Here is a 55323-nt window from a genome sequence, read left to right as displayed (position 1 = left end):
ATACGGCGGGTGGCGCGGACGAGCCGTGCGGCGAGCCGGTCGGCGAAGGCGAGCCCCAGCAGCATGAGGGCGGCGGCGAGGCCGAACACCGCGAACCAGGAGGGGAGCGCACCGGCGTGCAACTGCTCGTCGCTGACGGCGACCTGCACGACGGAGGCGGACCGCGCGGCCGCGCCCCGCCCGGACGAGGCGCCGGTGGAGGCGGCCCGGGCCGTGACGGCGGACGAGGCCCCCGCGGGGGAAGCCGACCCGGCGGGGGTGGTCGCCCCGGCGGGGGAAGCCGACCCCTCGGCGGAGGAGGCCCCCTCGGCGGGGGAGGGCCCCTCGGCGGAGGAGGCCCCCTCGGCGGAGGAGGGCCCCGAGGGGGAAGGGGATCCCGAGGCGGAGGTGGGCCCCGCGGCGGGGCTGGCCCCCTTGGCGGAGGGCTGCACGGCGGAGCTGGCCCCCTTGGCGGAAGAGGGCTTCGCGGCGGAGGAGGCGCCCTCGGCGGAGGAGGACTCCGAGGCGGAAGGGGACCCCGCGGCGGACGAGCCCCCTGCCGTGGAGGAGGCCCCCGCGGAGCCACCCCCGGCGAGCACGGGAACGAGCACGACCCGGCCGCCACCGTGCTCGGCCCCCGGCGCGTAGGTGAACGCCCGCCCCCCACGGGCGAGTCGAAGCGCGGCCTCGCTCACCCCGGCGGCCCGCCGTCCCAGCACGGTGCCGTCCGCCATGACGACGGAGGCCCGCGGCTGCCCGTCGCCGTTGAGCCCGTCCAGCACGCCCTCGACGACCTCGCGCCCGCTGTCCTTGCGTCCGAGCGAGCTGCCGACGACCGTCGCGACGGACTGGGCGCGTTCGGTCGCGTCCGTCATCGCGCGGTCCTCCGCGTGACTGCGCACGAGCAGGGCGAGCGGCACCAGCAGCACGGCGAGGACGACGGCGGTGGTGACGCCGATGAGCACCAGCAACTGCCGCCGCATCAGCCCGACCCCTCACCGGACGTCGACCCGTCACCGGACGTCGACCTCTCACCGGACGTTGACCCCTCACCGGACGTCGACCCCTCACCGGAGGGCGACCCGTCACCGGGCGCGGGCCCGTCACCGGGCGCGGGCCCACCACCAGGCGCGGGTCCGTCACCGGCCGACGGCTCCTCACCGGGCGCGGCCAGCTTCACCCCCACCGTCCGCACGGTGTGCAGATACCGGGGCCGCTGCGCGGTCTCCCCCAGCTTCCGGCGCAGCCAGGACAGATGGACGTCGACGGTCTTGTCGGCGCCGCCGAGCGGCTGCTGCCACACCTCGGCGAGCAGCTCACGGCGGGAGACGACCTGCCCCTGCCGCCGCGCCAGATAGCACAGCAGGTCGAACTCGCGCGGGGTCAGATCCAGCCGTTCCCCGTCGAGCGTGACCTCGCGCGCCGAGGGCGCCACGAGCAGCCCGCCGACCCGCACGGTCGGCTCGGGCTCGTCCGGCTCGCCCTTGCCCAGCCGCCGCAGGACGGCCTTGATCCGGGCCTCCAGCTGGCCCGAGCCGAAGGGTTTGACGATGTAGTCGTCGGCCCCGTCCTCCAGCGCCGCGACGATCTGCGGCTCGTCGTCCCGTGCCGTCGCCACGATGACGGGGACGTCGCTGACCGAGCGCAGCATCCGCAGCACCTGGCCGCCGTCCACATCGGGCAGCCCGAGGTCGAGCACCACGAGATCGGGGCGGTGCGTGACGGCGGCGTCGAGTCCGGCCATCCCGGCGGAGGCCGTCGCCACGGCATGACCGCGCTCGCGCAGGGCTCGCACGAGCGCCGCGCGCAGCTGCGGGTCGTCCTCGACGACAAGAAGGTGTGCCATACACGTACATTAGCCGTGGGCTCGCGGGATCCGCTCCGGCAGGTCGCCGGCGCCGGGTGCGCACCCGTTCCCGTACGGCTTGTACCGGCGACGTGCCTCGGCTGTCCACCCCGCACGGCCCGCAGGGGCGCCCGTGGGCGGTCCGCTACCCGGCCCTTAACGCGGCGTTAGGGAAGCCCACGGCAGACTGCCGGGTATGCAGGGCACCAGCGACGGCAGCACGGCCGACGACGGAACGGGCCGCGGGGCCTCCGGCTCCCCCGGCTCCCCGGGCGCTCCGGGCACCCCCGACTCCCCGGGCACTCCGGCCTCACCGGCCTCACCGGTCCCACCGGCCGCTCCCGGCTCCCCGGACGGCCCCGGCGGCGCGTCCGGCCAGGGGCGCCGCTTCCGTCTGCGCGGCCCGCGCACCCCCGAGGGCGGCCGCCGGATGGCCGCCGTGGCGTGGGTGTGCGCGGTGGCGGCCGCCTTCCTGCTCGGCGCGTGGTCGTTCGCACAGGTCGACCAGGGCGACCGGTACCAGCGGCTGGACCCGCTGGACGAGGCGAGCGTCCACCACGAACTGGCCCAGAGCCGCAAGCGCACCGGCGCCGGCCCGGACGCCTCCCTGCCCCCGGGCTCCACGGACCCCTCCGGCGGCTCGCACTCCACCGCCACCGCACCGTCCGACGACGATCACGACGATCACGACGATCACGACGGTGACGATGATGACGACGACGATGACGACGAGCACGACGACCACGACGAGCACGGCGACCACGACGAGGACGACGAGGACGGCGGAGGCGCCGGCTCCGGCGACGCCTCGGCGGGCGGACCGGCCCACGTCAGCACGGTCCGCTTCCCGGAGGGCCTCGGCACCGCCGTCGCCGAGTGCCGCAGCGGCACCCGCACCGTCACCCTGCTGAGCTGGTCCCCGGCCCAGGGCTACAGCGCGGACGACGTCGAGCCCGGCCCCACCCGCACCGCGACCGTCGAGCTGGAGCGCGCCTCGGACGACTCCGACGACGGCGACGACCGCACCGTCGCGGTCGAGTGCGTCCACGGCAAGCCGCACACCTCGCTGCACAAGGACTCCGACGACGACGGGGACGACGAGGACGACTGATCCCGGGCTGCCCCGCTGCCCCGCTGCCGGGCTGCCTGTCTGCCTGTCTGTCCGGCGACCCGACGGCTGACCCCCGGCCGGAGCCCGCCCGATCCCCGAGGGCCGATCCCCTGCTGGAGCCCGCCCGATCCCCGACGGCCGACCCCTGGCCGGAGCCCGCTGCGCAGGCCCCACCACGGCAGCGCGGGCCCGTAAACGATCATGGTCGCGGACCGGATGGACAGAGCAACTACCCTGGCGGGGTCCCACCCCGCCGCGCCCGCTCCGGTCCCGCAGGTGTCCCGCCCGGGCCGGTGGGCGAGGCGCCGCGCGACGGCGGCGAGGCGCCGCGAGAGCCGACGAGTCGCCGTGCGAACCGCCTGAGATACGCCGTGAGAGCCGTGAGACAGAGCGAGACACCGCGAGACACCGTGATACGAGGTAACACTGTGACGACGCACCATCCCTCCTCGACCTCCTCCGCCGCCCCCGCCCCGCAGGGCCCGGCCCCGGACCCGGCCGCCGGCCGGGCGGTGCACGCGGCGGACCGTGCGCACGTGTTCCACTCCTGGTCGGCCCAGGGGCAGATCGACCCGCTCGCCGTCGCCGGGGCCGAGGGCTCGTACTTCTGGGACTACGAGGGCAATCGCTATCTCGACTTCGCCAGCGGCCTCGTCTTCACCAACATCGGCTACCAGCACCCGAAGGTCGTCGCGGCGGTCCAGGAGCAGGCGGCGCAACTGTGCACGTTCGCCCCGGCGTTCGCGATCGAGGCCCGCTCCGAGGCGGCCCGGCTGATCGCCGAGCGGACCCCGGGCGACCTGGACAAGATCTTCTTCACCAACGGCGGCGCCGACGCCGTCGAGCACGCCCTGCGGATGGCCCGGGTGCACACCGGCCGCCCGAAGGTGCTGTCGACGTACCGCTCGTACCACGGCGGCACCCAGCAGGCCATCAACGTGACGGGGGATCCCCGGCGTTGGGCCTCCGACACGGGCACGGCCGGCACCGTCCACTTCGACGGTCCGCACCTGTACCGCTCGCCGTTCTGGTCGCGGACCGAGGAGCAGGAGTGCGCGCGGGCGCTGGAGCACCTGGAGCGGACGATCCAGATGGAGGGCCCGGCCACGGTCGCGGCCGTCATCCTGGAGACGGTGCCGGGGACCGCCGGGATCATGATGCCGCCGGCCGGTTACCTCGCCGGTGTGCGCGAACTGTGCGACCGGTACGGCATCGTCTTCATCCTGGACGAGGTGATGGCCGGCTTCGGCCGCACCGGCACCTGGTTCGCGGCGGACCTCTACGACGTCGTCCCGGACCTGATGACCTTCGCCAAGGGCGTCAACTCCGGCTATGTGCCGCTCGGCGGCGTCGCCATCTCGCAGAAGATCGCCGAGACCTTCGACCAGCGCCCCTACCCGGGCGGACTGACCTACTCCGGCCACCCGTTGGCCTGCGGGGCCGCCGTCGCCACGCTGCGCACGATGGCCGAGGAGGGCATCGTCGAGCACGCGGCGCACATCGGTGAGACGGTGCTCGGCCCCGGGCTGCGGGAGCTGGCCGAGCGGCACCCGTCGGTGGGCGAGGTGCGCGGCGTCGGGGTGTTCTGGGCGCTGGACCTGGTGCGGGACCGTACGACGCGCGAGCCGCTGGTGCCGTACAACGCGAGCGGCAAGGACAACGCGCCCATGGCCGAGTTCGCCGCGGCGGCCAAGCGCGCGGGCCTGTGGCCGTTCGTCAACATGAACCGCACGCACGTCGTGCCGCCCTGCACCATCACCGAGGCCGAGGCGAAGGAGGGCCTGGCCGCCCTGGACGAGGCGCTGTCGGCCGCCGACGCGCACACCGCCGAGGCCGGTGGCGAGGGCACGGGCGCGTGATCCGCCGCAGCACCCTGCGCTCGCAGATCGCCTCCGCGCTGCGTGACGAGATCCTCGCCGGACGGCTGGCCACGGGGCGGCCGTTCACGGTCAAGGAGATCGCCGAGCAGTACGGCGTCTCCGCGACCCCGGTCCGCGAGGCGCTGGTCGATCTCGCGGCGCAGGGGCTGCTGGACATCGAGCAGCACCGCGGGTTCCGGGTCCGCGAGTACACGCTCCAGGACTACCGCGAGATGTGCGACGCACGCCGCCTCGTCGTCGACAGCCTCTTCCGGGACGACGGGCCCGGGCCCCGGTCCGGCGCCGACGCCGGTGCCGGTTCCGGTTCCGAGGCCGGAGACGATGCCGGGGGCGCTGCGGGTGCCGGGTCCTCCGGCGGGGCCCGGACCGGGCCGCTGTCGGCCGTCGACCCGGCCGCGCTGGCGTCCGTGCGTCGCCGGGCCGACGCCGCACAGCGCGCCGCCCGGGCCGGGGACCTCGATGTCCTGATCGCCTACGACCTGCGGTTCTGGCGGGAGTTGAGCGGCCTGCTCGGCAACTCCCACATCTGCGACTTCCTGGACCGGCTGCGCGTCCAGTGCTGGGTGTACGCCGTCCCGCAGCTTCGCGCGAGGCCCCGGCTGTGCGGGCGCCTGTGGGCCGGCCACGGCGCGCTGCTGGACGCGGTCGAGGCGGGGGACGGCGCGGCGGCCCGGGAGATCATCGCCTCCTACGACGCCCACGCGCTCGCGCAGGTCGAGGAGGCGGCGGGGGAGGTGCGGGGACGGCCGGACGAGGGGCCGGAGGGTCCGTGAGGGCGAACATGGAGCGAGCGAGCGAGCGAGCGCGGCCGGGGCCGGGGGCGCGGGCCGGGGCCGAGGGCGCGGGCCGGGACCGGGGGCGCGGGCCGGGGCCGAGGGCACGACGAAGAATTGACTCAGTCCAAACTTCTGGTTAGCTTCGAGGGTGCCGGTGGTCGTGCCGGGTCCGCGCAGCCGTGGGCCGGTGCGCACACCACCGTCCGGGCGCACCGGCGCGCCCGGCCGTCCCCCACCGTTCCCCCTCCTCCAGGGAGTCCCGCCCCCCATGAAGTGCTACGACTGCGATCTGGCCGGCCGGAGCGACTCGACGGCCGTCGGCGTGTGCGCCCGCTGCGGCCTCGTCGTCTGCCGCGACCACGGAAAGGTCTCGCAGACCCTCGTCCATCTGCGGCGCGGCCCCGGCCGGTCGACCAGCGACGTGCCGGCCCGCCGCCTGCTGTGCGGAACCTGCCATGGCGCCGAACACCCGGCCTGAACCGCACGGCACCCACCGCGCCCCCGGCCGGCGCCCCGAACGGCCCTTCTTGACCAGGTCAATTCTCGCCTCTTACAGTGCGCCGGACCGCTTCCGGGTATTGCCTGGTGTCCGACCGCGAGGGAAGTGACGCGCCATGGATCAGGCGGCCGACCTGCTCAGGGCCAAGGGCCTGCGGAACACGGCACAGCGGCGCGCCGTGCTGACCGCACTGCACGGACACGCGCACTCCACGGCGGCCGAGCTGGAGCGCCGGATCGGCATCGGCACCGCCGGAGCCGCCTCGTCCGGCCTCTCCCGCCAGGGCCTCTACAACGTGCTCGACGACCTCACCAGGGCGGAGCTGATCCGCTGCATCGAGCCCGCCGGCTCGCCCGCGCGCTACGAGCTGCGCGTCGGGGACAACCACCACCATCTGGTCTGCCGCGGCTGCGGCCGTATCGAGGATGTCGATTGCAGCGTCGGCCGGGCGCCCTGCCTGGATCCCACCGAGTACAAGGGGTTCACCGTCGACGAGGCGGAGATCACCTGGTGGGGCCTGTGCGCCCGCTGCGCCGAAGACTCCGCCTCCGTATAGGCCGTGCGGGCCGTGCAGGTCGTGCAGGGCGCGTAGGTACGGGAGCGCCGGGGCCTGCCCGGAGGCCGGCCGGAGCTGGTCAACCGGGGGTCGGCCGACCGTAGCCGGACCGGACCCGGCCGGAAATCTCCGTTTCCGACCGGGACCGTCCGCCAGTCGGCCACAACTGTCCGGAGCCGTCCGGGGATTCGGGCAGGGCGCCGGTCCGGCGTCACGTGCAGCACGGGCCGCACGCGGGCAGAACACGGGAGTCCGCCCGGGCGAAGCCCGCACTACGCTGGAGCGCCCTGCGCGGCCCGACGCACAGGACCCCGACCCGGACATTGGAGCGCCTCTTGGCCTGCGACCTCTGGCTCGTCCCCCTCGTCGATGTGCTGTGCCACAGCCCCGACAACCCGCTCGCCGACGAACTCGCCGTCTACGACCGTGCCCTGACCGAGGCGGGCCTGCCCACCGTCCCCGTCTTCGGCTACATGCCCGGCCTCTCCGGCGACGTCGCCCCCGTCGCCGGCTTCGACTACGAGGCCCTGCACTATCTGCGCCGCGCCTATCTGCTGCTGGCCAGCGGCCTGGAGCTGACGCCGGTGGGCGAACTCGGCGGGGACTACGAGCAGTTGCTGGAGATGTTCGAGCAGACCGCGCGCGGCTCCCACCTGGTGTGGCACTACGACCACGCCGGCTCCTACGTCCCCGTCGACTTCACCGCGCCGCTGGCCGGTGAGGCCCTGCTGGAGAACGGCGGCGGCCCGCTCGGCTCCAGCCACGGTCTGCTGCGCGAACTCCACGCCATCGGGCCGCACCTCGGCATCGACCCCGACAACCCGCCCCCCGCACCCGCCGCCCCGCTGCGCCCCACCGATCTGGACGAGCCCGCCGCCTCGGCCGCCATCGGCTACGAGGACGGCACGCCCTACGGCAGGGAGCGCCATGTCTGGCTCAGCCTCCACGCGGCGGCGACCCGGAGCCTGGCCCAGGGCTCGATGATCGTCTTCGGCTGACCCGGCCGCCCCCCCCCGGACCCCGCCCGGCCCGACGCTCAGCCGCCCGGCGGCCGTTGACGCGGCATGTGCGGGCGCGGGCCGGCGGGCGGCAGCGGGTGGCGGCCCGGCGCGGGCCGGCCGGAGCCCGCCCGGTGCGGTCCGGGCCGGCCGGGGGTGTGCAGATGCAGCGGAACCGATCCGGGTCCGGTGCGGAACTCCACCATCCAGCCCGTCGTCTCGCCGCGCACCAGCTCCGAGACGTCCTCCGAGAAGCGCCGCAGCAGTCCGAGGGCCCGCTCGGCCGCGTCCCCGGCCGAGCCGTCCGTGGGGCCGAGCACCTCCCGGATGCGCTCGGCGGCCCACGCGTACCGCAGCGCCTCCAGCCGCCGCTGCACCGCCTGCGCCGCCGCCACCGACCGCATCCAGCCGGAGGTCAGCCCGAGCCACCGGTCGGCCAGCAGACACACCACGGCGAGCAGCAGGCCCAGATATCCGGCGGCCCCCACCGGGCCGAGCGCCGCCGCCCGGTCGTCCGGCGGTCCGCCCGCCAGCCCGGCGGTCTCCAGCAGCGGCAGCGCCGCACCCGCCGCTGCCCCCGCCGCCGTCCCCGCGCGCAGCACCCGGGCCCAGCGCCGCTTGCGTGCCCGGTCGGCCAGGTACCACTCGACGAGCGCCAACGCCTCCTCCTCGACCCAGTGGTACAGCTCTTCGAGGCGTTCGGCGGGCTCCTCCCAGTCCCCGGACGGAAATCCCCGGCCCAGCAGATCCGGCTGTCTCACCCGCACTCCCTCAGCAGACTCCGGCCCCCTTCCTACTGTCCGAATCGGGACGAAAGCGCGGATCACCGGTTTTTCCATCCGGAAGTGGTGCCCCGACCCCGGTCCGCGCCGGTTCGCGCCGGTCCGTGCCCGTCCACGCCCGCCCGCGCCCGTCCACCCCCGTCCGCGCTCGTCCGCGCTTGTCCGCACAGGGGCCCGCGCCCCCGGCGCCCCTCCCGCGTATGTCACCCGTCGGTGCGCGCCCCCGGGCTCCCGGACCGCGTTCGGCCGTCCGTGGACCAGGCTCTAGGCTGAGCGGTGTGAGGATCCTGGTCATTGGCGGCGGTGCCCGCGAACACGCCCTGTGCCGCTCGCTCTCGCTCGACCCCGAGGTCACCGCTGTGCACTGCGCGCCCGGCAACGCCGGGATCGCCGAGGTGGCCACGCTGCACTCCGTGGACGCGCTGGACGGCCCGGCCGTCGCCGCGCTCGCCGCCAGTGACGAGGTCCGCGCCGACCTCGTCGTCGTCGGCCCCGAGGCGCCCCTCGTCGCGGGTGTCGCCGACACCCTGCGCGAGCGCGGCGTCCCCGTCTTCGGCCCGTCGGCCGAGGCGGCCCGGCTGGAGGGGTCCAAGGCGTTCGCGAAGGACGTCATGGCCGAGGCGGGCGTGCCCACGGCGCGCAGCTATGTGTGCACCACCGCGCAGGAGGCCGATGCCGCCCTCGACGCCTTCGGCCCGCCCTACGTCGTCAAGGACGACGGGCTGGCGGCCGGCAAGGGCGTCGTGGTCACCGACGACCTCGCGCAGGCCCGCGCGCACGCCCGCGCCTGCGACGGCACCGTCGTCGTCGAGGAGTTCCTCGACGGGCCCGAGGTGTCCCTGTTCGCGGTGACCGACGGCGAGACCGTCGTCCCGCTGAGCCCCGCGCAGGACTTCAAGCGCGCCCACGACGGCGACGAGGGCCCCAACACCGGTGGCATGGGCGCCTATTCGCCGCTCCCGTGGGCCGACCCGAAGCTCGTCGACGAGGTGACGGAGACGGTTCTGGAGCCCACCGTGCGCGAACTGCGCCGCCGCGGCACCCCGTTCTCCGGACTGCTGTACGCGGGGCTCGCGCTCACCTCGCGCGGGGTGCGCGTCATCGAGTTCAACGCCCGCTTCGGCGACCCGGAGACCCAGGTCGTCCTCGCCCGGCTGCGCACCCCGCTCTCCGGCCTGCTGTACGCGGCGGCCACCGGCACCCTCGCGGACGTGGCGCCGCTGCGCTGGAGCGAGGACGCCGCGGTGACCGTCGTCGTCGCCGCCGAGGGCTACCCGGCCGCTCCGCGCAAGGGCGATGTGATCGAGGGGCTCGACGAGGTCGCCGCGCACGCCCCGCACGCGTACGTGCTGCACGCCGGAACGGCCGCCGCCGACGACGGGACCGTCCGCAGCGCGGGCGGGCGCGTGCTGTCGGTCACCGCGACCGGCGAGGACCTCCCCGCGGCGCGGGAGCGGGTGTACGCCGCCGTGGAGCGGATCCGGCTGGCCGGCTCCCACCACCGGCGGGACATCGCCGCGCTCTGACCCCCGCACGCTCCGCAACGCCGGGCCCGGCGCCCCCGCTCGCGGAAGGGCGGAGGGAGACGCATAACCGGCGCGGAGGCGTGAAGCAAGAGCTCTCCCCAAAGCCATTCCATCGAGTGACCGGTCTCGCCTACGGCTGACGCCCGCGCAGGGCACAACTAGGGTGCCGCACATGCTGCGTGGCGTCCGTTCCGTCGTCCGGCGCAGCGCGCATTGCGGCCTCGTGGCGCGGTGCCACAGTGGGTGGAAAGCCGGAGAGCCCGGCGGATACCCGTACCTGACCGGGGGTGAGACGTGATCGGTGCCGGCCGGCGGACGGCGCCTTCCGCGCGCGGCCATGCCCTCGCGGTGCTCCGGGTCCGCAGCACCGCACTCGGCCTCGCCCTGCTGCCCGCTGCGGCCGCCGTGATCCTGTGGACCGGCCGTGCGACGGGCCATCTGCCCGCATCCGGCGGCTGGGACACGGCGCGTTGGGTGGTGACGGGGCTCGCGGTGCTGGCGCTGGCGTACGCCGGGCTGGTGGCCACCGTCGTCGTACGGGCACGGCCCGCCGTCTCGCCCACCGTCCCGCTCGACGAGTCCGCGGCGCCGGACCTGTACGGCCTCGTCCGGGACCTCGCGGAGCGGCTCGACGTCCCGGCGCCGTCCGCGCTGGCGCTCACCCCGGACTGCGACAGCTGGCTGGAGGACCGCACCCACCCCGCCCAGGCCAGGGGCGCGCAGGGCCCCGCCGGGGGGCGTGCGCGGTTGCGGCGGGGCGCGCGCTCGCAGGCGCCGGTGCTGGTCATCGGCTCGCCGTTCCTGTGGTGGATGCGGGTCGCCGAGCTGCGGGCCCTGCTCGCGCCGGTCGTCGCCGGCACGGGGCCCTCGGCGCACCCCGACATAGCGGCGGCACGCCGCTGGGTGCGCGGCCTGGACGCGGCCTGCGCCGTCGCGGAGCGTGCCGCGGCCCGGCGGCGGACCCCGCGGGCCGACGGGCGTGGGCCGCTCCGGCCCGGGTGCGCCCGGCTCGTCGGCCCGTGTGTGCGGCTGATGCTGCGGGCGGTGGGCCCGCACGCGACGGAGATGGAGCGGGGCGTCGCCGCCGCGGCCGCCGAGCGGGCGCAGAACGTCGACTACGGGCTGCGGGTCGTCGCGCAGGAGCAGGTCGGGCTCGCCTACGCGGGCTGGGACCGGCTGCTGACGCGGGTGGCACTGCCGGCCTGGCGGCTCGGCCTGTGGCCGACGCGGCTGGACGCCGGGGTGGTCTCGGCGCTGACGGAGCTGTCCCGGCGCGACCGGCTGGCCGAGGGCTTCACCTCCCGGCTGGGCGAGCGTCCGGCCTGCGATCTGCTGGAGGAGCCCGGCGCGGTGGACGCCGAGGTCTCGCTGCTCGCGGCCCGGCTGTTCCTGGGCTCGCGGCCGCCGCCGCTGCCGGGGGCCCGCGCGGGCGACCCGGCCCCGGACTGGGCGCCGGTGGAGTGGCCGGCGTACCCGGAGGAGGTCGTCGACCGCATCTGGCGCACCGAGGCGGCCCGCCTGTTCGAGGCCCTGGACAGCACGGCGGATCCGGCGTCCGGTGAGGAGCCGGCCCGTGCGCCGGAGCCCGGCTCGGCGCAGGACGGCCCGGAGCTGTACCGGCCGACGCTCGCCCGGGTGCTCGGCCGTTTCGCGGCCCCCGGCGGCAGTGAGCTGCTGGCGGCGCACATCACCGCGCAGGTGGCGCGCGCCGAGGCGGCGGGCGCCGGCGGGATGCCGGGCGCCCCGCCCCCGCATCCCGGCCACCCGGGCACCGTGCCCGCCGCCGGCTCGGGCGACGCGCTCCCCGCCCCCTCCCCGATGGGGCTCCCGCTGCGGCCGCCGCGCGGCGGTACGGAACTGCTGGTCGAGCACGTCGTCGCGACCGTCTGCTGCGCCGCCGTCGACACCGCGGGCGCCGTGCCCGGCCTGGACTGGCTGGACGGCCCCACGCTCCAGGTCGGCGGGGAGCGCTGCGGCGAACTGTCCCGCCTCGTCCGGGCGTTGGTCGAGGAGGGGGACGGCCGCGGTCTGGAGGAGTGGCTCGGCTCGGTGGGTGTCCGGGCGGACAAGCCCGTGCGTCTCGTCTGAAGATCCTCTCCAGGCATTTCGCGACGAAGGGTGACCAGACGCTTGCGTTATGTGATGTGCTGTCTGTCGTCAGCAGAGCGTCACACGGTGTGCGACGGCGGACGTGGATGCCGGGGAGGGAGCAGAAGGTGGGGACGGAGAGGACCGGGGGCCGGCAGCACGCACCTCACGCACCGCGGCCCGGACAGATGCGGCGCTGGGAGTCCGGCGCCCTCGCACACGCCGTCAACGACCCGTTCGGCCAGGGCCCGTTGCCCTGGCTGCGGGTGAGCGAGACGTACTTCGACAACGGCCGCCTGGTGCCCTGGTACATCGACTGCGTCGACCCGGCGCCGGGCCAGACCTCCCGCACGCCGGAGCTGATCCGGGAGGCGGCCGGCGGGCGCCCCGTCGTCCGCGGCGTCCCCGAGCCCCGTACCCGGCGGTGCAGCAGCGCACCGCCCACGGCGGACGACGTGCGCTGCCAGATCAAGGGCTTCGCCTCGGTCCCCGGCGGTACGCCGCCCGGCGAGTCGATCGACTTCCGGATCACCGTGAACCCGCCGCAGCCGTTCAGCGTGGACGTCTACCGCATCGGGCACTACGGCGGCGCCGGAGCCACCAAGATCACCACCAGCCCCCGGCTGTCGGGCATCATGCAGCCCGAACCGCTCACCGCCGACCGCACGGTCTCCTGCCACCACTGGTGGCTCTCCTGGCGGTTGCAGATCCCCGAGTACTGGAGCACCGGCGCCTACGTCGCCGTCCTCACCACCCTCGACGGGCACCGCTCGCACATCCCCTTCACCGTCCGCGACCGCGACCCGGCGGACCTGCTGCTGGTGCTGCCCGATGTGACCTGGCAGGCGTACAACCTCTTCCCGGAGGACGGGCACACCGGCGCCAGCCTGTACCACGCCTGGGACGGCGAGGGCCGGCTGCTGGGTGAGAGCGAGGCGGCCACGACCGTCTGCTTCGACCGCCCCTACGCCGGCTCGGGCCTGCCCCTGCACGTCGGCCACGCCTACGACTTCATCCGCTGGGCCGAGCGCTACGGCTACGACCTCGCCTACGCCGACACCCGCGATCTGCACGCCGGCCGCATCGACCCGACCCGCTACCGGGGCCTGGTCTTCCCCGGGCACGACGAGTACTGGTCCGTGCCGATGCGCCGGGCCGTCGAGAAGGCGCGGGACGCCGGCACCTCGCTGGTCTTCCTCTCCGCCAACACCATGTACTGGCAGGTCGAGTTGGACGCCCTGCCCTCCGGGGCCCCCGACCGGCTGCTCACCTGCCGGAAACGCCGCGGCCCCGGCAGGCCCGCGCTCTGGCGCGAACAGGGCGAGCCGGAGCAGACCCTGCTGGGCATCCAGTACACGGGCCAGGTGGCCGAGCCCTCCCCGCTGGTCGTCCGCAACGCCGACCACTGGCTGTGGGAGGCGACCGGCGCCGGCGAGGCCGACGAACTGCCCGGCCTGGTCGCCGGTGAGGCCGACCGCTACTTCCCGCGCACGCTCCTGCCCGAGTACACCTCGCGGATCCTGCTCGCCCACTCCCCGTACCAGGACCGCGCCGGCGCCCGCCGCCACCAGGAGACGTCCCTGTACCGCGCCCCGTCCGGCGCCTACGTGTTCGCCTCCGGTACCTTCGCCTGGTCCCCGGCCCTGGACCGCCCCGGGTATGTGGACGCGTGCGTCCAGCGGGCGACGGCCAACCTGCTGGACCGCATCTGCAAGCGGGACTGAGCGCGCGGTTTTCCGTTATCGGCCCCCGGGCCGTGTGGTCTCCCCCGGTGCCGGCCCTTGCCGGCCGACGCTCAGACGTATCCGACGTACCGGAACGTGTCGGATGTACCGGACGCAGAAGGGGAGCCACAGGTGCCGCCAGAGATACCCACCGGCCCGGGGCACGACAGCGAGCTGGTCGAGGCCGCCCGCCGCGGGAACCCCCGCGCACGCGAGGAGTTGGCCAGGGCGTATCTGCCGCTCGTCCACTCCCTCGTCGGACGGGCGCTGAACGGGCACAGCGACGTCGACGACATCGTGCAGGAGACGATGATGCGCGCGCTCGGCGGGCTGCACACCCTCCGCGACCCCGCGCGCTTCCGCTCCTGGCTGGTCGCCATCGCCATGAACCAGGTACGCCGCCACCAGCAGGACCGCGCCGCCGCCCCCGGCCTCCAGGACGCGCACGAACTGGCCGACCCCGGCGCCGACTTCGTCGACCTCACCATCCTGCGCCTCAACCTCCAGGGCCAGCGCCGCGAGGTCGCCGAGGCCACCCGCTGGCTCGACGAGGACGACCGCTCGCTGCTCTCGCTGTGGTGGCTGGAATCCGCCGGCGAACTCACCCGCGCCGAGGTCGCCGAGGCCCTCGGGCTCGGCCGGCAGCACACCGCCGTCCGCGTCCAGCGCATGAAGGAACGCCTGGAGACCTCGCGCCTCATCGTGCGCGCCCTGGCCACCGGGCCCCGCTGCGGCGCCCTGGCCGACACCCTCGGCATCTGGGACGGCGCCCCCTCCCCGCTGTGGCGCAAACGCATCGCCCGGCATCTGCGCTCCTGCCCGGAGTGCGACCCGGCGCAGGCCGGCGCGGCAGGCATGCTGCCGCCCGAGCGGCTGCTGCGCGGGCTCGGGATCGTCCCCGTCGGCGCCGCCCTCGCCGCCGCGGTCCGCGCCCCCGCCCCCGACGGCCTCACCACGACGGGCGCCCAGGCGACCCACCCGTCCGCCGCCGCCCCCGGGCCCCCGCCCGCGCCCTCGCCTCCGTCCCCCTCCCCGTCACCGTCCCCCTCCCCGTCACCGTCCCCGCTCGCCCACGGCAGCCGCACCCGGGAACTGCGGCACCGCCGAATACGCCGGCACCGCCGCGCCGTGACGGCCGCGGCGGTGCTCCTGCTGCCGCTGGGCGTCCTGGGCGGTATGACGCTGCTGCCCGACGGGGCCGACGAGGAGACGAAGGTGGCCACCCGGCCCGCGAGCCCCCTCCCGACCACGGAACCGCCGTCGTCCACCGCCCCCTCGCCCGACGAGAAGACGCACAAGCCGAGCAAGCCGCCCGAGAAGAAGAAGGACAGCGAGCCGTCGAAGCGGCCCTCGCCCACGCACACCACCGCACGCCCGACCCCCACCCAGCGCCCCTCGGCACCCGCCTCCCGGCCGGCTGCCCCGGACGGCCCGGACTCCGGCGGCGGCTCCGGCGGTCTCGCCCAGCAGGTGACACGGCTGGCGAACGCCGAACGCGCCAAGGCCGGCTGCGGCCCGCTCAGCCTCAACGACAAGCTGTCGACGGCCGGTCTGCGCCACTCCTCCGCCATGAAGGACCGCGGCTTCTTCGACCACACCGACCCCGACGGCGACGGCCCCGGCGAACGCATCACCGCGGCCGGCTACGACTGGTCCACCTACGGCGAGAACATCGCCCGGGGCCAGCGCACCCCGGAGCAGGTCATGGACTCCTGGATGAAGAGCCCCGGACACCGCGCCAACATCCTCAACTGCTCGTTCAAGGAGATCGGCGTCGGCCGGCAGGACGGCTCCGGCGGCCCCTGGTGGACGCAGGTGTTCGGCGCCCGCTGAGCCGCCCGTGCGGGCGTGGGGGAGAATCGGGGTCCGTCGTCCGTCGGCAGCCACGGGAGGAACTCCGTGTCCGGATTCGTCGAGAAGCCCGAGCCCGTGCAGGTGCCCGGCCTGGTGCACCTGCACACGGGCAAGGTGCGCGACCTGTACCAGAACGAGGCCGGGGACCTGGTGATGGTCGCCAGCGACCGCATCTCGGCCTACGACTGGGTGCTGCCGACCGAGATCCCGGACAAGGGCCGCGTCCTGACGAAGCTGTCCCTGTGGTGGTTCGAGCAGCTCGTCGACATCCTGCCGAACCACGTCCTCAGCACCGAGCTGCCCCCGGGCGCCCCCGCCGACTGGGAGGGCCGCACCACGGTGTGCAAGGCGCTGCGCATGCTCCCCGTCGAGTGCGTGGCCCGCGGCTACCTCGCCGGCTCGGGCCTCAAGGAGTACGAGGAGTCCCGGACCGTGTGCGGCCTCGCCCTCCCGGAGGGGCTGGAGGACGGCTCGGAGCTGCCCGGCCCGATCTTCACCCCCGCCACCAAGGCCGAGGTCGGCGAGCACGACGAGAACGTCGCCTACGAGGAGGTCGCCCGCCGCGTCGGCCCCGAGACCGCCGCCGAGCTGCGCCAAGCCACCCTCGCCGCCTACGACAGGGCCCGCGACATCGCCCGCGAGCGCGGCATCATCCTGGCCGACACCAAGTTCGAGTTCGGCCACACCTCCGACGAGAACCCCGTCCTCACCCTCGCCGACGAGGCGCTCACCCCCGACTCCTCCCGCTTCTGGCCCGCCGACTCCTGGCAGCCCGGCCGTCCCCAGCCCTCCTTCGACAAGCAGTACATCCGCGACTGGCTCACCTCGCCCGCCGCGGCCTGGGACCGCACCGGCACCCAGCCGCCGCCCCCGCTGCCGCCCGAGGTCGTCGAGGCCACCCGCTCCCGCTACATCGAGGCGTACGAACGGCTCACCGGCACCCCTTGGAGCTGACCCCGGCGCCCGGCCGAAACGGGCCGGTCCCGGCGCGTCCCGGCCGGGCCCCGCTGTGTCCGGCTGGATCCCGCGCACGGAATCCGCACCGCGTGGGTACCGTCCCTCCATGACCACATGGGGCAAAAGGGACGACATGCTGGTGCACGAGCACGAACCGTTCAACGCGGAGCCACCCCGCGCCGCCCTCCGGCAGGGCGGCCCCACACCGCTGGACACCTTCTACGTCCGCAACCACGGGCCCGTACCCGAAGCCGACCCCGCCACCTGGCGGCTCACCGTCGACGGGCTCGTCCACCGGCCGCTGGAGCTGAGCCTGGAGGACCTGCGCACCCGCTTCGAGGAGACCGAGGTGGAGGCCACCCTCCAGTGCGCAGGCAACCGCCGCGCCGGGCTCATGGAAGTCCGCGACATCCCCGGCGAGGCCCCCTGGGGACCCGGCGCCACCTCCACCGCGCGCTGGGCGGGCGTCCGCCTGGCCGACGTCCTCGACGCCGCCGGGCTGCGGCCCGACGCCGCCCACATCGCCTTCGCCGCCCCGGACGTCTCACCCGTCGCCGACCCGCCGCAGCCCTTCGGCGGCTCCGTACCCGCCGACAAGGCACGCTCCGGCGAGGTGCTGCTGGCCTGGTCCATGAACGGCGCGCCGCTGCCGCCCGTGCACGGCGCACCGCTGCGCGCCGTCGTCCCCGGCTGGATCGGCGCCCGCAGCGTCAAATGGCTCCGGCGCATCACCGCGCAGGAACACCCCTCGCGCAACTGGTTCCAGGCCACCGCCTACCGGCTGCTGCCCGCCGGCGCCGACCCCGGCCGGGCCGGCCCCGGCGACGGCATCTCCCTCGGGCCCGTCGCCCTCAACTGCGACATCCTCCACCCGGCCCCGGGCGCCCGGCTGCCCTCCGGCCCGACCCGGATCAGCGGCTACGCCCTGGCCGGCGAGGACCGCGCCGTCGCCCGCGTCGACGTCTCCGCCGACGGCGGCCGCAGCTGGACACAGGCGAGGCTCGGCCCCGGAGCCGGCCGGTGGACCTGGCAGCCCTGGCACACGGACCTCGACCTGCCGGCCGGGCCCGTGGAGATCATCGCCCGCGCCTGGGACACCACGGGCGCCACCCAGCCCGAGTCACCGCGCCACCTGTGGAACCCCAAGGGCTACGCCAACAACTCCTGGGCCCGGCTGCACCTGACCTGCGACTGACCCGCGGCCCCGCGCGCACGGAAAAGGCCCCGGTCCGAAGACCGGGGCCTGTGCGAAGAGCGGACGACGAGGCTCGAACTCGCGACCTCAACCTTGGCAAGGTTGCGCTCTACCAACTGAGCTACGTCCGCATCACCGGAACCGTCCGGACACCCGTCCGACCCCTGGCACGCGGTCCAGTATAACCGCCCGCAGCAGGGGTCAGATCCAGCCCCGCTCCCGGGCCATCCGCACCGCCGCGTGCCGGTTGCCCGCGCCGAGCTTCGCGGTGGCCGCCGACAGGTAGTTGCGCACGGTCCCCTGCGTCAAGGCCGCCTTACGGGCGATCTCCGCCACCGGCGCCCCGTCGGCGGCCAGCTCCAGCAGCTCCGCCTCCCGCGCCGACAGCGGCGAATCCCCCGCGCTGATGGCGTCGGCCGCCAGCTCCGGGTCCACATGCCGCCCGCCCTCGTGCACGGTGCGGATGATCTGTGCGAGCTGCTCGGCGGACAGCGTCTTCGGCACGAAGCCGCGCACCCCGGCGGAGAGCGCCCGCTTCAGATGCCCGGGCCGCCCGTGACCGGTGACGATCAGCGTCCGGCAGCCCGGCACCTCGTCCCGCAGCCCGGCCGCCACCCGCACACCGTCGGCGCCGGGCATCTGGAGGTCCAGCACGGCGACATCGGGCCGGTGCGCCCGCGCCATGGCCAGCGCCTCCGGCCCCGAGGCGGCCTCCGCGACGATCTCCAGATCGTCCTCCAGCGCGAGCAGCGCGGCCAGCGCACCCCGGATGAGGTGCTCGTCGTCGGCCAGCAGCACCCGAATCGGCCCAGAACTCACCCTTCTCCTCCCGCCTCCGGCCCCCCGGACCGGCCGTCCTCCGCGCCCACCCGCACACGACCACCGGCCCCGACCTCGCCGATCCCGCCACGGACAGGGCTGCCCCCGGCTCCCGGCGGGCCACCGCCGTCACCTCGTCCAGGCCCGCTGTCGGCCCCGGAAGGGCTGCCGCCGTCGCCTCGTTCGGGCCCGCCCTCGGCGCCCGCCGGGCTACCGCCGTCGTCTCCGGCAGGGTTCCCGTCCCCGTCCCCGCCGTCGGCCGGGCTGCCGTCGTCCGGGTCAGGGCCGCCCCCGGCCCCCGCCACGCGGTCGTCGGCACCGGTCAGCGGGATCCGGGCGTGCAGCCGGAACAGTTCCGGCTCGTCCGTACCGCCGTGGCCCCGCACCCGCTCGGCGCTCAGCGTCCCGCCGAGTGAGGCGAGCCGTTCCCGCAGCCCGGGCAGTCCTGTCCCGGGACGGCCGGGGGCGCCGCGCAGCCCGTCGTTCTCCATCACCAGCACGGCGGCCCGGACGCCCTCCGCCGCGCCCGTCCCGCCGTCCGGCTCCGTGCACGCCCGCACCGCGCACCGGGTGGCGTCGGCGTGCCGCAGCACATTGGTGGCGCCCTCGCGGACGACCCAGCCGAGCGCGGTCCGCACCTCGTGCGGGATCCCGTCGAGCGCCGGGGACGCCTCGACGCGGCAGTCCACGCCGGCGGCCCGCAGGATGCCGCGCGCCCCGGCCAGCTCCGTCGCCAGCCCCACCTCGCGGTAGCCGCGCACGACCTCCCGCACCTCGTTCTGCGACTGCCGGGCCAGCCGCTGCACCTCGACCATCTGGTCGACGGCGGAGGCGGAGCCGCGCCGCGCCAACTGCGTGGCCAGTTCGCTCTTGAGCGCGATGGCCGACAGATTGCGGCCCATCACATCGTGCAGATCCCGGCTGAACCGCAGCCGCTCCTCGGCCACCGCGAGCCGCGCCTGGGTCTGCTTGGCCTCGTCCAGCCCCCGGACGACGGCGATGTACCAGCCGGTGGAGCGCGGCGTGAACACGCTGCACGCCGTGATCACGACGTCGATGAACAGCACGGCGCTCAGGTTCGCCGGGGGCATGCCGCACAGCGCGAACAGCGCCCCCAGCGCGGCGCAGCACCCCAGCAGCACGGCCAGGGCCCGGCGCACCGGTACCAGCAGCGCGTACAGCCCGACGGGCCCGGGGACGAGCGCGAAGAGCGCGAGCCCGGCGAACGGTCCGTCCCGCAGCCCGCCGAGCGCGATGACGCCGGCCAGCAGCCCCACGGCGGCACCGCTGGCGACGGCCATCACCGCCAGCAGCCGCACCGGTGCCCGCTCGTCCCGCTCCAGGTAGTACGTCAGCGCGCTGTCCAGCCCGCGCGCGGAGAGCACGCACAGCACCAGCCCCAGCCCGATCACGCCGAGGGCGAGCCAGGCCCGGGCGGCTCCGTCCTGTACGGCGACGAGCATCTGCGGCGCCCCGCCGAAGAAGAAGATCCACGGCGTGGCCTTCAGCATCCAGCGCGAGGAGACCTCCGCCTGCTCCGTCCTGCTGCGCTGCCGCCACGTGTGCCACGTGCCCCTGCCCCAGCGGATCATCCCCGTCTCCGTTCTCGCCCCCGGCCTGCTCCCGACGGTAGCCGAGCCCCCGCCGGCGCTCGCCGCCCGCGCCCCGGCCACCGGGCACACGGCGGCGCGTCCCCGGCGTTCCCGGGCGCCCCGGCCGTCCCCGGCGTGCGAGGCGTCCGAGGCGCCCCGGCCGTCACCGGCGCGGCTCCCAGCGGAAGTACCGCCTCACGAGGAACCAGGAGAGCGCGATCCAGGCGAGCGCGATGCCCAGCGCACGCAGCGTCCCGGCCCCGGACAGCTGCTCGGTCCACGCGCTGCGCAGCAGCTCCATCACCGGCGTCAGCGGCAGCCACTCGCAGACGGCGGCCAGCTTGTCGGGGAAGACCTCCAGGGGGACGAAGACCCCGGAGCCGGCGAAGGTGACGAGCATCAGCGGCATCGGCGTCAGCTGTGCCATCTCGCTGGACTTGGTGACGGCCGTCGAGGCGGCGGCGAGCACGGCCGACAGCGCCAGCCCCAGCAGCACGGAGACGACCAGCAGATCCGGCCGGGCCGGCGCCCCCGCGTCCAGGACGACGGCGCCGCCGCCGAGCAGCAGCACGCACTGGGCGACGCCGATGACGACGGCCGGCAGCGCGCAGGCGCCGAGGATCTCCGCATCGGTGGCCTCACCGGTGCGCAGCCGCTTGAGCACCAGCTCCTCGCGCCGTGCGACGTACACCCCGATGAGGTTGCTGTAGACGGCGAACAGCAGCACCATGCCGACCGATCCGGGCAGCACGGTCGTGGCCACCGACAGCCCGGTGCCGGACAGATCGGCCTGCTGCGCCGCGCTCCTGATGCTGAACGTCAGCATGATCGGCACCAGGACGGCCATGACCAGCGCCGTCCGGTTGCGCAGCAGCAGCGTCAGCTCGGCTCGCCCCAGCGCACCGATCCGCTGCGGCGACAGCCGCGCCGCCCGGAACGGCCCCGGGGCCGGCGGAGTGCCCGGCGTCCCCGGCGTGCCCGCCCGCTGTGTCGTGGTCGGCGTGCTCATGCCCGTACCCCCGTCTTCTCGTTGCTGTTCCCGTGCCCGGCCCGGCGCCCGGCCGAGGCGGGGTCCGCGAAGCCCGCGGTGCCCGCGTCGTCTCCCCACCCGGCGCGCAGATGGCCCTCTTCCGCGATCTCCAGGAACGCCTCCTCCAGGGAGGCGGACCGCGCGTGCAGGCCCTCCAGCGCGACGCCGGTGTCCCGCGCCCACAGCAGCAGCCCGGTGAGGTCCTCTTGGAGCGTGTGCGTGCGCCGGGCGACCTTCTGCCCGTCGGCCGCGCCCCGCCAGTCCTCCGGCAGCCGCTCGGCCGGGACGCCGGCGGGCAGCCGGAAGGTGATCCTGGACGGCCGGGAGGCGGCGACCTGTTCGGCGGTGCCCGCGGCCACGATCCGCCCGGCCTGCATGATCGCCAGCCGGTCGGAGAGCTGCTCGGCCTCCTCCAGATAGTGCGTCGTCAGCAGGACGGTGGTCCCCTCGGACCGCAGTCGGCGCACCAACGAGGCGGTGTCCCGGCGCCCTTCGGGATCCATCCCGGTGGTCGGCTCGTCCAGGAACAGCACCTCGGGACGTCCGATGAGCGCGAGCGCCAGATCGAGCCGCCGCCGCTCCCCGCCGGAGAGCTGTTTGACGCGCACGTCCCGCCGCGCACCCAGACCGACCAGTTCCAGCGCCTCGGCCGGCGGACGGGCGTCGCTGGTGACGCCCGCCCACATCCGCGCCGTCTCCGCCACCGTCAGCTCCGAGGGGAAGCCGCCCTCCTGGAGCATCACGCCGGTGCGCGGCCGCACGGCGGTGCGCTGGGTGTACGGGTCGAGCCCGAGCACCCGCACGCTGCCCCCGGTGGCCGGCGCGAGCCCCTCCAGCACCTCCACCGTGGAGGTCTTGCCCGCCCCGTTGGTGCCGAGGAGCGCGAAGATCTCTCCCTCCCGTACGGAGAAGGAGATGCCGCGGACGGCCTCGAATCCCTCTCCCTTGCTGTCCGCCGAGTAGCGGCGCCTGAGCCCTTCGACCTCGATCGCATCCATGCCGTCCAGGCTCACCGACCCCCGCGGCACCCGGCAGTGCGGCACGTCATCGGTGTCCATGACGAATGTCATGCGGTGTCGGGCGGTGGGCTGCGGCCGTCGTGCGTGCGCGGACGCGGCGAGCGGCGCGGAACACGAAGAAGGCCCCGGTCCGAAGACCGGGGCCTTTGTGAAGAGCGGACGACGAGGCTCGAACTCGCGACCTCAACCTTGGCAAGGTTGCGCTCTACCAACTGAGCTACGTCCGCATTGCCTCCACTCGGCTCTCACCGAGTGGCGCGACCCATATCCTACCTGATCGTTCACGACCGTCGGCCGGATACAGAAGAGCGGGTGACAGGAATCGCACACTGCGCCTCCCTCTTGGAAAGAGGGCGCTCTACTACTGAGCTACACCCGCGCGCTCCGTGAGGTTTCCCGGGGGTTCCCCTCGCGGCGTGCTCTGAACTTTAGCCGATCACCCGGGGTGGATGGCAAGTCGAGTGCGGAACGGGGGAGAACCGGGGGTGATCCGGGGTCAGTGGGCGGCCTTGAAGGCGTCGTAGACCTTCTTCGGGATACGGCCGCGGGCCGGCACCTCCATGCCGTTGGACTCGGCCCAGGCGCGCACCGCGCGGGGATCCGGCTCCACGGAGGTCCGGTGGTACGCCTTGCCCGACTTCGTCCGCTTACGCCCGGCTTCCACGAAAGGTGCCAGGTCTTCGCGCAGGCGCTTGGCATTGTCCGTATTCAGGTCGATCTCGTAGAACTTCCCGTCGAGGCCGAAGGAGACCGTCTCCGCCGCTTCTCCGCCGTCGATGTCATCGGAGAGTGTGACGACCACGCGCTGTGCCACGGATATCGGTCCTTCCTTCAGGATCACGAAAGGGATCACCGCATTTCCGCCGGCGGCAGGTGTTGTTGCCCGTGCGCCTGCGACGGTGAGCCCGGATAGGGGGCGTTTTTTGTTCTGCCGCGCTGCGTATACGCAGGTACCGCGCCGCTGCGCGATTGCCGGCGCCGGGTAATTCACGGCCCGGTTCCGACGGCAATAGTGACCCTACTTTTTCTGCCGCCGTTTTCCCAGTGCTTCACGAAGTCGCTACCGGGTCCGCGATATCAACGCGCGTAGATCACGGGGCCGGGTACGCTGGCCGCGCAGCCGCCTGCCAAGCACATAGGAGTACCCGTGGCCCGCGTCGTGGTCGACGTCATGCTGAAGCCGGAGATCCTCGACCCCCAGGGACAGGCGGTGCAACGCGCACTGCCACGCCTGGGTTTCGAGGGGATCGCCGATGTCCGTCAGGGCAAGCGCTTCGAACTGGAAGTGGAGGGGCCCGTCGACGCGGCGGCCCTGCGCAGGATCCATGAGCTCGCGGAAACCTTCCTGGCCAACACGGTGATCGAGGACTTCACCGTGCGCGTCGAGGAGCCCGCGGTGTCCGAGGAGGCCCCGGCGTGACCGGCACCACCGGCACCGCTGCCACCAGCGCTCCCACCGGCCCCGCCCGCACCGCCGGCCGGCTCGGCCGTATCGGTGTGGTCACCTTCCCCGGTTCGCTCGACGACCGTGACGCGCGCCGTGCGATCCGTATCGCCGGCGGTGAACCCGTCGCGCTGTGGCACCGGGACAAGGATCTGCACCAGGTCGACGCCGTCGTGCTGCCCGGTGGATTCTCCTACGGGGACTATCTGCGGTGCGGCGCCATTGCCCGTTTCTCGCCGGTCATGCAGACGATCGTCGAACAGGCGAAGCAGGGAATGCCGGTGCTGGGCATCTGCAATGGCTTCCAGGTCCTGTGCGAATCCCATCTGCTTCCCGGCGCGTTGACACGCAACGACCATCTGCGGTTCATCTGCCGCGACCAGCGGCTGCGGGTGGAGAACAACCGCACCGCATGGACGACGGACTACACCGAGGGCCAGGAGATCACCGTTCCGCTGAAGAACGGCGAGGGCGGTTACGTCGCCGACGAGCGCACCCTGGACGCCCTGGAGGCCGAGGGCCGCGTCGTCTTCCGCTACACGGCCGGACCGGGGACGCCGGAGGAGCAGGCCAACCCCAACGGATCCCGCCGGGACATCGCCGGCATCACCAACGAGGCCGGGAACGTGGTCGGCCTCATGCCGCACCCCGAGCACGCCGTCGAGTCGCTGACCGGCCCGACGACGGACGGCCTCGGATTCTTCACCTCGGCCCTCGCGAGGCTGGTCGCATGAGCGGCGCACCGGCACCGACGACGGCCCGGCCGCACGGGCCCGCACACCCCGCGTCCCGGCGTGGTTCGGGCGGAGCAGTTCACCAGGAGACCGCAGCATGACTTCCCAGAGCCTGGACACCGTCGAGCACGCGGAGCGGACCCCGGGCACCGAGCTCCCCTGGGCCGAACTCGGCCTGAAGGAGGACGAGTACGCCCGCATCCGCGAGATCCTCGGCCGGCGGCCGACCGGCGCCGAGCTGGCGATGTACTCGGTGATGTGGTCCGAGCACTGCTCCTACAAGAGCAGCAAGGTCCATCTGCGGCAGTTCGGCGAGAAGGCGCCCACCGAGGGCCCCGGTGCCGAGGCCATGCTCGTCGGCATCGGCGAGCAGGCGGGCGTCGTGGACGTCGGCCAGGGCTACGCCGTCACCTTCAAGGTCGAGTCGCACAACCACCCCTCGTACGTGGAGCCGTACCAGGGCGCCGCGACCGGTATCGGCGGCATCGTGCGGGACATCATCGCGATGGGCGCCCGGCCCGTCGCCGTCATGGACCCGCTGCGGTTCGGCGCCGCCGACCACCCGGACACCCGGCGGGTGCTGCCCGGCGTCGTCGCCGGGATCGGCGGCTACGGCAACTGCCTGGGCCTGCCCAACATCGGCGGCGAGGTCGTCTTCGACGCCTGCTACCAGGGAAACCCCCTGGTCAACGCCTTGTGCGTGGGCGTCATGAAGCACGAGGACATCCACCTGGCGAAGGCCGCCGGCACCGGCAACAAGGTCGTCCTCTACGGGGCGCGGACGGGCGGTGACGGCATCGGCGGCGCCTCCATCCTGGCGTCCGAGACCTTCGACGCGGCGGCCGACGGCGACTCGGGTACGGGCCGGCCCAGCAAGCGCCCCGCCGTCCAGGTCGGCGACCCCTTCCAGGAGAAGCTGCTCATCGAGTGCACCCTGGAGGCGTTCCACGCCGGCCTCGTCGTCGGCATCCAGGACCTCGGGGCGGCCGGACTCTCCTGCGCCACCAGCGAGTTGGCGTCCAACGGCTCGGGCGGCATGCGCGTCGAGCTGGACGACGTGCCCCTGCGCGACTCCTCGCTCTCGCCGGAGGAGATCCTCATGAGCGAGTCCCAGGAGCGCATGTGCGCCGTCGTCGAGCCGGGCAACGTCGAGCGCTTCCTGGAGATCTGCGAGAAGTGGGAGGTCACCGCGACCGTCGTCGGTGAGGTCACCGACGGCGACCGGCTGGAGATCTTCTGGCACGGCGAGAAGATCGTCGACGTCGACCCGCGCACGGTCGCCCACGAGGGCCCCGTCTACGAGCGCCCCTACGCCCGCCCCGACTGGCAGGACGCGCTCCAGGCCGACGACCCGGGCAGGCTGCCCCGCCCGGCGGACGGCAAGGAACTGCGGGCCGCCGCACTGGCGTTGCTCTCCTCGCCCAACCAGGCCGGCAAGTCCTGGATCACCGACCAGTACGACCGCTACGTGCTCGGGGAGACCGTCCTCGCACAGCCCGAGGACAGCGGCATGATCCGGATCGACGAGGAGTCGGGGCTCGGCGTCGCCGTCGCCACCGACGGCAACGGCCGCTACGCCAAGCTCGACCCGTACGAGGGAGCGCGGCTGGCGCTCGCCGAGGCGTACCGCAACGTCGCCGCGACCGGCGCGCGCCCGCTGGCGGTCACCGACTGCCTCAACTTCGGCTCGCCCGAGGACCCGGCCGCCATGTGGCAGTTCGCCGAGTCCTGCCGCGGCCTCGCGGACGGCTGCCGCGAGCTGGGCACGCCCGTGACCGGCGGGAACGTCTCCCTCTACAACCAGACGGGGGAGGCCGCCATCCACCCGACGCCGGTGGTCGGCGTGCTCGGCGTCATCGACGACGTCACCCGCCGCACCCCCATGGCGTTCGCCGACGAGGGCCATCTGATCTATCTGCTGGGCGAGACGGCGGAGGAACTGGGCGGCTCCGCCTGGTCGCAGGTCGCGCACGACCACCTCGGCGGCCGGCCCCCCAGGGTGGACCTGGAGCGGGAGCGGCTGCTGGGCGAGATCCTCATCGCCGCCTCCCGGGACGGCATGGCGGACGCCGCGCACGACCTCTCCGACGGCGGACTGATCCAGGCGCTCGCCGAGTCCTGCCTCAAGGGCGGCAAGGGCGCACGGATCGTCGTGCCCGATGGGACGGACCCGTTCGTGTTCCTCTTCTCCGAGTCGCAGGGGCGCGCCCTCGTCGCCATCCCGCGCAGCGAGGAGGTCCGCTTCACCGACATGTGCGCGGCGCGCGGCATGCCGGCCGAACGGATCGGCGTGGTGGACGGCGAAGAGCTGGACATCCAGGGCCAGTTCACCCTCCCCCTCACCGAACTCCGCGAGGCCCACGAACGCACCCTCCCGGAACTCTTCGGCTGACGACCCGCCCCCTTCCCCGCCGCCGGACGGGGAAGGGGGCGGACAGAAAGCCCGTCCGGCGCTTGAGGACGAGCGCCCTGGCGCGACGTCTGAACGGAAACGGCAACGGCGGCGCACGACGCCCGCCCGGACGGCAGGGGGAACGGCGGCGCAGACAGGGGCGCACACAGGGGCGGAGGCAGGTCGACCGGGCAGCACACACGGAGTACACACCCCCGGCCCGAGCGCCCAGCGGCTACTCTCGCGCGTATGCAGCCGGCGAACCGCAAACCCGCAGGAAAAGACAGGAAGCCCCGCACTTACGACCCAGCCCGCGTCCGCAAGGCCCTCGTCGCGCAGGTCGAATCCGTCGCCGACGCGGCCCACCGGCTGCCGGCGGACCAGCGCTCCCTCCCCTCGGGCCTCCCCGGCTGGGACGTCCACCATCTGCTGGTGCACATCGCCCTACAGATCGACGCGGTGCCGCGCACCCTGAGCGGCCCGGAGGCGCGGGCCAAGGCGCCGGAGGTGTCCCTGTCCGGCTGGGTGCTGGGCAACGCGGACTTCGCCGCCGAGCAGGACGAGGAGACCCGTACGGAGGCGGCCCGCTGGCCGGACGGGGCCGAGCTGATCGACCGCGCCGTGGCCGATCTGGAGCCGGTGATCGAGGCCGCGGTGAGCGAGGAACTGCTGGTGCCGCGCGCCATGGGCGCGATGCGCATGCTCGACTTCACCCTCACACGCCTGGTCGAACTGGTCGTGCACAGCGACGACCTGGCCCGCGCGACGGGCCTGCGCGTCGGCCTCGACCGGCAGGCGCTGGCCACCACGGTGCGGATGCTGGCGGACGCGCTGGCGGTGCGGGCCCCGGGCGGCGCGGTCGAGGTACGCGTCCCGCCGTTCGCCGTCGTCCAGGCCGTGGAGGGGCCGCGGCACACCCGCGGCACCCCGCCCAACGTCGTGGAGACCGATCCGCTCACCTGGATCCGCCTGGCCACCGGCCGGACGAGCTGGGCGCAGGTACGGGAGAACGCCCAGCTGACGGCGTCCGGCGAGCGCGCCGACCTCTCCGGATGGCTGCCCGTCCTGCGCTGAGCGCCGGGCCTCAGCCGCCGGTCAGGTCGCCCCGCGCCCGCGGCGCAGGCGCGGCGCGCACGGCCCGGCCGCCGGGAGATGGGCGGAAGCTCACAGCTCCCCGGTTCGGAGCAGCGAGGCACCTGTCCTAGACTCGATGGCGTGCCACGTGGTGACGGACGACTCAACCACGACCTTCTCCCCGGTGAGAAAGGCCCCCAGGACGCCTGCGGCGTCTTCGGTGTCTGGGCTCCGGGCGAAGAGGTCGCCAAGCTCACGTATTTCGGTCTGTACGCCCTGCAACACCGCGGTCAGGAGTCCGCGGGTATCGCAGTGAGCAACGGATCCCAGATCCTCGTCTTCAAGGACATGGGCCTCGTCTCGCAGGTTTTCGACGAGACGTCCCTCGGCTCGCTCCGCGGTCACATCGCGGTGGGCCACGCCCGCTACTCGACGACCGGCGCCTCGGTCTGGGAGAACGCCCAGCCCACCTTCCGCGCCACCGCCCACGGCTCGATCGCCCTGGGCCACAACGGCAACCTGGTCAACACGGCGGAGCTGGCCGAACTCGTCGCCAAGCTGGCGGTGAACGGAAACGGCCGCGCCACCCAGGTCGCCGCCACCAACGACACCGACCTGGTCACGGCCCTGCTGGCGGGCCAGACCGACGAGGACGGCCGCCCGCTCACCGTCGAGGAGGCCGCCCCGCGGGTGCTCCCGCAGGCCAAGGGCGCGTTCTCGATGGTCTTCATGGACGAGAACACGCTGTACGCGGCGCGTGACGCCCAGGGCATCCGCCCGCTGGTGCTCGGCCGGCTGGAGCGCGGCTGGGTCGTCGCCAGCGAGACGTCGGCGCTGGACATCGTCGGCGCGAGCGTCATCCGCGAGGTCGAGCCGGGCGAGCTGATCGCCATCGACGAGAACGGGCTCCGCTCCAGCCGCTTCGCTGAAGCAAAGCCCCGGGGCTGTGTCTTCGAGTACGTCTACCTCGCACGCCCGGACACCGACATCGCCGGCCGGAACGTGTACCTCTCCCGCGTCGAGATGGGCCGCAGGCTCGCCGCCGAGGCTCCGGCCGAGGCGGACCTGGTCATAGCGACGCCGGAGTCGGGCACTCCGGCGGCGATCGGCTACGCGGAGGCCAGCGGCATCCCGTACGGCAGCGGGCTGGTGAAGAACAGCTACGTCGGCCGCACCTTCATCCAGCCGTCGCAGACGATCCGGCAGCTCGGTATCCGGCTGAAGCTCAACCCGCTCAAGGAAGTCATCCGCGGCAAGCGGCTGGTCGTCGTCGACGACTCGATCGTGCGCGGCAACACCCAGCGCGCCCTGGTGCGCATGCTCCGCGAGGCCGGGGCCGCCGAGGTGCACGTACGGATCTCCTCGCCACCCATCAAGTGGCCGTGCTTCTTCGGCATCGACTTCGCCACCCGCGCCGAGCTGATCGCCAACGGGCTGTCCGTCGAGGAGATCGGCACCTCGCTCGGAGCGGACTCGCTGTCGTACATCTCCATCGACGGAATGATCGAGTCCACGACGATCGCCAAGCCCGATCTGTGCCGGGCCTGCTTTGACGGCGAGTACCCGATGGAGCTGCCCGACCCGGAGTACCTGGGCAAGAACCTGCTGGAGACCGAGACGGCCACCGATGTGGACGGCGTCGACACCCTCGCCGCCGGCGTGGGCGCCTCGGACGCCCTCAAGCGCCCGTAGCTCCGGCTGTGTCCCCCGCCGCCACGAGCGAACGGGGCTTCCCCCTGCGCACCGTGCCGCAGGGAGGGCACGACCGCCCCGTACCGGCCCGCACCCAAGGACGCGAAACGCACTCATGACCAGCAATCTTCCCGGCGCCAGCTACGCAGCAGCAGGCGTGGACATCGAAGCAGGCGACCGCGCCGTCACCCTGATGAAGGACTGGGTCAAGAAGACCCGGCGCCCCGAGTCGATCGGTGCGCTGGGCGGCTTCGCCGGCCTGTTCGACGTCTCCCGCCTCAAGCAGTACGAGCGTCCCCTGCTGGCCTCGGCGACGGACGGCGTCGGCACGAAGGTCGCCCTGGCCCAGCGGATGGACCTGCACGACACCATCGGCCACGACCTGGTCGCGATGGTCGTCGACGATCTGGTGGTGTGCGGCGCCGAGCCGCTGTTCATGACGGACTACATCTGCGTCGGCAAGGTCGTCCCCGAGCGCGTCGCGCAGATCGTCAAGGGCATCGCCGAGGGCTGTGTACTGGCAGGCTGCGCCCTGGTCGGCGGCGAGACGGCCGAGCACCCGGGCCTGCTCGGGCCCGACGAGTACGACGTGGCGGGCGCCGGCACCGGCGTCGTCGAGGCGGACGCCGTGCTGGGCCCGGATCGCATCCGTACGGGCGACGCGGTGATCGCCATGGCCTCGTCGGGCCTTCACTCGAACGGGTACTCGCTGGTGCGCCACGTCGTCTTCGACCGCGCCGGCTGGGCCCTGGACAGGGAGATCCCGGAGTTCGGCCGCAGCCTCGGCGAGGAACTCCTGGAGCCCACCAGGATCTACGCGCTGGACTGCCTGGAGCTGACCCGCAGGACGCAGGTGCACGCCTTCTCGCACATCACCGGCGGTGGGCTGGCGAGCAACCTGGCCCGGGTGATCCCGGACGGGCTGCACGCCACCGTGGACCGCGCCACCTGGACGCCGGGCCCGGTCTTCGACGTGGTGGCCGGCGCCGGGGACGTCGCCCGCGACGAGCTGGAGAAGACGCTCAACATGGGTGTCGGCATGATCGCCGTCGTCCCGCAGGACGCGGTGCCGGACGCCCTGGCACTGCTCACGGAGCGTGGCGTCGACGCCTGGGTCGCCGGAGAGATCACCGACCGGGGTGAGCGCGCCGAGGCGGTCACCCTGACCGGGGACCATGCGCGCTGAGGCACACCGCCGACCGTGCCGGACACGGCAGGACCCGGCCCGGCGGATGCCGGACCGGGTCACTGTGGGTGAACGTCAAGCGCGACGTCGGTTCGACTGCGGGTCGGACGGTGCGGATGACTCCGCGTCGTCCTCCTCCTCGTCGGTGTTGTACAGATCCGCGTACCGTGCGTACGGGTCGTCGTCCAGCTCATCGTCCTCGAAGCGCTCGCCGTTCGGCGACTGGTTCGACGTCGATGCGCCCAGCTCCTCGGCCAGGCGCGCAAGGTCCGTCCCACCGCTGTTGTACTTCAGCTGGCGGGCGACCTTCGTCTGCTTGGCCTTGGCCCGGCCGCGCCCCATGGCTCGACCCCCTCAACGACGGGGCTCGACGGCCCCAGAGTCTTGACACGCGTTCATGGTTCCAACGGCCCCTCGGTGAGGGGCCTGCACTCAGGGCTTCAACGGTACCTGCTTCCGCGGCCGTACGGTACGTCGCCCGCACGACACGGACGCCGTCCGACGCGCCCGTCGACCTTGCTGGTGCAGGTCTGTCGTCGATTTTACCTTCCTGTAGCGGATCGGGCCGCCGAGGGGTCGTGAGACGGCTCTCACGTGCTCGTCCGGCGGCCCTCCCGTCACTCTCCGGGTGCCCGTCGCGAGCTCTCGGTCACCTGCCGATGCGTTGTTCGGCGAGCCGGTCGGCGGCCGCCGCCGGCGGGATGCCGTCGGCCTCCGCGCGCTCGAATATGGCGAGCGCCGTATCGAAGATCTTCGCTGCCTTTGCTTTCGCACGTGCGAAGTCGAAACCGCGGAGCTCGTCCGCGACCTGGATGACGCCGCCGGAGTTCACGACGTAGTCCGGGGCGTAGAGGATGCCGCGCTCGGCGAGGTCCTTCTCCACGCCCGGGTGCGCCAGCTGGTTGTTGGCCGCGCCGCAGACCGCCCGCGCGGTCAGCGCCGGGACGGTCTCGTCGTTCAGTGCGCCGCCGAGCGCGCACGGAGCGTACAGATCCAGCCCCGCTGTGCGGATGAGCGTGCCGGTGTCGGGCACCGCCGTGACCTCGGGGTGCGCGTCCAGCACCCGGCGTACCGAGGCCGCGCGCACATCCGTGACCAGCACCCGGGCGCCGTCCTGAAGCAGGTGCTCCACGAGGTGGTGGCCGACCTTGCCGACGCCGGAGACGCCGACGGTGCGGCCGTGCAGCGTCGGCGCTCCCCACAGCCGCTGGGCCGCGGCCCGCATGCCCTGGAAGACGCCGTACGCGGTGAGCACGGAGGAGTCCCCGGCGCCGCCGTTGCCCGGGGAGCGGCCGGTCGTCCAGCGGCACTCCTCGGCCACCACGTCCATGTCCTGGACGTAGGTGCCCACGTCGCACGCGGTGACGTACCGGCCGCCCAGCGAGGCGACGAACCGGCCGTAGGCGCGCAGCAGGGCCTCGGTCTTGAGCGTCTCCGGGTCGCCGATGATCACGGCCTTGCCGCCGCCGTGGTCGAGTCCGGCGAGCGCGTTCTTGTACGACATCCCGCGGGAGAGCGCCAGCGCGTCGCGGAGGGCGGCCTCCTCGGGGTCGGGCGCGTCGGCGTACGCGTGGAAGCGGGTGCCGCCGAGCGCGGGGCCGAGGGCGGTGGAGTGGAGGGCGATGACGGCCTTGAGACCGGTGGTCCGGTCCTGGGAGAGCACGACCTGCTCGTGGCCGCCCTGGTCGGAGTGGAAGAGGGTCCGTACGAATCCGCCGGCCGACGGGTCGTCGGCCGGTGCCGACGCCTCGGGTGAAGCGTGTACGTCGGTCACTGTGGTGACTCCTGAAATCGCATCGGAAGCCCGCCGCGGTACGGCACCGCTTGTGGCGGGGAGCTGCCGGGCGGGCCGGTCGCCCTGAAGCGTACGACCTGCGGCTCTCGGGCACGTTGCGATCGCATCATCAGGGTAGTCAACTGTCTTTCGGACATGACCGCACAGGCTGTGGAGGACGCCGTGCACAATGCCGTGGAGTTGGAGGAAACGCGTGGCTGAGTCAGGGCCGGCCCTCGTCCCGTACGCCGCGTACCTGCGGATCTACGAGCCCTTGGCGGCGTTCCCGGAGCCCGAGCGGTCGCACTGGATCGCGTACGCGAAGCAGTCGCGCTTTCCCACGGCGCAGGACGAAGTGCGACGCGCGCTGCGGGACTTGCTGCCCGTGCCGCCGGTCGTCGTCCCCGAGCGGGAGAGCGCCGAGGCGTTCGTGACCGAGGTGGACGGTGTGACGTGCGTGTGCCCGTGGCGGACGCGGCTGCGCAGCTGGCAGGCGCTCACGGCGCTCACCCAGGCCGCCAAGGACCAGGAGCTGGCGCTGCCGCAGCCCGTGCTGGACGCGGCGCTGCCGCCGGTGGTGCGGCGGCAGGCGGCGGCCGACTACGAACGGTGGCGGGAGCGCAACCCCGATGCGCGGCCCTGGATCCGGACGGCGCTGTGGCATGTGCCCGTGCGGTGGTTCGTTCTCTTCTCCGACGAAGAAAGGGAGTTTGCCAAGCCGGAAACGGGTGAGGAGAGCGGACAGCAGTTCGTCCTTCGCTATCGCGCGCCCATGGTCCAGGCGAGGCGCCGTCTCGCCCGCGGGCTCAAGGTGCTGCGCGACGAGCTGGAGGAAGGGCCGCTCATCGAGGGTCTGGTCGATGTGGGCCGCTGGCTGGAGGAGTTCCATCCGCGGTCCCTCGTCGAACTGGACTACGGCGGGCTGGCCCACGCGATCCCCGAGGAGCAGCTCGCGGGGGACCACTCTGCCGCGGACGTGGCGGACGGTCTGGCCGCGCTGCGCGAGGGCGACGGCGAGCGTGCCGGCGCCGCGTACGAGCGGCTGACGGAGCGCTGGCGTGCGGTCCGTGAGTTGCAGTTCGCGAGCTGAGCGCGGCTCGGCGGCGCGGCTTCGCGAGGGGACGTTCCGGACGGGGCGGCCGTTCAGGACCTTCGTCCCGAACCGGGTCTTTGCCTCAAGCGTGATGGATCGCACTTAAAAGGGGTCTTGCTCTCAGACCTGTCCCTCGTGTCAAAATAGGACAAGGAGCTCGGAGGGGGTTCCTTCCGTCCAACTGTGGGTGGAAACATCGGTATTGCGCTGCTTGGTAGGGCTGATGACGTCTGATCCCGCTGTGACTGATCGTCACGGTGGCGTGACTGTCCGTTATGACACGGTCCATCGGCTTCCGCCGAGGTTGAACACCTGAGAGGGCAATTCCATCGGTTTGGCCGTCGTCGCTGGACAGATGGTGTAGTTGTAGTGCCGAGGACAAGCCGTTCGTCCTATAACCGACTCGGCTCGCGTGCGCCATATCGGGCAACGCGGGTCAAGGTGCAGAATTTAGAGGAAAGAACCGTGATGGTTCGGTTCTCCCGAGGAGGCCGCTCATGACCGCTCGCACCCCTGAAGCCGAGGCGCTTTTGACCCCGGCTGAGGTTGCCACGATGTTCCGCGTGGACCCCAAGACGGTCACGCGCTGGGCGAAGGCGGGCAAGCTCACGTCCATCCGCACGCTCGGCGGTCACCGCCGCTACCGCGAGGCGGAGGTCCGGGCTCTGCTCGCGGGCATCCCGCAGCAGCGCACCGAAGCCTGACCAGGCGAAACAACTGAAGAACAGGGCTCTTTCGGGGCGCCACCCCCATGGTCGTCCCCGGAACCGGGCCCGCTGAGCACCTACGACGGGCAGCTGCCCCAACGGTTCCCTGTCGTCGATCGCGTCGGACTCCGCCGGGTCCGGCGCGATCTTTTTGTGCCCGCGCGCCCGGTGGCGGCCCGGCTCCGCAGCGGCCGACTGCGGGCCGTACGGGGGTCGTTGGGCGGCCCTGCGCGAGGCTGAGCGAGTCGGTTCGGCTTCGTGGGATCGCGTCCGCATGGCGTCGCCCGTGGCGGGGGACGTTCCCGGAGAGGGGCGCCGCGCAGGCCGGCCGAGGGCCGGGACGGCAGGTGCAATTGCACATATTAAATTGACGCCAGCTGAGGGGCCCTCAAGTTCCTCGTCGGTACGGTCGAGTTGAGTGACACCTGCCACAGGTGAGCGCTCTTGTGAGCGGCAACCGCCGTGCGGTATTGGGCAGAAGGCGACACCGGGTGCGCCGCCGGGCGCGTCGGTCCGGCTCAACGGCGTTGTGTACAGGGGGCCTTGGCGTCCGCGTCGCCGCGTCGCGGTGCCGTGCCGTCGCGGTTCTCCAATCCGCGGCCTTCCGGTCCGCGGTCTTCCGGTCCCGCGGTGTTGCGGTGTCGCGGTAGCGGCGGCTCGGGGGCGGCTCCGGGGCGGCACGGGGCCCGTGTCACGCCGTCACGGCGCCGTGGGGCTCTCGCCGGTCGTCGGTTCGCCGGACTCCATCGCCAGGCGCAACAGCCGGTGGCAGACCGGGCAGTGGCGGGCGGCGTGCGGGACACGGGTCGCGGCCGACAGATGAGCGCGCAGCAGCGCCCTCGTCTCGTGCCGCCTCGGGTTTCCGGGAGCTGTCGTCATATGCCGCACCTCCTGTGCGTAGACGTACCCGCGGTCCGGGGCCGCGTCAACCGCGAGGGGACGAGTCCGCTTGGGCCGGCCGGGGGAGGGCGGCGGAAGGTGAGCACGAAGAAGGCCCGCGACGGGTATCGCGGGCCTTCTTCCTCGGGCGGTCCTGACGGGATTTGAACCCGCGGCCTCCACCTTGACAGGGTGGCGAGCACTCCAAACTGCTCCACAGGACCTTGCTGCTGCGCGCTCGGCGCGAGACGAGACTCTACCGCAGGTCAGGGGCGCAAAGCGAACTCGCTCCGGGTGACCGGACGACTACGGAGCGGCGGCGTCCACCGCCTTCCTGATCCGCTTGTCGGAGACCGGATACGCGGTGCCCAGCGCGTGCGCGAAGTAGCTGACCCGCAGCTCCTCGACCATCCAGCGCACCTCGCGCGCGGCCTGCGGCACGGGGCGGCCGGGCGGGTACTGCTCCAGCAGCCACAGGTACTCGTCCCACATCTCCCGCACCTTCGCCATGCGGGTGCGGTCCCGCTCGACGTGGTGCGGGAGCTGCTGGAGCCTGCGGTCCGCGGCGATCAGATAGCGCAGCAGATCGGGCAGCCGGCCCGCGCCGTGCTCGGTGACGAAGCCGGGTGCGATCAGCCGGTCGAGCTGGGCGCGGACATCGGCGACGGACTCGGCCAGCACCGGGCTCGTCGTCGCGCGCAGCCGGTCCTCGACCGCGTGCCAGGCCGCCATCACCTCCCGGACCTGGTGGACGGTGCGCACGGTCGCGTCCACGAGATCGGCCCGTACGGCGTCGAACAGCTTGCGGAAGGACTCCTCGTCCCAGGCCGGGCCGCCGTGCGCGGCGATCAGCCGGTCCGTCGTCGCCGCCACGCAGTCCTCGAACAGCGCCTGGACGCTGCCGTGCGGCGACCGGGAGAGCACCAGTTTCTGCCGGTTGTCGAGCTTCGTCTGTGCGAACTTGGCCGGATCGGAGGGGAGATTGAGCAGGATGAGGCGGCGGGTGCCGCGCCACATGGCCTGCCGCTGCTCCGCCTCGGAGTCGTAGAGGCGCACGGCGACCGAGCCGCCCTCGTCCGTCAGCGCCGGATAGGCGCGCACGGGCTGGCCCGCGCGCCGGGTCTCGAAGGTGCGCGGCAGGCTGCCGAGCGTCCAGCTGGTGAGGCCCGTGCGCTGGAGGGAGCTGTCCTGCGCCGCTCCGGCGGCCGTGCCGGCCTGCGAACCGGCGTCGGGGGCCGCCGCCTTGGCCTTGCGGGACCTGGCACGGGACGAGGAGTCGAACGCCCGGTTGAGCGCCGCCTGTGTCTGGGACTTCAGCCGGTACTGGAGCTCCTGGAGGTCCTTGCTCTCGGCGAGCTTCCTGCGGCGTTCGTCGACCACCCGGAAGGTGATCTTCAGATGCTCGGGGACCTTGTCGAGGTCGAAGTCCTCTGCGGACAGCGGGACTCCGACCATGCGTTGCAGCTCGCGCGCCAGCGTCTGCGGCAGCGGCTCCTGGCGGGGCTCGACGGTCTCGATGAAGCGCTTGGCGTGGTTCGGCGCCGGGACGTAGTGCCGCCGGATCGCCTTGGGCAGCGAGCGGATCAGCTCGGTGACCAGATCCTCGCGCAGGCCGGGGATCTGCCAGTCGAAGGCGGCGGTCTGCGGCGAGACCTGGTTGAGGACCTGGAGCGGGATGTGGACGGTGACGCCGTCGGCGTCCGTCCCGGGCTCGAACTGGTAGGTCACCGGCAGGACGAGGCCGTCCAGCCGCCACACGTCCGGGTAGTCGTCCTTGGAGACGTCGCCGGCCCGCTCGTTGATGAGCATCGACTTCTCGAAGCTCAGCAGATCGGGCTCGGTGCGCCGCTTCTTCTTCCACCAGGAGTCGAAGTGCGCCCCGGAGACGATGTGTTCGGGCAGGCGCTGGTCGTAGAAGTCGTAGAGCGTCTCGTCGTCCACCAGGATGTCGCGGCGGCGGGCGCGGTGCTCCAGGTCCTCGACCTCGTCGAGCAGCTTGCGGTTGTCGTGGAAGAACTGGTGGTGGGTGCGCCAGTCGCCCTCGACCAGGGCGTTGCGGATGAAAAGGTCCCGCGAGGTCTCCGGGTCGATACGGCCGTAGTTGACCTTGCGCTGCGCGACGATCGGCACGCCGTAGAGCGTCACCCGCTCGAACGCCATCACCGCCGCCTGCTTCTGCTCCCAGTGCGGCTCGCTGTAGGTGCGCTTGACCAGATGGCCGGCGAGCGGCTCGATCCACTCCGGCTCGATCCGGGCGTTGACCCGCGCCCACAGCCGCGAGGTCTCCACCAGCTCGGCCGACATGATCCACCGCGGTGGCTTCTTGAACAGCGAGGAGCCGGGGAAGACCGCGAACTTGGCGCTGCGCGCGCCCAAGTACTCGTTCTTCTCGGTGTCCTTGAGCCCGATGTGCGACAACAGCCCGGCCAGCAGCGACTGATGGACGGCGTCCGCCGACGCCTCCTGCTCGTTCAGCCGGATCTTCATGCCCCGCGCCACCTGGCGCAGCTGTGCGTAGATGTCCTGCCACTCGCGTATGCGCAGGTAGTTGAGGTACTCGGCCTTGCACAGCCGGCGGAAGGCCGAGGAGGACAGCTCCCGCTGCTGCTCGCGCACATACCGCCACAGATGGAGGTAGGACAGGAAGTCGCTGCTCTCCTCCTTGAAGCGGGCGTGCTGCTGATCGGCCTGCTGCTGCTTGTCGGCGGGGCGTTCGCGCGGGTCCTGGATGGACAGCGCCGCGGCGATCACCATCACCTCGTGCACACAGCCGTTGCGGTCCGCCTCCAGCACCATCCGGCCCAGCCGGGGGTCGACCGGCAGCTGGGCGAGGCTGCGGCCGAGCCGGGTCAGCCGCCGGGTACGCGACTCCGGCTTGCTCTCCAGCGCACCCAGCTCCTCCAGCAGCTGCACACCGGCCTTGATGCTGCGGTGGTCCGGCGGGTCGACGAACGGGAATCTCTCGATCTCGCCCAGGCCCGCCGCCGTCATCTGGAGGATGACCGACGCCAGATTGGTGCGCAGGATCTCCGGATCGGTGAACTCCGGCCGGGAGAGGAAGTCCTCCTCCGAGTACAGCCGGATGCAGATGCCGTCCGAGGTACGCCCCGAGCGGCCCTTGCGCTGGTTCGCGCTGGCCTGGCTGACGGGCTCGATCGGCAGCCGCTGCACCTTCGTGCGGTGGCTGTAGCGGGAGATCCGGGCCGTGCCCGGGTCGATGACGTACTTGATGCCCGGCACCGTCAGCGACGTCTCCGCGACGTTCGTGGCCAGCACGACGCGGCGGGTGCCCGGATGCGGCTGGAAGACGCGGTGCTGCTCGGCGTTGGAGAGCCGGGCGTAGAGCGGGAGCACCTCCGTGGGCGTCGAGCCCGGGCGGTTGCCCTCGCGGGTGAACTTCTTCTCCAGCGCGTCCGCCGTGTCCCGGATCTCCCGCTCGCCGGAGAGGAACACCAGGATGTCGCCCGGGCCTTCGGCACGCAGCTCGTCGACGGCTTCGCCGATCGCGGTGACCTGGTCGCGGTCCTCGCGCGCTGCGGCCTGCTCGTCGCCGTCCTCCGCCTCGACCGTCAGCGGCCGGTAGCGCACCTCCACCGGGTAGGTGCGGCCGCTGACCTCGACGATGGGGGCGCCCGGGCTCGACCCGTCCGCCCCGTCCTCATCCGCGGTGCTGCCGTCCGCGGTGCTGCCGTCCGCGGCGCTGCCGTTCACGGTGGCGAAGGCGGCGAAGTGCCGGGAGAAGCGCTCCGGATCGATCGTCGCGGAGGTGATGATCACCTTGAGGTCGGGGCGCCGGGGCAGCAGCTGGGCGAGATAGCCCAGCAGGAAGTCGATGTTGAGGCTGCGCTCGTGCGCCTCGTCGATGATGAGCGTGTCGTACTGGCGCAGCTCGCGGTCCTGTTGGATCTCCGCCAGCAGGATGCCGTCGGTCATCAGCTTGACCAGCGTGGTGTCCTTCACCTGGTCGGTGAACCGGACCTTCCAGCCGACGGTCTCGCCCAGCTGCGAGCCCAGCTCGTGCGCCACCCGCTCCGCGACCGTACGGGCCGCGATCCGGCGGGGCTGGGTGTGGCCGATCGTGCCCAGGATGCCCCGGCCCAGCTCCATGCAGATCTTCGGGATCTGCGTCGTCTTGCCGGAGCCCGTCTCGCCCGCGACGATCACCACCTGGTGATCGCGCACGGCGGCCAGGATCTCGTCCTTCTTCCGGCTGACCGGCAACTGCTCGGGATAGGTGATCCGCGGCACCGACTCACGGCGCAGCCCCGCGCGCAGCTCGGACGCGTCCATCGCCTCGGCGATCTCGGCGAGCACGGCCGCACGCGCCTCGGGCTTGCGGATCTTGCGGGCGCCGGCCAGCCGGCGCGACAGCCGGTGCTGGTCGGCCAGCATCAGCTCAGGGATACGGGCCGCCAGATCGGCGGCAGCAGGCGGGGTGGAAGTCGACATACCTCGTCCAGGATCGCACCCCGGCGAAGAGCCTGGCGAACCAATTGGGGCGGTTCGTTAGGCTGGCGTGCATGACTGGTGGCGGACCTCACGTGGCGCGGCGGACCCGTGCCGCCGTGCTGCCGGTCCGCGCCCGCCTCGGCCCCGTGGGGCCCGTGGGCGCCGTGTGCGTCCTCGTATTGGGCGTACTCCTCGCTCTGTGCGGTCAGCAGGCCGGTGCGGTGGGGGCCGTGTCCTCCGCCGGTGCTGCCGGGACCGCGCACTTGGCCGGTACTGCCGGGACCACGCACCCGGGCGGCGCTGCCGCTTCCGGGCCCGTCGGCTCGCCCCGGGGGGACGGGCCCGTCGGCTCGTCCCGGGTGAACGGGCCCGTCGGCTCGTCCTGGACGAACGGGTCCGTCGGCTCGTCCTCCGGCAACGGGTCCGTCGCAGGGAAGTCCGGGGAACGGAGTCCGGAGGCTGCCCGGGCGCACGCGGACGGGGTGCGCCCCGGCGCGCAGGCCGCCGGGGGCGCCGCGGCAGGCCCGGCGGTGCGGACCGCGCCGGCGCACGCCGACGCCGACCGCGGCGACAACGGCTCGCCCAGCTGCCACAAGTCCCGAGGCGGACCGGAAGGCGGCCTCCCGGCGGCGCCGTCCAGCGGGACACAGCAGGTGCTGCCCCTCGCCCTCCCCGCGTGCCTGACCCCCGACTCGCACGCCGCGCTCGGCATGGCGCACGCCCGGCCGCCCGTGCGCGGCCCCGCCCCCGCCACGCCGCCGAGCCCCGTCGAACTCTCCGTCCTGCGCGTGTAGATGCGCCGGACGGCACACCCGTGTGCCGTTCCGCGCCGCATCCGTCCAGGACACCGAGAAGGAGTTCGTCCTTGCTGCCGCTCGCGCTGCGTGCGGTGGCCCGCTGGCCCGCCTCCCGCTGGGGCGCGTCCGCAGGCGCCGCCGTGCTGACCTTCCTCGCCGTCGGGCTGCCCACGGCCGTCGTCCCCAACCCGCTGTTCAGCCGCTCCGTGCCGACACCCTGGTGGGGCTACCCGTCGCTGGCGCTCACCGCCGTACTGGCCGGTCTGCTCCTGGCGACCTACGTCCGCCGTGCGCCTGCCGGACCGGACGCCGCCGGGCCCGGCGACGCCTCGGCTCCCGCCGGGACGGGCCCCGGGGACGGATCCGCCGGGGGCGTGGACGGTGCCGAGGGGCGCCGGTCCTCCCGGGCGGGTGCCGTCGGCGCCGTACTGGGTTTCTTCGCCGTCGGCTGCCCCGTGTGCAACAAGCTGGTGCTGCTCGCGCTCGGCACCTCGGGTGCGCTCAGCATCTGGCAGCCGTTGCAGCCGCTGCTCGCCGTGGTGTCCGTGGCGCTGCTCGCCGTCGCGACCGTGCGGCGGCTCGCCGGCGAGGTCGCCTGCCCGGTGGCCCGCGCCTGACACCGAGCCGCGCGCCGGCCGGCCCGGCCGTACCGCGCCCCACCCCCTCTCGTCTCTTCCACCCTCGTTCGACCAGGAGTTCCCCCATGTCATCGTCCTCCGCTTCCGGGCCCGACGGCTCCGCCGAGAAGGCCGAGAAGGCCGAGAAGGCCGAGAACGCCAAGAACGCCAAGAACGCCAAGAAGACCAAGCCCGCCGGCGGCACCAAGAACCCCGACGGCGCCATGAATGCCAAGAACGGCAGGAATGCCAAGAACGGCAGGTCCGCGGCCTCGTCGAAGAGTGCGGCAAAGCCCCGCAAGGGCGTGATCATCGGTGTGCTCGTGGCGGTCGTCGCGCTGCTGGCCGGATGGGTCTCGCAGGCCGTCGTGTCCGGAGGCGGATCCGGCGACGGATCGAGCTCCTCCGCTTCCGGGAACGCCACCGTCGAGGGCCGCCCCGACGATTCCCCCGCCGGGGACCCGGCGCTGCTCGCGCTGGCCCGCAGGGACGGCGACGACCCCTACGCCCGGGGCGACAAGGACGCGCCCGTCGTCATGATCGAGTACGCCGACTTCGGCTGCTCCTTCTGCGGCAAGTTCGCCCGGGACACCGAGCCGAAGCTGGAGAAGAAGTACATCGACAAGGGCCTGCTGCGGGTCGAGTGGCGCAACTTCCCCGTCTTCGGCAAGGGGTCCGAGCGGGCCGCGCTCGCGGGCATCGCCGCCGGCCGGCAGGGCAGGTTCTGGGAGTTCTACCGGACCGTCTACGCCGACAAGGGCAACGAGAAGAACGCCTTCACCGACGACCATCTGCACGAGATCGCCGAGCAGGCCGGAGTGAAGGACCTGGACCGCTTCGACCGCGACCGCGCGAGCGACGACGCCAAGAAGCTGCTGGACAAGGACCGCAACGAGGCGTACGGGCTGGGCGCGAGCGCCACGCCCGCCTTCCTCGTCAACGGTGAGCCCATCGCCGGCGCCCAGCCCGACGAGGTCTTCACGGACGCCATCGAACGGGCCGCGGCCGCCGCGAAGAAGAAGGGTTCCGGCGGTGAGGGCACCGGCACGGCGGACGGCAAGGCCGACGGCGACGGCAAGGGCGACGGCAAGGGTGGCGAGAAGGCGGACGGCAAGGAGGGCGACTGATGGACGTCGGGTACCTCGCCGCCTTCCTCGGCGGTCTGCTCGCGCTGCTCAGCCCGTGCAGCGCCCTGCTGCTCCCCGCCTTCTTCGCCTACTCGATCGACTCGGCCGGCCGGCTGCTGGCCCGCACCGGGATCTTCTACCTGGGGCTGGCGACGACCCTGGTGCCGCTCGGAGCCGCCGGTTCGTTCGCCGGCCGGCTCTTCTACGGCCACCGCGACCTGCTCGTCTCCCTCGGCGGATGGCTGATCATCGCGCTCGGCGTGGCGCAGATCCTCGGCATGGGCTTCGCCTCGCGCCGCCTCCAGGAGACCTCCGGCCGGATCCGGCCCACGACCGCGCTGTCCGTCTACGCGCTCGGCGCCGTCTACGGCCTGGCCGGGTTCTGCGCCGGACCGATCCTCGGCAGCGTGCTGACCGTCGCGGCGGTGAGCGGCAACCCCGTGTACGGCGGGGTGCTGCTCGCGGTGTACGGGCTGGGCATGGCGGTGCCGCTGTTCCTGCTGGCGCTGCTGTGGGAACGCTTCGACCTGGGACGTCGCCGCTGGCTCCGCGGCCGGGAGCTGACCCTCGGCAGGTTGCGCCTGCACACGACGTCTTTGCTGTCCGGCCTGTTCTTCGTGCTGCTGGGCGTGCTCTTCCTCGCCTTCGACGGTGCGGCCGCACTGCCCGGGCTGCTCGACGTGGACAGCGCCTTCAGCGCCGAGAACTGGGCCAAACGCCTCGGCGACGCCGTACCGGACACGGCCCTCGTACCGGCGCTCGTCCTCGTCGCCGCCGCCGCGCTCCTCGTCCACCGGCTGCGCAGCCGTCGCCATGACCGGGACGCGGACGCCGAGGGGGCGGCCGACGCTCTCCCGGACGGCGAACCGACCGAACCGGCCGAGGCGGCTGAACCGATCGAACCGGCCGAGGCGGCTGAACCGGCCGAAGCGGCCGAAGTGGTCGAGTCGGCGGAATCGGCTGAAGCGGACGGCGCAGTCCCGGTGTCCGGGGTGTCCGGTGCATCCGGGGTGCCCGAAGGGCGTGGGGAAGCCGGGCGCAGGGGAGCCGGAGGGGCACGGAAGACGGACGTGCAGGAGAAATGAGCAAAATGCGCGCTTAGTGTGTTTTGCATGAGCGAGCAGCACGAGCCGCACGGACACCCCGGCCCGCCCGAGCAGCGCGGGCCGCACGGTGCGCACGGCCGTCCGTCGAGCGCGGGGGAGAAGTGGCGGGCCTTCAAGGACTCGCCCTTCTTCCCCGCCTCGGTGCTCGTGCTGATCCTCGCGGCCGCCGCCGGGCTCTTCGCCGGCTCGTACACGTACGCGATGGCCAATCCGACCCCGCACAACGTGCCCGTCGGCGTCGTCGGCAAGCCGCACAGCTCCCAGGAGCGCGAGAAGTTCGTGCTCGGTATGGAGAAGGCGCTCGGCTCCTCCCTGGAGCTGCGCCACTTCCGCACCCGTGACCAGGCGGAACAGGCCGTCGAGGCACAGCAGATCTTCGCGATCATGCGGGTCGAGCAGCCCAAGGGCGTCGAGCTGGACGTGTCCAGCGCCTCGGGCGCCTCGGTCGCGCAGCTGTTCCAGCAGGCGGGCCCGCAGGTCGGCAAGAAGATCGACGTGCCGGTGCAGGTGCGGGACCTCAAGCCGCTCAACAAGGGCGATCCGCGCGGCCTGGCGATCTTCTACATCTCGCTGGCCGCCGTCATCATCGGCTTCGTCGGCGCCATTCAGCTCAGCGTCCACGCCCGCGCGCTCAACCCGCCCGAGCGGATCGCCTTCACCGTGGCCTACGCCTTGCTCGGCGGCTTCGTCATCGCCGCCGTCGTCGACTGGGGGCTGCACACCCTGCGGCTGCCCTTCGTGCAGTCCTGGATGATCCTCGCCCTCACGCTCTTCACCAGCGGCATGGTCTTCACCATGTTCAACACCCTCTTCGGCCGCTGGGCCATGATCCCCACCTGGGGACTGATGGTGCTGCTCGGCAACCCCTCCTCGGGCGGGGCCGTCTCCTGGCCGCTGCTGCCGTCCGTGCTCGGCGAGATCGGCCGCTGGCTGCCGCCCGGAGCCTCCGTCAACGCCCAGCACACGGCCGTCTACTTCCCCGACCACCAACTGATCCAGCCGTACCTGGTGCTGGCGGCCTGGGCCCTCGTCTCCTGCACCGTCTTCTGGATCTGGCGCCACCGCCACCCCGGCGGCCGGGCCCCGCGCGCCACCGGCGGCCCGGCCCACGCGGCGGCACCCGGCGGATGAGCGGATCCACCGGAACACCCGCCGCACATGCAGAAGGCCCCGTCCCTCGCGGGCGGGGCCTTCGACATGCACTGTGGCTGGGGCCGGGGTCGAACCGGCGACCTTCCGCTTTTCAGGCGGACGCTCGTACCAACTGAGCTACCCAGCCGCGCACCCTCGGGACGGTGTGCTTCCCAAGGAGAGCGGTCCTGACGGGATTTGAACCCGCGGCCTCCACCTTGACAGGGTGGCGAGCACTCCAAACTGCTCCACAGGACCAAGCTGTTGCGCGAGAACCAGTCTCGCACAGTGCGCCGTGTGCTCCCGGTCCTCCGGGGGCTTCCCGGCGGGGGTTGACGTCGCCGGAAAAGAGTAACAGACCCCGGGGTGTGCCGGGAAAACGCCGGCTCACGGCCCCCGGGTGCCCTCACCGTCCCCGGCTGCGTCCTCGGCCGCGCCGGCTTCTTCGGGGGGTGCGAGGGGCAGCGGGGAGCCCTCGGGGCGCATGGCCGCGTCGGTGCCGCCGTCCACGTACAGGACCGTCCCCGTGGTGAAGCGGGCCTGCGGGCGGAGGAACTGGTGCACCCAGAAGGCGACGTCCTCCGGCTGCCCGAAGACGCCGAGCGGGATGGGCGTCGGAAAGTTGTCCGGGTCGGTGTCCGGCGGGATGGCGGAGCGGACGGACGGGCTGAGGACGGCGCCCGGTGCGACGGCGTTCAGCAGCAGCCCCTCGCGGGCCCACTCCGCGGTGACGGCGGTGCGCCGTACCCACAGCGACAGGGCCAGCTTCGACGAGGCGTAGGCGGTGATGCTGGGTGCGCTCTCGGCGATCTCCTCGGGCAGCTCGATGTGCCGGCCGCGGGCCCGCTCCAGGGCGGCCTCCTCGTCGCCGGTCAGCACCGTGCGCACCAGCGTCTCGTCGATCAGCGGCGCGGTGCCCGCCGAGTTGGACGAGACGACGACGGCGCGGCCCTCCCCGCCCGCCGCCAGCTCGCGGCGCAGCCCCTCCAGCACGGCGACCGGGGCGAAGTAGTTCACCGCGAGCACCTTGCCCGGGTCGTCCAGGTGCGCCCCGGCGCCCGCGACGGCGGCGATGCCGTCCAGGTGCCCGCCGCGCAGGGCCGTGCGGATCCCGGTGACGGCGTCGGCGCGGCCCTGCGGGGTGCTGAGGTCGGCTCGGACGGTGGTCTCCAGCACGTCGACGCCGATGACGGTGTGCCCCTCGTCCTCCAGCAGATGCGTCGTGGCGGCGCCGATACCGGAGGCGGATCCGGTGACGACATAGGTGCCCATCGCTGACTCCCTCCGGCCGCTGCGGGCCCGATGCCGGAAGCGGGTCCGGTGACTCGCGCCGGGGCGGGGCCGTGCGGCGGTGCGGTGCGTGCGTGCGGGTGCGGTGCGGGGACGCCGGATCGAACGGTGGAGGCAGCCGTATCGGCGGTAGGCCGCCGTATCGGCAGTAAAACACGGGGTCGGGGGAGCAACCACCCGGGAGCGGGGGCGCTCGGGGGCGGGGGCCCGGCCGTCGCGGCGGTCACGGTATGTGCTCACGGGCTTCGGCCGGAGGGGCGAGTGGGCCGTTGCGCAGCTCGGTGGTGAGGCCGTTGGCGTCGAGCGCGGGCTGAGGGAGAGCACGCGAGGGGCGAGGCCGGCCGGTCGAGGCGAGGGGCGTGGTCAGGCCCCTTCCGTCTGCGGTTCTCCGGTGCGTTCCGTCTGCGGATCCCCGGTGCGGCGCGCGGCTGCGAGGCCGTCGGCCAGCCGGAGCAGGTCGGCGGAGAGGGGGGAGCCGGCGCTCCACACCGCCTCGAAGGACAGCTCGACCTCCCGTCCCGCGTCCACGAGCGGGCGGTGCGGGGTGTCGGGCGCGGACAGTTTGGAGCGCGGAACCAGGGCGGAGCCGAGGCCCAGCCGCGCCCAGTCCTGCAACACGCTGTAGCCGGCGGCCTCGCCGGGGTAGGTGCGCAGCGGCAGTTCGTGTGCCTGGAAGAGGCGGTGGGTGAAGGTCGTCAGGCCGCAGGTGTCGGGGACGAGGATGAACTGCTCGTCGCCGACCTCGGGGAGTTCCACCGGGGCCCCGCTCTGCCGGTCCTCGGGTCCGACGACCACCATCGGCTCGACGTCGATGACGCGGTGCTCGAAGCGCGGCATCGCGGCCACGGCGGGGATGAGGATGATGTCGGTCCCGCCGGTGCGCAGCCCGTGGCGCAGGTCTTCCATGTCGGCCTCGCGCAGCACCAGGTCCGGGGCCTCGGGCAGGTGGCGGACCAGGGCGAAGGCGCGGGCGACCAGCTCGGAGGCGATCAGCGGCGAGACCCCCATGCGGATCCTTCGCCGCCCGGGTGCGGTCAGCCGCCCGGCCTCGGCCGCGACCGCGTCCAGCGCCGCCACGGCGGAGGAGATCAGCGGCAGCATCCGTGCGCCGAAGGCGGTGGGGGCCACCCCGCGCGGGGAGCGCTCGAAGAGCTTCCCGCCCAGCCGTTCCTCCAGCTTGGCGATCCCGTTCGACAGCGCCGGCTGCGTCACCCCGTACGCCTTGGCCGCGGCACTGAAGGACTTGGCCTCGGCGACCGCCCGCGCGTAGCGCAGCCCCTCGGTGCTGAGCCGCTCGGTCATAGCCGTTCCTTGTTCCCGCTTCCCTCGCCCTGGCCTGTCCGGCGCCTGTGGCCTGTCCGGACGGTGAGGCGCTGTCCCTTCACCATAACGAGCGGCTATGTGGGCCGGGTGCGGGCGCCTGTGCTGCGGGGAGTGACGGAACGTGACCGCTGCCGGTGCGGCTGCCGTCGGCGGCGCGGACCGGCGCCGGTGCGGGCGGGAACGCGGGTCCGCACCGGCGCCGGGGCCGGGCCCGGTCAGAAGGTGGTGCCGGTCGGTTCAGGTGCCGGGGCGCAGCAGCCGGAGGCGCTCTCCGGTGGGCTGTCCTCGAAGGCGGTCAGCGCGCAGTAGCAGGAGGCGGCGACGGGGACGTCGGCGCCGGCCACGGCGATGTCCCGCTGGAAGGCGAGGGCGCGGGCCTCCTCGTGGCGGCCCAGCTGTGTGAGGCAGGTGTGCAGGCCGTGCAGGCTCCAGACGTTGCCGGGGTGGGTGCGCCAGCGGGCGAGGGTGTCGTCCAGGCCGAGATCGGCGCGGTGTACCGCGGCGGCCTCCTCGGTGCGGCCCTGTTCGTGCAGGAGGGCGGCGTAGGCGTGGCGGACCGGCTGGAGCCAGGCGACGGGGTCGGTGTAGGGGAGGGCGTCCTCGAAGGCGATGGCGCGGCGCAGGTCCGCGAAGGCTCGGTCGTACTCGTCCTTGCGGTAGGCGATCTCGCCGTCCAGCATCGCGCCCGCGACGCGGAGCACGTCGACCTCGCGGGACGGGGTGGCGTTCAGCCTGGTCTCGGGCACGCGGGCGGCGGCTGCCGTGAACTCCTCGCGGGCGGCGTCGGCTTCGGCGGTACGGCCGAGTGCCGCATGAGCGATGCCGTGCGCGTAGTGCACCATCGCGGTGGTGGAGCAGTACAGCTCCTGGTCCCGGGGCACGTCCAGCGCGACAGCCTCCTCCCAGCGGCCGAAGCGGATCAGGACGTGCGGCAGCACGGTGCGGAAGCTCTCGCACAGGTCCGCCATCGGGGGGCTCTCGACCCGCAGCACCTCGGGCGTGAGGAGTGCGTCGAGCCGGTGTGCGGCGTGCAGCGCTTCCTGCGAACGACCGGACATCATCGCGCCGAAGGCCAGGTAGCACAGGTTGTGGGCGCGGTAGACGAAGTACCGGCCGACGGTCTTCTCCCGCGCGAAGTAGGCGTCGTCCGCGGCCGCCGCGGCCTGGTTGGATTCGACGACGCGGCGGTAGTCGCCGCAGGCGGCGTCGATGTGGGTGGCCATGTGCACCATGTGCGAGGCGTCCGGGACCAGATGGCGCAGCCTGCCGGCGGCGGGGACGGCGCGCTCCGGGTGCGCCGACATGTCCATCAGGTGGATGTACAGGTGGTTCAGGCCCGGGTGCCGCGCGCCCTCGGGCCGGGCGAGTGCCTCCAGCAGGACCCGCTCGGCCTCCAGCGTGCCGTAGCCGGTCGGCTCGCCCGTGTCCAGGTCCCACAGGGCACGCGGGCTGACGCACAGCAGGGCGTCGGCGAACAGCGCTGCCACGTCCGGGTCGTGCGGGTGCGCCTCGTGGACCGGGCGCATGGCCTCCGCGTAGGCCAGGTCGAAGGCGCGGAAGTCCTCCGGGTCCTGCGGGGGCGCGCCGGTGGGGAAGCGTGCGCGGAGCGCTTCGGCGAGCCCGCGCTCCGGTTCCGAGGAGGCGGTCGCGCGCGCCCGGTCCAGCGCGGCGCGGCCGTAGGCGAGGGTGTCGCCGAGGTCGACGGGGTCGAAGGTCTTCCAGGGCTTGTTGTAGTTGGGGCCCTTCGCGTAGGCGGCGCCCCAGTGCGCGGCCGAGCAGTCCGGGTCGTGCGCGGCGGCCTGCTCGAAGCAGCGCACCGCCTCGTCGTGGTTGAAGGAGTAGGACCACACCAGGCCGCGGTCGAACCACCGTTGGGCCTGTGCGGATGCCGTCGCCACGGGGCGGCTGTGCGGGCCGAGGTCGTAGGGGTGGTCAGGCACGGGATCGCGTCCCCTTTCGCTCGACGGAACCGATGCCGGTCATGCCCGGTTCGGGAGGCGCGGCCACCCTAGGGGCCGGGCCCTGCGCCCAGTAGAGGATCTCCGGTGATACGGCCATAACGGGACGTCATATGGCGGTGCGCACGCGCGTCCACCGCGCGGCCGTCATCCGCCCCGGGGCGCGGAGGCAACCGTCGGAGGCGGTTCGCGGAGACGGGCGACCGGCGTGCGCCGGGAATGTTCGCGGAGACGGGCGACCGGCGTGCGCCGGGAAGGCGAACGCGCCGGAGCGGCATAAGCGTTCCGTATGGCCGCATTCATCCGGCTCTTCTACCGGTCGCCGCGGGTGCTTCCTACGGTGGCCGGCGCATGCGGGCCGCGGGGATGCGGCGTGCACGGCATCCGGAATCCCTTCCGCTGCCGTGTGACGGGCGGCCCCGCGCCTCACGCAAAGAAATCCGCCGCCGAAGAAGGAGAACAGTATGAGCGACGTGCGTGTCACCCCGTGGCAGGAGGACACCTTCCCCGCCCCGCCGGCCGGTCTGCTGGCAGAGATGCGGGGGCGCCGGCCCGGCGGCGAACTGATCGGTATCGACCGGGTGCTTCTGCGGAGCTTCCCCCTGGCCACCGGCTGGAACGCGCTGCTGGGCCGCGTCCGCGCCGCATTCGAACTGGACCTGGAACACCGGGAACTGATCATGTTGAGGGTGGCGGTGCTGAACCGCGCGGACTTCGAATGGAACGTGCACCACCCGGCCTACCTGGAAGCCGGCGGCACCGAGGAGAAGGCCCGCGCCCTCGAAGCGGAGCACGTGGACGGCAGCGTGTTCGACGAGGAGGAGCGCGCCCTCCTCGCGCTCACCGACCGGTCCACCCGGCAGGTGGAGGTGGACGGCGAGGTCATCGAACAGCTGAAGGCGCTCTTCGGCGAGGCCCGGACCGTGGAGGCGGTCGCCACGGTCGCCGCCTACAACATGGTGTCCCGCTTCCTCGTCGCACTGGCGGTCTGACGGTCACAGCCCCTCAGCCGCGCTCCCGGCGGGCCCCGGCGCCGGACCCGTGGCGGAACGGCTCGCGGAGGGCGTAGCCGACGAACAGGGCGAAGGCGCCGAGCAGGCCGCCGCCGAGGCGGCTGAAGCCGGTGGCCCAGTGGTCGGTGAGCAGGACCGCGCTGATCGCCAGGGCCGCGGCGTAGCCCGAGAAGGAGAGGTAGGTGCTGGTGAGCGGCCAGAAAGGACGGCGGTTCCGGGCGGGGTCGCGGTAGGTGCGGACGGCGCAGAAGCCGACGACCAGGAGCCACGCGCCGCCGAGCACTGCGAGCTGCCGTCCGGACAGCGGCCGGCCGGCGAGTAGCCGGGGGAGGTCGTCCTGGTAGTGCTCCCACTGGCTGGGCCGGGCGCGGAGGGATTCCCGGGAGTCCTGGCCTGTGTAGGCGCCCGGACCGGTGTCGCCGGGGGCGTGGACGACGGTGATCCGTTCTCCGCTGATACGCCCGTCCCCGTCGCTCATGGTGCGGACGGTGGCGGTGTCGCTGTGTCCGTCGTCGCCGCGGAGCCGTACCCCCAGGAGCTGGGTCGCGGCGTACTGGTGGCTGGTCTCGGCGCCCTTGCTGACGGTGTGGTGGCGCTTCACGAGGCGGGTCGTCTCGATGGGGACCTCGGCGACGACCGCGCCCGCCGCGCGGAGCCGTTCGAGCTGCGGGTCGATCGTCACGTCGCTGAGGGGCAGGAAGAGCACCATGCCGGCTCCCCAGCCGACCAGACCGACCACGCCGACGACCGAACGGGCCCGGCCGGGGCCGGGGGCGGTCCCGGGCGCGGACCGCTCCAGCTCGTACGGGCTGATCGGGCCGGTCGCCACCCGGTGGACGAGGAGCACCAGCAGCACCAGGCCCGCGAGGGCCGGACACCCCGCTGTCAGGGCGACCCGCCGGCCGGGGCCGGGCCCGGCCAGCCATATCAGGAGGGCGGCCACGGCGGTCACCGGGACGACCATGGCGAGGCGGGTCAGCGCGGACGCCCGGAGGACGGCGCGGCTGAGGCGGTCCGCCCGCGCGGGGTCCCGGGTGCGGTACCAGGCAGGGGCCAACGCCCGGTCGAGGAAGAGGAACGGGTGGTAGGAGAACGCGGCCACCAGGGCGACGGCGCCGGGGACCGCCAGCAGGCCGCGCGGCGCGCCCTCGGTGCAGAGGCCGCCGCTGAGCAGCAACACCAGGGCGTAGCAGCCGATGCCCTGCCACGGCAGCAGCAGCGGCCACGCCATGTACGACGTCCAGGAGCCGACGCGCCGGGCCGGGTCCACGGGAGCCCGGGGCCCGCCGACGGGGTCGCCCTCCGCCCCGGGGGAGCGGTCCGGCGGGAAGAGCGCCCGGGCCCGTACCGCCCGGCCGCCGTCGAGGACCAGCACGGCGGCGCAGTTCCCGCGCGGCGGCCCGTCCAGGGTGAAGTCCCGCTTCGTCCGCAGCGGATCCCAACAGAAGCCAGAGGTTCCGCCCGTTCAGAGCGGCGGACATGTGCTCGGGTTCCACCCGGGGAACGCGCAGGTCGATCTGGAGCCCGTCGTGCGCTACGAGACGGCCGTTCCGGAGGGTGACCCGAAGCGCCCGGGCCCGGCCCGGCAGGACCGGGTGGACCGTTCCCTCCGCGTTGAGCGTGCAGAGCAGCACGATCACGGCGAGGGCGGCGCCCCACAGCCACAGCTCCCCGTCCGAGTGCAGCCGCCCCTGCTCCTCCGGGTTGCCGACGCCCACGAACCAGAAGCTGACGAGCCAACCGGCCAGCCCCGTGCAGTGGATCCCGGCGAGCAGCCGCCACCCCGCCTCCCGGGGCACCCGGCGAGGCAGCGGCGGTGGCGGCGCGTCCCCCGACGACCCCGAGGGCTCCGACGACCCCGAGGGCTCCGACGAACCTGTCAGTACGGTTTCCAGCACCCCGGCGGGCCGCCACACGCCGCGCAGGAGGCGGTAGCCCGTCAGCACCGCCAGGCCGAGGACGGCCACCCCCACGCAGAGCATCAAGAGCCCGAAGCGCCGGTCCCGGTCGCCCTCGAAGGCCCACACCCCCATGGCGACGATCGAGGAGAGCGGCACGATCACCAGGAAGACCGCCGGCGCGGGCGCCTCCCGTGCGGCGATGCGCTCTGCTCTCGTCGCGCAGGCCATCACGTCCCCCGTCCCCCGCCGGCGACCGCCCTGATCAGGGGATTCTACGAGGGGCGCGGGGGACGCCGAGGGGGCCGGTGCGGCGGTGAGCACGCTCTCGCGGGGCCCACCACATGCAAGTTGCCCTCGGTCGCGTGAACCGAGGGCAACTCCGGACTGCCTCACAAGTGACACCGAGTGAGGAGCTGGACACTCATAGTCGAGCCGTGTCCAGCTGTCTTCAGATGTGTGTGCCCCCAACGGGATTCGAACCCGTGCTACCGCCTTGAAAGGGCGGCGTCCTGGGCCACTAGACGATGAGGGCGAGGGCCCGTCCGTCCGCGCTGTGAGCAGCGGGACAGAGGATCCCCGGCAGCATATGGGATGCCGAAGCCGTTCGCCAAAACGGTTTTCGGGTGGTCGGCTCGGCGGCCGTCCGGCCGCCTTCCGTCGTGGCCTCCGTCGCCCGCCTTCGTCACGATCCGTGGTCGTGCGTCACTCTCCGCCGGGCGAGGGCGCCGGTGTGGACGAGGGCGGCGAAGGGGGCGAAGAGGGCGGAGCTGAGGAAGACGAGGGTGTCGCAGTCGGGGGAGAGGAAGGGGTCGGGGTGGTGGTGGGGAGGTGGTCCTTGACGTCCTGGGGGAGGTGGCGGGAGACCTCCGCCTTCGACAGGCCCACCCCGCCCAGGGTGATCTCGTCCCACGCCTGGAGCTTGTGTGATTCCCGGTCGAGGTAGAGCACGGACGCCTGGACCTTGTCGGGCTTCTCCTTCTCGACGGCGCGCAGTCCGCTGCCGCCCGTCGAGCCCTGGATCATCAGCCGGGTGCCGCCGGGCAGCAGTTCGGTGCTGCGGTTGTGGGTGTGCCCGGCCAGGACGAGCGGGGTGAGCCCGTCGGTCTCCTTGGCCAGCACCGGGTTGTGCGCGACGGCGATGTCGACGGGCTCGCCCCGCTCGCGCTGCTCCCGCAGGGTCCGGGCGAGCTTGCGGCCCTCGGCGCGCTCGGCCGGGTCGCCCTGTGCCTCGACCGAGCGGTCCGGTGTGAACTGCGGGTCGCCCCAGCCGGAGATGCGCAGTCCGGCGACGTCCACCGGTTCGCCCTTGTCGGCCACGTACACCCCGGAGCCGCCCTTGCCGCCGCCCGGCTTCCCCTTGGCCGGGGTGCGCTCGCCCAGCTTCTCGACGGCCTGCTGCGTGGTGCGCGAGTCGTGGTTGCCGCGTACCCAGACGTAGGGCGCGCCCAGTTCCTTGACGGGGTCGAGGAAGCCGTTCTCGGCCGAGGTGCCGTGGTCCATGGTGTCGCCGGTGTCGATGATCACGTCGATGTCGTACTGGTCGACGAGGGACCGGATGATGTGCCAGGCGGCCGGGTTGAGATGGATGTCGGAGACGTGCAGAACGCGCATCGTGCTCGGATCGGGCTGGTAGGCGGGCAGCGTCGAAGCCGTGTCGTACAGCTTCGTCACATTTGTCACCAGCCGTGCCAACTCCTGCTGGTAGACGTCGAATTCGGTGGCGATGCTGCGTGCCGTGCCGACCACCTGGGGAGCGCTCGCCAGCAGCCCGGAGAACTTCGGCTCCAGTATCGACTTCGGGTTCCAGGTCGCCGCCGCCGAGGCGGCCGAGGCGGCGAGCAGCGCCAGCGCCAGCCCGCCGGCGGCCAGCGCCCGGCGCGGGCGGCGGTAGACGACGAGCCCCAGCGCGCACGCCCCGGAGGCCATGGCCACGACCGTGCGTACCCCGAGCCCCACGGTGCCCGCGGCCACATCGTCCGCGACCTCCTCCCGGAGCCCCTCGATCCGCTCCGGGTGGTCGACGAGCGCGGAGGCCCGCTCCTGGTCGAGCTGGTCGACGTCCACGTCCAACCGCAGCGGCGCGTAGTGGCTCTCCAGCTCCAGCGCGCCCAGCGGCGAGACATTGATCTTCGTGCCGCCGGTGACGGACGGCCGCAGCGTCATCGTCGTGTCGACGGGCCCCACCGGCGTCCGCACATGGCCGACGGCCAGCAGCCCCAGCCAGGCGCCGAACAGGGCGACGAGGACGAGTCCGAGAGCGCGGCGCCACGGGTGCGCTGTCCGCCGGCCCGCCGCCGACGGGAGCGACGGGCCGGTGGGCGGCGCCCCGCCGGTGCTGCGCGCTCCCGCAGCGTGCCGACGTGCCCCGGACGCCCCCGGTACCCGGTGGCGGACCGCCGTGGCGAGCCTTCGGGCCCGCACCGCCACGGCACGGAACGGCTTCGCGGCTTCGCTGGCCATGCAGGGCGGTATGCCCCTGGTGCCGGGCCTCCATGCCGGAATCTCCCGGAAGCGGGTGGTCCGCCGGGCGGGGTCGGTGGCGGGTTCCGGTGCGGGGCCGGTGCGGGGTCGTGGCGGTCCGGGCGTGCCCGGGGCAGGGGCGCGGCGGGTGCGGTGGTGCGGTCCCCGCGGTGGTGGTGCGGCCGCCGCGGTGGTGGTGCCCGTCCCCGCGGTAGTGGTGCGCGGCTCCCTGGCCGACAATGAACGCGTGCTGGAGATGACGCGCGAGGAGTTCGAGGAACTGGTCGCCCAGGCGCTCGACCGTATCCCGCCCGAGTTGACCCGACTCATGGACAACGTCGCGGTGTTCGTCGAGGACGAGCCCCCCGCCGACGATCCCGAACTGCTCGGCCTCTACGAGGGCACACCGCTCACCGAACGCGGCGAGTGGTACGCGGGCGTCCTCCCCGACCGCATCACGATCTACCGCGGGCCGACGCTGCGGATGGTCGCGCGGGAGAACGGGGGCCGTGAACTGGCCGTCGAGGAGATCGAGATCACCGTCGTCCACGAGATCGCCCACCACTTCGGCATCGACGACGCCCGCCTCCACACCCTCGGCTACGGCTAGCCGATCCCGGCGCCCTCCACCTTTGTTTCCCGCCCCCCGCCCATGGTTCGTGCGGGGCGACAGCGCGGGCGGCGACGGAGACCAGCCCCGGCGCCTCGACCTTTGTTTCCCGCCCCCCAGGGACCGGGCGGGACGACGGCGCGGGCGGGGCGACGGAGACCAGCCCCGACACCCCAACCTTCAATCCCCACCCCCACCCGCGGGGCGGTGGTGGGGCGACGGAGACCAGCCCCGGTACCCCAACCTTCGTTCTCCACCCCCACCCGCGGGGCGGTGGTGGGGCGACGGAGACCAGCCCCGGTACCCCAACCTTCGTTCTCCACCCCCACCCACGG

At 73.4% G+C, this 55323-nt stretch carries 42 protein-coding genes, 7 tRNA genes and 3 pseudogenes; 28 read left to right on the top strand and 24 right to left on the bottom strand.

Features of this window, described 5'->3' with window-relative positions:
- Both SCA03_RS36550 and SCA03_RS28590 read right to left on the bottom strand, forming a co-directional pair.
- Nucleotides 1–962, bottom strand: a pseudogene (locus tag SCA03_RS36550) (hypothetical protein); the annotation flags it as partial.
- Nucleotides 963–1126: 164 nt separating this feature from the next.
- Nucleotides 1127–1825: pseudogene (locus SCA03_RS28590) on the bottom strand (response regulator transcription factor); the annotation flags it as partial.
- A gap of 196 nt (nt 1826–2021) precedes the next feature.
- On the opposite strand from SCA03_RS28590, the gene SCA03_RS28585 reads away from it, so the two are divergent.
- From SCA03_RS28585 to SCA03_RS28560, 6 genes are all read left to right on the top strand, one after another.
- On the top strand, nt 2022–2936 hold the full coding sequence (locus SCA03_RS28585) for a hypothetical protein (protein WP_086817717.1): 915 nt from the start codon (nt 2022–2024) through the stop codon (nt 2934–2936).
- 428 nt (nt 2937–3364) lie between these two features.
- A complete protein-coding gene (locus SCA03_RS28580) occupies nt 3365–4795 on the top strand; it encodes an aspartate aminotransferase family protein (protein ID WP_141275734.1) in 1431 nt (476 codons plus the stop codon).
- On the top strand, nt 4792–5589 hold the full coding sequence (locus SCA03_RS28575) for a GntR family transcriptional regulator (RefSeq protein ID WP_141275733.1): 798 nt from the start codon (nt 4792–4794) through the stop codon (nt 5587–5589). Before SCA03_RS28580 ends, SCA03_RS28575 begins: the two co-directional genes overlap by 4 nt.
- A 271-nt stretch (nt 5590–5860) precedes the next feature.
- Nucleotides 5861–6070, top strand: a complete 210-nt coding sequence (locus SCA03_RS28570) for a DUF2180 family protein (protein ID WP_030885578.1) — start codon at nt 5861–5863, stop codon at nt 6068–6070.
- Between the two features lie 136 nt (nt 6071–6206).
- Nucleotides 6207–6647 carry a Fur family transcriptional regulator gene (locus SCA03_RS28565; protein ID WP_086818465.1) on the top strand — a complete coding sequence of 147 codons (441 nt, stop codon included), beginning with the start codon at nt 6207–6209 and terminating at the stop codon, nt 6645–6647.
- A gap of 335 nt (nt 6648–6982) precedes the next feature.
- A complete protein-coding gene (locus SCA03_RS28560; RefSeq protein ID WP_030885573.1) occupies nt 6983–7645 on the top strand; it encodes a putative DNA-mimic protein in 663 nt (220 codons plus the stop codon).
- A 38-nt stretch (nt 7646–7683) separates the two neighbouring features.
- Here SCA03_RS28560 and SCA03_RS28555 read toward each other — a convergent pair whose 3' ends face one another.
- On the bottom strand, nt 7684–8484 hold the full coding sequence (locus SCA03_RS28555; RefSeq protein ID WP_141275732.1) for an SLATT domain-containing protein: 801 nt from the start codon (nt 8482–8484) through the stop codon (nt 7684–7686).
- A gap of 221 nt (nt 8485–8705) precedes the next feature.
- Between SCA03_RS28555 and purD the strand changes: the two genes are divergently transcribed.
- From purD to SCA03_RS28525, 6 genes are all read left to right on the top strand, one after another.
- Nucleotides 8706–9953, top strand: coding sequence for a phosphoribosylamine--glycine ligase (gene purD, locus SCA03_RS28550; RefSeq protein ID WP_030885570.1), 1248 nt, complete (start codon nt 8706–8708; stop codon nt 9951–9953).
- Nucleotides 9954–10301: 348 nt separating this feature from the next.
- A complete protein-coding gene (locus tag SCA03_RS28545) occupies nt 10302–12041 on the top strand; it encodes a hypothetical protein (RefSeq protein ID WP_230988967.1) in 1740 nt (579 codons plus the stop codon).
- 188 nt (nt 12042–12229) lie between these two features.
- Nucleotides 12230–13765 (top strand): N,N-dimethylformamidase beta subunit family domain-containing protein, encoded by a 1536-nt coding sequence (locus tag SCA03_RS28540; protein ID WP_030891611.1) that lies wholly within the window; start codon nt 12230–12232, stop codon nt 13763–13765.
- 132 nt (nt 13766–13897) lie between these two features.
- Nucleotides 13898–15598, top strand: a complete 1701-nt coding sequence (locus tag SCA03_RS28535) for a sigma-70 family RNA polymerase sigma factor (protein WP_230988966.1) — start codon at nt 13898–13900, stop codon at nt 15596–15598.
- 66 nt (nt 15599–15664) lie between these two features.
- The gene (locus tag SCA03_RS28530) at nt 15665–16573 is read left to right on the top strand and encodes a phosphoribosylaminoimidazolesuccinocarboxamide synthase (RefSeq protein WP_030884975.1); all 909 of its coding nucleotides are present in this window, start codon (nt 15665–15667) and stop codon (nt 16571–16573) included.
- Between the two features lie 109 nt (nt 16574–16682).
- Complete coding sequence (locus SCA03_RS28525) at nt 16683–17771, top strand: sulfite oxidase (RefSeq protein WP_030884972.1); 1089 nt, start codon at nt 16683–16685, stop codon at nt 17769–17771.
- 58 nt (nt 17772–17829) lie between these two features.
- On the opposite strand, the gene SCA03_RS28520 is transcribed toward SCA03_RS28525, so the two are convergent.
- From SCA03_RS28520 to SCA03_RS28485, 8 genes are all read right to left on the bottom strand, one after another.
- Nucleotides 17830–17902: transfer RNA gene (locus SCA03_RS28520), tRNA-Gly, on the bottom strand.
- 70 nt (nt 17903–17972) lie between these two features.
- A complete protein-coding gene (locus tag SCA03_RS28515; protein ID WP_086814216.1) occupies nt 17973–18590 on the bottom strand; it encodes a response regulator transcription factor in 618 nt (205 codons plus the stop codon).
- Nucleotides 18587–20182: a sensor histidine kinase gene (locus SCA03_RS28510; protein WP_141275731.1), complete on the bottom strand. Its 1596-nt coding sequence runs from the start codon at nt 20180–20182 to the stop codon at nt 18587–18589. The genes SCA03_RS28515 and SCA03_RS28510 overlap by 4 nt, the downstream gene beginning before the upstream one ends.
- A 163-nt stretch (nt 20183–20345) precedes the next feature.
- Nucleotides 20346–21191: an ABC transporter permease gene (locus tag SCA03_RS28505; RefSeq protein ID WP_030884963.1), complete on the bottom strand. Its 846-nt coding sequence runs from the start codon at nt 21189–21191 to the stop codon at nt 20346–20348.
- Nucleotides 21188–22270 (bottom strand): ABC transporter ATP-binding protein, encoded by a 1083-nt coding sequence (locus SCA03_RS28500; RefSeq protein WP_078873567.1) that lies wholly within the window; start codon nt 22268–22270, stop codon nt 21188–21190. Before SCA03_RS28500 ends, SCA03_RS28505 begins: the two co-directional genes overlap by 4 nt.
- Nucleotides 22271–22385: 115 nt before the next feature.
- Nucleotides 22386–22458: transfer RNA gene (locus SCA03_RS28495), tRNA-Gly, on the bottom strand.
- Nucleotides 22459–22538: 80 nt separating this feature from the next.
- Nucleotides 22539–22610, bottom strand: a tRNA-Gly gene (locus SCA03_RS28490).
- 117 nt (nt 22611–22727) lie between these two features.
- A complete protein-coding gene (locus SCA03_RS28485; RefSeq protein ID WP_030884956.1) occupies nt 22728–23045 on the bottom strand; it encodes a histone-like nucleoid-structuring protein Lsr2 in 318 nt (105 codons plus the stop codon).
- A gap of 333 nt (nt 23046–23378) precedes the next feature.
- Between SCA03_RS28485 and purS the strand changes: the two genes are divergently transcribed.
- From purS to purM, 6 genes are all read left to right on the top strand, one after another.
- Nucleotides 23379–23651, top strand: coding sequence for a phosphoribosylformylglycinamidine synthase subunit PurS (gene purS, locus SCA03_RS28480; protein ID WP_030884952.1), 273 nt, complete (start codon nt 23379–23381; stop codon nt 23649–23651).
- 71 nt (nt 23652–23722) lie between these two features.
- Nucleotides 23723–24409 (top strand): phosphoribosylformylglycinamidine synthase subunit PurQ, encoded by a 687-nt coding sequence (purQ, locus tag SCA03_RS28475; RefSeq protein WP_030885553.1) that lies wholly within the window; start codon nt 23723–23725, stop codon nt 24407–24409.
- A gap of 97 nt (nt 24410–24506) precedes the next feature.
- Nucleotides 24507–26801, top strand: coding sequence for a phosphoribosylformylglycinamidine synthase subunit PurL (gene purL / locus SCA03_RS28470; protein ID WP_086817121.1), 2295 nt, complete (start codon nt 24507–24509; stop codon nt 26799–26801).
- Between the two features lie 249 nt (nt 26802–27050).
- A complete protein-coding gene (locus SCA03_RS28465) occupies nt 27051–27875 on the top strand; it encodes a maleylpyruvate isomerase family mycothiol-dependent enzyme (protein ID WP_086817119.1) in 825 nt (274 codons plus the stop codon).
- Between the two features lie 141 nt (nt 27876–28016).
- Nucleotides 28017–29567 carry an amidophosphoribosyltransferase gene (gene purF, locus SCA03_RS28460; protein ID WP_030884942.1) on the top strand — a complete coding sequence of 517 codons (1551 nt, stop codon included), beginning with the start codon at nt 28017–28019 and terminating at the stop codon, nt 29565–29567.
- A 115-nt stretch (nt 29568–29682) separates the two neighbouring features.
- On the top strand, nt 29683–30753 hold the full coding sequence (gene purM, locus SCA03_RS28455; RefSeq protein ID WP_030885545.1) for a phosphoribosylformylglycinamidine cyclo-ligase: 1071 nt from the start codon (nt 29683–29685) through the stop codon (nt 30751–30753).
- Between the two features lie 75 nt (nt 30754–30828).
- Here purM and SCA03_RS28450 read toward each other — a convergent pair whose 3' ends face one another.
- Together SCA03_RS28450 and SCA03_RS28445 are read right to left on the bottom strand one after the other, a co-directional pair.
- Nucleotides 30829–31095 carry a DUF3073 domain-containing protein gene (locus SCA03_RS28450; protein WP_030884936.1) on the bottom strand — a complete coding sequence of 89 codons (267 nt, stop codon included), beginning with the start codon at nt 31093–31095 and terminating at the stop codon, nt 30829–30831.
- Between the two features lie 307 nt (nt 31096–31402).
- Nucleotides 31403–32527 (bottom strand): Leu/Phe/Val dehydrogenase, encoded by a 1125-nt coding sequence (locus SCA03_RS28445; RefSeq protein ID WP_086817117.1) that lies wholly within the window; start codon nt 32525–32527, stop codon nt 31403–31405.
- Between the two features lie 214 nt (nt 32528–32741).
- Here SCA03_RS28445 and SCA03_RS28440 point away from each other — a divergent pair, with 214 nt between their 5' ends.
- Nucleotides 32742–33617, top strand: coding sequence for a DUF8083 family protein (locus SCA03_RS28440; RefSeq protein WP_030884929.1), 876 nt, complete (start codon nt 32742–32744; stop codon nt 33615–33617).
- A 500-nt stretch (nt 33618–34117) separates the two neighbouring features.
- Nucleotides 34118–34324, top strand: a complete 207-nt coding sequence (bldC, locus tag SCA03_RS28435; protein ID WP_030884927.1) for a developmental transcriptional regulator BldC — start codon at nt 34118–34120, stop codon at nt 34322–34324.
- Nucleotides 34325–35026: 702 nt separating this feature from the next.
- Here the strand turns inward: bldC and SCA03_RS28430 are convergent.
- The 3 genes from SCA03_RS28430 to hrpA form a co-directional block, all read right to left on the bottom strand.
- On the bottom strand, nt 35027–35206 hold the full coding sequence (locus tag SCA03_RS28430) for a DUF6274 family protein (protein WP_030884925.1): 180 nt from the start codon (nt 35204–35206) through the stop codon (nt 35027–35029).
- Nucleotides 35207–35355: 149 nt separating this feature from the next.
- Nucleotides 35356–35430, bottom strand: a tRNA-Asp gene (locus SCA03_RS28425).
- Between the two features lie 82 nt (nt 35431–35512).
- Complete coding sequence (gene hrpA, locus SCA03_RS28420) at nt 35513–39655, bottom strand: ATP-dependent RNA helicase HrpA (protein ID WP_086817115.1); 4143 nt, start codon at nt 39653–39655, stop codon at nt 35513–35515.
- 71 nt (nt 39656–39726) lie between these two features.
- Here hrpA and SCA03_RS28415 point away from each other — a divergent pair, with 71 nt between their 5' ends.
- The 5 genes and pseudogenes from SCA03_RS28415 to SCA03_RS28395 all read left to right on the top strand — a co-directional run bounded on the left by SCA03_RS28415 (nt 39727) and on the right by SCA03_RS28395 (nt 44433).
- Nucleotides 39727–40449, top strand: a complete 723-nt coding sequence (locus tag SCA03_RS28415) for a hypothetical protein (protein WP_141275730.1) — start codon at nt 39727–39729, stop codon at nt 40447–40449.
- Nucleotides 40450–40520: 71 nt separating this feature from the next.
- Entirely contained in the window at nt 40521–41069 is a 549-nt protein-coding gene (locus tag SCA03_RS28410; protein ID WP_030884914.1) for a hypothetical protein, read from the top strand.
- Between the two features lie 86 nt (nt 41070–41155).
- On the top strand, nt 41156–42196 hold the full coding sequence (locus tag SCA03_RS28405) for a DsbA family protein (protein WP_308698381.1): 1041 nt from the start codon (nt 41156–41158) through the stop codon (nt 42194–42196).
- Nucleotides 42196–43038: pseudogene (locus tag SCA03_RS28400) on the top strand (cytochrome c biogenesis CcdA family protein); the annotation flags it as partial. The gene SCA03_RS28405 and the pseudogene SCA03_RS28400, both read left to right, overlap by 1 nt.
- Nucleotides 43039–43308: 270 nt before the next feature.
- Nucleotides 43309–44433 carry a hypothetical protein gene (locus SCA03_RS28395; RefSeq protein WP_086817466.1) on the top strand — a complete coding sequence of 375 codons (1125 nt, stop codon included), beginning with the start codon at nt 43309–43311 and terminating at the stop codon, nt 44431–44433.
- A gap of 74 nt (nt 44434–44507) precedes the next feature.
- On the opposite strand, the gene SCA03_RS28390 is transcribed toward SCA03_RS28395, so the two are convergent.
- From SCA03_RS28390 to SCA03_RS28370, 5 genes are all read right to left on the bottom strand, one after another.
- Nucleotides 44508–44581 (bottom strand) — tRNA-Phe (locus SCA03_RS28390).
- 35 nt (nt 44582–44616) lie between these two features.
- Nucleotides 44617–44691, bottom strand: a tRNA-Asp gene (locus SCA03_RS28385).
- A gap of 129 nt (nt 44692–44820) precedes the next feature.
- Entirely contained in the window at nt 44821–45705 is an 885-nt protein-coding gene (locus tag SCA03_RS28380) for an SDR family oxidoreductase (RefSeq protein ID WP_063764595.1), read from the bottom strand.
- Nucleotides 45706–46086: 381 nt separating this feature from the next.
- A complete protein-coding gene (locus tag SCA03_RS28375) occupies nt 46087–47025 on the bottom strand; it encodes a LysR family transcriptional regulator (protein ID WP_086817464.1) in 939 nt (312 codons plus the stop codon).
- Nucleotides 47026–47261: 236 nt separating this feature from the next.
- Nucleotides 47262–48986, bottom strand: coding sequence for a tetratricopeptide repeat protein (locus SCA03_RS28370; protein ID WP_086817462.1), 1725 nt, complete (start codon nt 48984–48986; stop codon nt 47262–47264).
- Nucleotides 48987–49468: 482 nt separating this feature from the next.
- Here SCA03_RS28370 and SCA03_RS28365 point away from each other — a divergent pair, with 482 nt between their 5' ends.
- The gene (locus SCA03_RS28365) at nt 49469–49996 is read left to right on the top strand and encodes a carboxymuconolactone decarboxylase family protein (protein WP_030884895.1); all 528 of its coding nucleotides are present in this window, start codon (nt 49469–49471) and stop codon (nt 49994–49996) included.
- A 13-nt stretch (nt 49997–50009) separates the two neighbouring features.
- Here the strand turns inward: SCA03_RS28365 and SCA03_RS28360 are convergent, their stop codons facing one another.
- Nucleotides 50010–51392, bottom strand: coding sequence for a hypothetical protein (locus tag SCA03_RS28360; protein ID WP_086817460.1), 1383 nt, complete (start codon nt 51390–51392; stop codon nt 50010–50012).
- A gap of 656 nt (nt 51393–52048) precedes the next feature.
- Between SCA03_RS28360 and SCA03_RS36880 the strand changes: the two genes are divergently transcribed.
- Nucleotides 52049–52180, top strand: coding sequence for a hypothetical protein (locus tag SCA03_RS36880; RefSeq protein WP_268978152.1), 132 nt, complete (start codon nt 52049–52051; stop codon nt 52178–52180).
- Nucleotides 52181–52377: 197 nt separating this feature from the next.
- On the opposite strand, the gene SCA03_RS28355 is transcribed toward SCA03_RS36880, so the two are convergent.
- Both SCA03_RS28355 and SCA03_RS28350 read right to left on the bottom strand, forming a co-directional pair.
- A tRNA-Glu gene (locus SCA03_RS28355) sits at nt 52378–52450 on the bottom strand.
- A gap of 170 nt (nt 52451–52620) precedes the next feature.
- The gene (locus SCA03_RS28350) at nt 52621–54378 is read right to left on the bottom strand and encodes a metallophosphoesterase family protein (protein ID WP_141275729.1); all 1758 of its coding nucleotides are present in this window, start codon (nt 54376–54378) and stop codon (nt 52621–52623) included.
- Between the two features lie 247 nt (nt 54379–54625).
- Here SCA03_RS28350 and SCA03_RS28345 point away from each other — a divergent pair, with 247 nt between their 5' ends.
- Nucleotides 54626–54988, top strand: a complete 363-nt coding sequence (locus tag SCA03_RS28345) for a metallopeptidase family protein (protein ID WP_086818473.1) — start codon at nt 54626–54628, stop codon at nt 54986–54988.
- Nucleotides 54989–55323: the final 335 nt, after the last annotated feature.

It is taken from the genome of Streptomyces cacaoi (genome assembly GCF_006539165.1).
GTDB lineage: Bacteria > Actinomycetota > Actinomycetes > Streptomycetales > Streptomycetaceae > Streptomyces > Streptomyces cacaoi.
The sequence above is the reverse complement of the archived record's forward strand: the minus strand, read 5'-3'. Positions and strand labels throughout refer to the sequence as shown.

Excerpts from the sequence above, each read along its gene's own strand:
- SCA03_RS28415 (WP_141275730.1), top strand. The coding sequence starts at position 39,727 with ATGACTGGTGGCGGACCTCACGTGGCGCGGCGGACCCGTGCCGCCGTG.
- purM (WP_030885545.1), top strand. The coding sequence starts at position 29,683 with ATGACCAGCAATCTTCCCGGCGCCAGCTACGCAGCAGCAGGCGTGGAC.
- SCA03_RS28430 (WP_030884925.1), bottom strand. The coding sequence starts at position 35,206 with ATGACGACAGCTCCCGGAAACCCGAGGCGGCACGAGACGAGGGCGCTG.
- SCA03_RS28350 (WP_141275729.1), bottom strand. The coding sequence starts at position 54,378 with ATGGCCAGCGAAGCCGCGAAGCCGTTCCGTGCCGTGGCGGTGCGGGCC.
- SCA03_RS28450 (WP_030884936.1), bottom strand. The coding sequence starts at position 31,095 with ATGGGGCGCGGCCGGGCCAAGGCCAAGCAGACGAAGGTCGCCCGCCAG.
- SCA03_RS28405 (WP_308698381.1), top strand. The coding sequence starts at position 41,156 with ATGTCATCGTCCTCCGCTTCCGGGCCCGACGGCTCCGCCGAGAAGGCC.
- SCA03_RS28395 (WP_086817466.1), top strand. The coding sequence starts at position 43,309 with ATGAGCGAGCAGCACGAGCCGCACGGACACCCCGGCCCGCCCGAGCAG.
- SCA03_RS28505 (WP_030884963.1), bottom strand. The coding sequence starts at position 21,191 with ATGAGCACGCCGACCACGACACAGCGGGCGGGCACGCCGGGGACGCCG.
- purL (WP_086817121.1), top strand. The coding sequence starts at position 24,507 with ATGACTTCCCAGAGCCTGGACACCGTCGAGCACGCGGAGCGGACCCCG.
- SCA03_RS28525 (WP_030884972.1), top strand. The coding sequence starts at position 16,683 with ATGACCACATGGGGCAAAAGGGACGACATGCTGGTGCACGAGCACGAA.
- SCA03_RS28465 (WP_086817119.1), top strand. The coding sequence starts at position 27,051 with ATGCAGCCGGCGAACCGCAAACCCGCAGGAAAAGACAGGAAGCCCCGC.
- SCA03_RS28500 (WP_078873567.1), bottom strand. The coding sequence starts at position 22,270 with ATGGACACCGATGACGTGCCGCACTGCCGGGTGCCGCGGGGGTCGGTG.
- SCA03_RS28555 (WP_141275732.1), bottom strand. The coding sequence starts at position 8,484 with ATGGAAAAACCGGTGATCCGCGCTTTCGTCCCGATTCGGACAGTAGGA.
- SCA03_RS28565 (WP_086818465.1), top strand. The coding sequence starts at position 6,207 with ATGGATCAGGCGGCCGACCTGCTCAGGGCCAAGGGCCTGCGGAACACG.
- hrpA (WP_086817115.1), bottom strand. The coding sequence starts at position 39,655 with ATGTCGACTTCCACCCCGCCTGCTGCCGCCGATCTGGCGGCCCGTATC.
- SCA03_RS28375 (WP_086817464.1), bottom strand. The coding sequence starts at position 47,025 with ATGACCGAGCGGCTCAGCACCGAGGGGCTGCGCTACGCGCGGGCGGTC.
- SCA03_RS28380 (WP_063764595.1), bottom strand. The coding sequence starts at position 45,705 with ATGGGCACCTATGTCGTCACCGGATCCGCCTCCGGTATCGGCGCCGCC.
- SCA03_RS36880 (WP_268978152.1), top strand. The coding sequence starts at position 52,049 with ATGGCGACGATCGAGGAGAGCGGCACGATCACCAGGAAGACCGCCGGC.
- bldC (WP_030884927.1), top strand. The coding sequence starts at position 34,118 with ATGACCGCTCGCACCCCTGAAGCCGAGGCGCTTTTGACCCCGGCTGAG.
- SCA03_RS28540 (WP_030891611.1), top strand. The coding sequence starts at position 12,230 with ATGCGGCGCTGGGAGTCCGGCGCCCTCGCACACGCCGTCAACGACCCG.
- SCA03_RS28570 (WP_030885578.1), top strand. The coding sequence starts at position 5,861 with ATGAAGTGCTACGACTGCGATCTGGCCGGCCGGAGCGACTCGACGGCC.
- SCA03_RS28365 (WP_030884895.1), top strand. The coding sequence starts at position 49,469 with ATGAGCGACGTGCGTGTCACCCCGTGGCAGGAGGACACCTTCCCCGCC.
- SCA03_RS28585 (WP_086817717.1), top strand. The coding sequence starts at position 2,022 with ATGCAGGGCACCAGCGACGGCAGCACGGCCGACGACGGAACGGGCCGC.
- SCA03_RS28510 (WP_141275731.1), bottom strand. The coding sequence starts at position 20,182 with ATGATCCGCTGGGGCAGGGGCACGTGGCACACGTGGCGGCAGCGCAGC.